Raw genomic sequence first — 57,096 nt, 5'->3', positions numbered from 1 at the left:
TTGGCGGCGAGTGTGTCGGCCTGCTCGGCAGAGAGGGGTGAGGGTCAGACGGCCGCGCGGAGTGCGATAGAAGACAGCGCGGACCTCGCCTCCTGACTCCGGTCGGCCGAAGACGGCGGCTTCGGCACCGTGTGCCTTCGTCCCGCGTTTTCGCAGTTCCTCGAAGTCCGTCAGCGGCGTGTTGTGCAGAGCGGGGCGCGAGCGCAGGAAGTCTCCGGCTCGGGCGAGGAAGTCGTCTATGTCTTCGGTGAGTTGCCAGTCGTCCGGCGACCTTCGCCCTTGCGTTCGGAACCAGTTGGGCGCATCAGGGATCGGGTGAAAACCAGGTGGGGAGGTCCGCCGGAGCGCTCCGGAGCGGCCCACCGATCTCGCCCCCGTCACACGTGCCCGACGTCCTCACCCATCCCGCTCACCGCTCTCGGCCATGACAACTGCGCATGCCCGATGGAGCGTTGACAGCGCGAAATCCTCTTGGACACGCCGCCCCACTCGGCGTCGGGTCCCGGGATCCAAGGGCACCCACCCGTCCGCCCCGCGGACACCACCGACCGCAGCTCCCCCAGCGAACCGCAGCGTTCGACCGGCACAAGCAACCCACCCGTGCCCGGCCACAGGTGCGCGAGCCGCCGGTCACGCCTGGCCGCGGCTCGCGCGTACGAACTCAGAGCGGCGCGGCCGGCTCAAGGGCCTCGACCGCGGCTGCCGCGGCGGCGGAGTCCCGGCCGTAGAAGATGTCGATGTCGACCTCCTCGCCGCCCATGGTGAGTGTGTCCCAGGCACCGCTGAGCACCAGCATGCGCAGCGTGCTGCCTTCCAGGGTCCCCAGCCGTTCCAGGATCGCCTCGTCGTCCGGCAGACCGGGCATGCGCTTCGCCAGCCGGGTACGGATCTCGCGCAGCCGCTCCAGCAGCGTCGCGGTGTCGGCCTCGCGGTCCGGCTCCTCGGCGATTCCGTCGATGCCGTGCGCGATGATGTCCTTGATGGCCCAGGTGGCACCCTGGTCGTCGGTGGTCACCATCGCCTTCCAGGCGCGGCTCTTGTGGCGGTACTGGAGCATTGACATGGCGGCCTCGTGGCGCAGGAAGTCCGCGTCCCGGAAGGGCTTGCCGTTCCATGCCCCGTTGAGGGACCGCGCGAGCGAGATCGCGGAGGCCAGGCCGCTGTTGAGTCCCCGCCCCGGCCAGAAGTGGATGGCGTTGGCGGCGTCGCCCAGCAGAAAGCCGTACGTACCGGTGGAGTTGGCCGTGGGCGGCAGCAACTCGGCTGTGAAGCGCGGACGTTGGACCATATCCAGCCGGAAGGCGGTGACCGCGCTCAGGTCGTCCGACTCGACGCCGAACAGGCGCAGCCCCTCGCCCACCCGCTTCCACAGGGCCGAGCCCTTGATGAGGGCGGGCAGGAACAGGGTGCTGTGCGTGGAGCACTGGAAGTCGCCGTACTCGTCACGCCCCATCAGGCAGGGGCGAGAGGCGATGCACTCTTCGAAGACGCGGCGCACCGGATCGATGCCGACGACCTCCGCGGCCTCCGCGTCCGTCAGGCGCATGTTGAGGAAGCCCTCTCCACGCAGGGAGTTCAGCAGGAACCGGTTCTGCCCGACGGTCAACAGTACGGCCATGGGGTCGCTCAGACCTGATTTCACGCGCAGGCCGAGGACCACGTCCTGGAGATGACGGTCGTTCAGCGAGTAGATGGACTCGTCCGCTCGGCCGAACTTGGCGGCGAAGTGCTCGCGCGTGTGCGACCGTCCGCCGTCGCAGATCGCCAGTACGTGCTGGGTGGCCAGGGCCTCCTGTTGTTCGTCGATGCTGAACCGGGCGGGGACGAGTCGGATCCGGCCGGGTTTCTCGTTCGCCACCTCCAACAGCCGGTCCTCGATGTAGGCGATGCGCATGTTGCGCGGGTGGTGATCGCCGATCGAGTCGGGGCCGGAGGGCCACATCTCGGTGTAGTTGTCCGGATCGAAGAGGCGGGTCTGCACCTCCTCGGGCAGGCTGAGGTACTGGCGGCTCTGAACGGTCACGACCTGCTGGCGCCGCACATTGCCCTGGCCCAAGTCCTTCCAGACGATTCGGCGGCCCTGTTTGCGCCAGCGGCCGTCGTAGACGGTGATGTTCACCTGGGTACCGAGGAAGCGCTCCAGCAGCAGGGCGAGCGACAGGCCTACGGGGCCCCCGCCCGCGATGGTGACCCGCAGCACCGGACCGCGTTCGACCTCTTCGTCACCGTGGGTCAGCGACCTCGGCAAGGAGAGCGCCATGATGGTCTCCATGGCGTCCGGGACCTCGAAGCGGAACCCCTGGTCACCGATGGTGATGTCGTCCCCGGGCTTGAGGAGTTGGGAGTCGATCTCCTCACCGTTCACCAGCGTTCCGTTGCTGCTGCCGCAGTCGCGCAGCACGTAGCCCTGAGTGTCGTCGAGGACGATCTCCGCGTGGAAGCGTGAAACGTTCAGGCTGGAGAGGACAATGGTGTTTTCCGGATTGCGTCCGAAGGCGACCCTGGTGCCTATCACCGGTATGCGCTCTCCGGCCAGCAGTCCTTCGTGTCCAACAAGCACCGGTGCCACAGCACTTCCTTCCGAAATCGACGACATGGCCGCCGCCGCGGTGCCACCGGAACGCACCGCGGCGCGGGCATGACCAGGCAGCGCGTGACGGTCGGGATAAAGGGGTGTGCGCTCGACGTATCCGAAGGGGAATGGATCAGTTTGACGACGACGTAGCGTCGCTTGACCGGTACAGATGGCCCATCATGCCCGATTCCGAAGCCGTTCGGGAGAGGCCTTCCGGCGACGGCGGAACGGACCTCGCCAGGAGTGCCGCAAGGTCCATCCACCCGACCGGGCACCAGTCGGACGCAATGTCAGCGGAGTGACGGCGCGCAGCGGCGATCACGGCCCATCGCGCCACACCCGACTCCCGGCTCCGGCTCCCAGCAGCCAGCAGCCAGCAGCCAGCAGCCAGCAGCCAGCAGCAACCGTGCTACTGCGAGCAGGACTTGACGAACCCCGCTCGCGTCAAAGCCTGTTGCGGTGTGCCACGTACGTCATCCACGTGCCGCGAACGCCTTGCCGCCCGCAATAGGCCCGATCGCATGGCCCGAGGGGAAGGTGCGCCGTCCGGTCCGTCCCGCTACTGGCACTCCCGCTGACGGCCGCGAGCCCGGGCGGCGCCTGCACCGCTCCGACAAGACTCAGGGCCACTCGAATCGGTTCCAGTCACGCGTGGTTCCCTCCGCTCGCCGCGCGGAGGCCGGTCGCGGCGCCGCCACGTTTCCCCAACCCCCTGCCGAACTCCCTTGTTCGGCCGCACTTGTCCGCATTTTCGCCGGCGGTGTCCTTGCGAACCGACCACATTCACAAGAAAACGACAGCTCAGCGGCCTGCGGAAGGCCGGAGAAGATCGGCCGGAATCGTAGCTGACAGCAGGATTCTAGATCGCGTTACGTGTCATGTCTCCGTCGATTCATGCATGGCCGTCACCGTCCAGACGGAGAGTCACCCCCACGATGGAGGAACCGTGACCGGTTCGATGAGCCGCCTTAGATTTCCCCTCCGCCCGCTCGCGGCACCGCGTACCGCGCTGCTCGGCGTGCTGAGTCTGTGCCTGGCGTCCGGCGCCGTCGGAGGCGTCAGCGCCTCCGCATCCGCCGACGACACGAACTCGCTTCAGTTGTCCGGCACCACCACGTCCGGAATCCACAACACCTACGACCCCAGCGCGTTCACGTACCTCGCGCAGGGCCTCGACACCGGTACCTCGATGATCGAGCTGGACGTCTGGGACGATGTCTTCACCCAGGAGTGGAAGGTCAGCCACAGCAGCCTGACCAGCAACAGCAACAACTGTGTCAACGCCTCCTCGGCCGCCGACCTGTACACCGGCGGCACCAACAAGGACCTGGAGAGCTGCCTGGACGACGTCCGGGTATGGCTCGGAGCGCACCCGGGCCACGGGCCACTGATCATCAAGCTGGAGATGAAGGCCGGCTTCCAGGCCAACCTCGGGATGAGCCCGGCCAAGCTGGACCAGTCGATCACCGCGCACCTGGGGAGCCTGGTCTACAAGCCGAACGATCTGCTGAACAAGCCCGGCGGTGGCCAGTACGCCACCCTCGACGACGCGGCCAAGGCCGGCAACTGGCCGACCCGGGCGCAGTTGGCGGGCAAGGTGCTGCTGGAGGTCATCCCCGGCACGGTCGAGGAGGGCAACCCGACCGACACCCTGTGGACGGACAAGGAGTACGCGACCTACCTGCGCAACCTGCACACCGCGGGCACCACCGCGCAGGCGAACATCTTCCCCTCGGTGCACAACGCCGCCTCGGGCGACCCGCGCACCCGCTACTCCGACGCGACGCTGCGGCCCTGGTTCGTGGCGTTCGACGGTGACGCGGCCACCTACATCAACAGCGGCATCGACACGAGTTGGTACGACACCAACCACTATCTGCTGTTCATGACGGACTCGGAGAATGTGTCGCCGGCTCTCGACGACGTCAGCCCGTCGTCGGCCGACGCGTCGGCACGGGTCGCGCTGCTGGCCAAGGCGCATGCCACGGTCGCGTCGAACGACTGGCGGGGCCTGCCGGACGTACAGTCACTGGTCCTGCCACGTGGCTGATCGACGGTTCTGCTGCTGATCTCGTGTTGATCTGCTGTTGAATCGCTCCACCGCTCAACCCGCCGGGTGCCTCGGTCGGTCGGAAACGCCGATCGGGGCACCCGGCAAAGAATGGTTCGTCCAAGAGAACTGAGAACCGGCAGCAAGTGTTCATCAGTTTCGACAGCAGCTGACGGTCCAGAGATTCGATGGTCCTGGTCTGATGACGCCGGACAGACCTCGGCCCTAAGGTGTGCCAGTGATCTTCAAGAGGAAGCGGGAGGCTTCGGGCCTCGCCGCCATCGTGTCCGAGCTGGAGGCGGCGGTTGCCGCTCGCGATGGCGACCGCACCGGGTATGCCTTCACCGCCATGATGAACAGTGTGCGGTCGGCGTCGGACGCTGAACGCGTTCTGGCAGGGCCCCGGTTGACGGCGCTGCTCCCCGCCTTCCCGCCTACCGGCCCGCGGCCGATGCTGGCGATGGCGGCCGGCTTCTGCGTCGAGCGCGGGGCCGATCCGGCAGCCTGCGCTGAGCCGATTCTCGGCGGCGTCCACCACGACCTGCTCGACGCCCTGGAGTTCGCCCGCCGCTGGACCACCGCCGGCACGGCCGATGACGAACTGCCGGAGCCGGACGAGAAGATCATTGACGACGCGCTGCTGGCCCGCCTCGGCGGCGAGGTGTACGAGGCCACGCGGCTGGCGCTGGCCTGGTGCTCGGTCCAGGAGTGGCAGCCACCCGCGCTGGCCGTACTGTGCCGCAGCGCCGAGGTGCGCCGTCGCTACGCGCCTGCGATCCTCCCCGCCTGCCGCGACCTCGCTGCCCTGGAGCGGCACGACCTCAAATGCCTGGCCTACGCGCTGGCGGTTCTGGACGACGAGCCCCTTGTGGTGCTGCACAGGCCCACCGGGACCGGGTTCGAGGTGCGCATCGGCGGCATCGGGGACAACTTCCAGTTGCACACGCTGCTCGCCCACGTACTCGTCGGCGGCGGCCACGTGCCCGGCACTACGCCTTCGGCGGAGAGCGTCCGGCTGGCCACGGACCCCGAGCCCGCCCAGGAACGCACTCGGACCATCGCGACCGGGGCCTTCGAACTCCTCGCCCCGGACGGCGAGCGGATCTGGAACGAGGGGCTGCCCGACGACATCCCCCTGGTGGAGGGACGCCGCCTGCTCATGCTCGACGAGCCGACGTACCAGCGCAGTTGGAACGCCGACCGGTTCTTCCCGCATCTCCCGGGCACGGCCGAGCTGACCCGCGTCCTGACCACGGACGAGACGCGGACCTGGTTCGCCCGCACGTCGCCCGGCAACGGGATCCGCCGGCCTTCCTGACTCGGTCAACAGACCAGGCCGTCAGCGCTCGGGGCGGGCGGCTGGGGGCCGGAGGTCGCACCTGGTCCCCTTCCATCGAACAGGATTGCGCCCAGGGCGCTGTCGGACCGCTGAACATTCGCTGCCGGTTCGGTTCTCGTGAGCAGAGCCACCCATAGGCATCGGATGAACGTCCAGGTCATCGCCGATCCGTTCGGGAACCTACGGCCGCGAAGAAGTCCGCCGTCAGGCATTCCTCGGGTTCGGAGGGGGCGCGGCAGTGGTTGTGGCCGACCTCGTGGAACGCCGTGACGGGCTCCAGGTCGGCGAGGCGGGCCTGGTCCTGCCAGGCCGGTGATGGCCCAGATGGCCGCACACGCCCCGGCCTCAACGTGTTTCGCGTGTGGCGAGAGAGTGGGAGAAGCGGTTCGGCGGCCGATCCTCGCCGGGCTCTCTGTCACGTTCCATGAATCAGGCGCCCGTCCTGGTGACGGTGTGTCCGAGACCGGGGCGAGCGCGTGGCGCTTTCCGGAGGCCGCTTGATCAGCATCGTATGCCGACCACTGGGCGCGCTCCGGCGTGCGGCGAGGTACAGGCCGGTCCGCCGTGCGCCCCATCGCGCTCCCGTGCGCGCCAACGGTGCGAAAAGGACGGGCTGTTCGGGAGCGCAGGCACAGCCTGTGACGTTAGGTGAGGCAGGCGGTCCTGCCGTGCAGGTTGCCGCGGACCCCTTCTCGGGGCGTCACGCTCCGCTCTTCGCCATTTAGCTCTATGCAGAAAGCTCGGAGCATAATGAGCTAGGCAAAGAGCTAGGAACTTTCCGTGCATGGCCAATGAGGAACCGGGTACGTGCGCGGAGAAGGAGTGGCGATGACACACCAGATTGACCCAAGTTTGAACCGGCGCAAGCTACGCCTTGCGCTGCGCCGGGCGCGTGAGCGCGCGGATCTGAGTCAGCGGGAGGCGGCCGAGCGGGTCGAATGGTCCCAGTCGAAGCTGATCCGGGTCGAGACCGGCACGGTCGGCGTCTCGGTCAGTGATCTTCGGGCCCTGCTGGCCTTGTACGGGGTCACCGATCCCGAACGGGTAGCGGATCTGGAGCAGGCCGCGCGGGGCAGCAAGGGGCCGAGCTGGTGGTCCGGCTATCACGAGGTCATCACCCCGCAGTTCGCCCAGTACCTGGGGTACGAGGGTGCGGCGGATTCCCTGCATACCTATCACCCCATCGTGGTGCCAGGGCACTTGCAGACCCGCAGGTACGCCGAGGCTCTCCTCGCTCCCCGTGATCTGGAAGCGGACATGTTCGACAGGATCGTCGACCTGCGTATGGAACGGCAGCAGCGGATGTTCGACGGCTCGGGCAGGCCTGCCTGCGTGTTCGTGCTGGACGAGGCAGCCGTACGGCGCGAAGTGGGAGGCAAGGAGGTACTTGACGAACAACTGGGCCGCCTGCTCGATTTCGGAAGCCGCCCCGAGGTTTCCGTGAGGGTGTTGCCGTTCGAGGCGGGGGCGCACTACAGCACGCTGGGCAGCTTTGTCCTGCTGGGCTTTCCCGATGACGACGATCTTCTCTATCTGGAGCATGCCGCGGGCAGCATGACCGGTGGTGAGGACCTACGCCTGCTGGCCCGTTACCAGGAGTGCTTCCGGGCGATCACGGATATGGCGCTCGGTGAGTCGGAGTCGGCCGACCTGATCAGCCGTGTCCAGCAGGACCTCGGCGTCCGTTAACAGCCGGGCCCCGTCAACGGTGACGAGGGGCAAGGGGAGGGCCAAAGCGTGGTCTCCAGACCGGTATGGCAGCGCCTGCTGGAGTGGGTGCAGACGAATACGCCCGGTGATACGGATCCGACGGGCGACATGACCGATGAGGTTCTCAAGGCTCAGGCCATCCAGGATCCCGCCCAGGCCGAGAACCTGATCGCTATAGAGAAGGCCCGGGCCGCGAACGCCCTGCAACTGGAGACCGTCCGCGGGATGATGAAGCTGCGGCTGGCCGCTCTCGTCGGAACGATGGGCCTGTTCGCCCTGGCGATCATCGTGTCGGCGGCCCTGTTCGTCATGGACAAGGCCGCTCATCTCAAGCTGTCCTTGCCGCCGGCCGGTACGAGCGCCCTGACCGTCGTCGGCGCAGGACTGTCGAGCGCGGCGGCCTGGTGGTTGAGGCGGCTGCTGATACGTCGGCGGGCGACACGCACTAGTGCGGAGAACCCGCCTGAGAGCCGTACGGAAGACGATCAGAATCCGGTGGGGGCGCCGTAGGAGAGACTCCCGCGCGCCACAGGCCCGCACTGACCGCCACGATCACGGCCACGGAGACCCAGAGAACCCTTTTGAACAAGACACTGTCGACCAGCATGGATGCCGCCGCCGCTGCCAACGTGGCGAAAACGCCGACGACGAGTGTGAAAGTGATCGCTCCGCCTACCGCCACAGACCGGCTGCGGGCCCTTTGGCCCAGACGATGAACGGCCGACGCCCCGGCATCCATCCGTCCCCCTCCCCTTTGCCGCTGGCTGGTCAAGAACGTCACGGGTTCTGTAACTCCCCTGCCCTCACGGCGTCCAGAAACACGGACCAGACACCAGCGGTGAACGTCAAAGCGGGCCGGGCAAGTGCCTTCGAATCGCGGGCGAGGATCCAGTCACGTTCCACCGCGACCTCCACGCACTCGCTCTCGTTGCCGCACTTGCTGCTCCTGCGCCACAAGGGTTTCCCCCCATGCACCACCTCAGTTCCTCCCGATCCCCCGATCCGCCCGGATGATGCGCAGCAAATCTAGTGGACGGTTGTCCACTGCCGCTGTGCAACGGCCGGATTGCTCCGTCCGTTCACAACGAACAGCGCCCGCAAGACTACCCACAGCAACCAGGTTCAAGGTTACGGTTGACTGAACACAACCGCCATATGGGAACAGGCCGATATGGCGCACCTCTCCGCAGCGATGTCCCCAACGTGCTCGAGCAGCACGGCGGGCTGGGTAGGGCCCTCTCACGGCACGCCCAGCCACCGCCAACGGGTGCGTGACCTCCTCGGGCCTTCGGGCCTCGGGCTGCCTTTGCCTCGGGCCGCGTTCGCCTCGGTCTTCGGCCGCCCTCCTGCAAGCGGCCGCAAGCGGGGGTCAGGGCTGGCCGCCCGACCGGGTGTGCTGCCTCCGGATGGCTTCCTCCAGGGCGATTCGGATGCCGAGGTTGAGTTCGCCGGTGGGCGCCCAGGATATGAGGAGTTCGGCCAGGCGGCGCCGCTCGATGTTGGTGCGCCGGCAGACCTCTGCCAGGACGGCCCAGGCCTGGCCCGTGCGCAGGCGCCCGAGTGCCATCACGACGCCCATGGCCTGATCGATCACCGCGCTGGAAACCGGGTCGTGCCGCGGCCGGCTCCCTCGTTCCTCAGGCAGCGCAGAATCGTCCGGAGCAGCGGCCTCCTCGTTGCGCCAGACCTCGGTCGTGGCCACGGGTCGATCGGCCTCCGTCTCAGAAGGGTGGGGCTCGCCTCTGTCTTGGCTGAAGGTCAACGGTTCACTCACCTGCTCCCGCCCCCAATCGCCTTCTGTGTTGTCGAAGTTCGTAGAGCACACGCTCGGTGGAGTGAGTCGCCGCGGTGCAGGACATACGGGATCGACACCGCCGGCGGTCGCATGGATCGCGCTCACCCGGCAGCGGCCAGCGAGTCGTCCTCGGGGCGGGCTCCCGTCGGTCCGCACCCAGCGGCGGCTTGGGGAGCGGTATCGATGCCACGTGCGCCGGTCGATACGTCGAGCGTGTCGGTGATTTCTTCCTTCGCCGCGTGACCGCACTGCCGTCCTCGGCATGCGGCCTGCGGAGTGCCTCGTACCGCTCGGTCAGGTTCTGCGATATGCCGGGTGAGCCAGCAGCATGTGAACCTCCATTCACGGGACCCGTCAATCGCAGCGCGAGTACCCCCGGCAAACCCGTCCACGCAATGATCGCGCGCCCGTCTGCCAAGACGCTTCGGTGTTCGGCTCCTTCGATCTCCGCCTCAGCTGCCACACCCGCCGCGTCGGCCCACCTCTCCATAGGTTGCCTCGGCCGGGATGGTCGTCGATCTGATGGCCGCACTTGGCCGCACTCAAGAAGTCCGTGACCAGGGCCCGTGAGTCCCCGGAAGGACCGCCACCGTCCACGACATACCAGGGCCAAAGAAGAGAGCCACGGCGAAGGTGACGGCCACGGACAGGGCGAAGAAGCCGTCCTCCAAGAGGACAGCGACGGAACGCCGGAGGCGACTGGCGAACGGGTGCGTGCGCTGGAATTCGCCACCGCAAGACGGTCCCGCCAAGCCACAGCCCTTTGACCGGGAACAGTTAAATCGGGCGAAAGGTGCGTTCCACCTGGGTCGGCCGCGCCGCCCTGGGTACACGGAGCCAGGGAGCCGATCGCTTCGGCCCGTCGGGCGGCAGATCGTCCACCGTCAATTTTCGATTTTCGAGGAGCTGTGGCATGACCAGCGAGCAGTCAGGCAGCACACCGTCACACGAGCGGTCCGTGACGATGCCGGTGTCGGAACAGGCCGGGTGGGACGCGGTGGACGTGCGGGCGGTGGACACCGCCCGGCTGCTGGCGGCCGACGCGGTGCAGAAGGTCGGCAACGGCCATCCCGGTACGGCGATGAGCCTCGCCCCACTGGCACACCTGCTGTTCCAGAACGTCATGCGGCACGACCCGGACGACGACCGGTGGCTGGGGCGTGACCGCTTCGTGCTCTCCTGCGGGCACTCCAGCCTGACCCTCTACACCCAGCTCTACCTGACCGGGTACGGGTTGGAGTTGTCGGACCTGGAGGCATACCGGACCTGGGGTTCGGCGACCCCCGGACACCCTGAGCACCGGCACACCCGCGGCGTGGAGATCACCACCGGCCCGCTGGGCCAGGGAATGGCCAGCGCGGTCGGCATGGCGATGGCGGGCCGGCGCGAACGCGGACTGCTCGACCCCGCCGCCGAGCCCGGCCGCAGCCCCTTCGACCACCACGTGTACGTCATCGCCTCCGACGGCGACATGATGGAAGGCGTCACCAGCGAGGCCGCTTCCCTGGCCGGACACCAGGAGCTGGGCAATCTCGTCGTCTTCTACGACTCCAACCACATCTCCATCGAGGACGACACCGACATCGCGTTCAGCGAGGACGTTCCGGCCCGCTATGCCGCCTACGGCTGGCACGTGCAGACCGTCGACTGGACGGGCACCGGCAGCTACGTCGAGGACGTCGACGCCCTGCTGGCGGCCACGCGCGCTGCCCAGGCGGAGGACGGCCGGCCCTCACTGATCATGCTGCGCACCCTGATCGGCTGGCCCGCGCCCACCAAGCAGAACACCGGCAAGGCCCACGGCTCCGCGCTGGGCGAGGACGAGGTCGCCGCGACCAAGCGGCTGCTGGGCTTCGACCCCGAGCAGCATTTCACCGTCGAGGACGCGGTGCTGGCCCGCACCCGCCAGGCAACCGGCCGCGGCCGTCAGGCGCACGCCGACTGGAACAAGGCGTTCGCGGCCTGGCAAACGGCCAACCCCGAGCGCGCCGAGCTGCTGGACCGCCTCCAGGCGCAGCGACTGCCCGACGGCTGGACCAAGAAGCTGCCGGATTTCCCCGCCGACCCCAAGGGCATGGCCACGCGCGCCGCGTCGGGCACGGTTCTCAGCGCGCTGGCCCCGGTGCTGCCGGAGCTGTGGGGCGGCTCAGCCGACCTGGCCGGGAGCAACAACACCACCATGGACGGCGAGCCGTCCTTCGTGCCCGCCGGCCGCCAGACCAAGGACTGGAAGGGCGGCCCCTACGGGCGCACCCTGCATTTCGGCATCCGCGAGCACGCCATGGGCTCGGTCCTCAACGGCATCGCCCTGCAGAGTCTCACCCGCCCCTACGGCGGCACGTTCCTGACCTTCTCGGACTACATGCGCCCGGCGGTGCGCCTGGCGGCGCTGATGAAGCTGCCGGTCACCTATGTGTGGACCCACGACTCCATCGGCCTGGGTGAGGACGGCCCCACCCACCAGCCCGTGGAGCACCTGGCCGCGCTGCGCGCCATCCCCGGCCTGGACGTGGTCCGCCCCGCTGACGCCAACGAGACCACCGCCTGTTGGGGCACCGTGCTGGAACACAAGGACCGCCCCGCCGCGCTGATCCTGACCCGGCAGAATGTGCCCGTGCTGGACCGTGGAAGCGGCGCGTACGCCCCCGCGCACAACGCGGCCCGCGGCGGATACGTACTCGTCGACACGGCTGAGGGCGCTGCGGACCGCACCACGCCGGACGTCATTCTCGTGGCGACCGGCTCCGAGGTGCACATCGCCCTCGACGCCAGGGCGCTGCTGGAGGCCGAAGGCCTGGCCGTGCGGGTCGTGTCGATGCCCTGCCAGGAGTGGTTCGCCGCCCAGCCCCCGGCCTACCAGGACGAGGTCCTCCCGCCTGGCGTACGGGCCCGCGTCAGCATCGAGGCCGCGGTGGGGCAGGGCTGGCGCGAGGTGGTCGGCGACGCCGGGCGGATCGTCAGCCTGGAGCACTACGGCGCCTCCGCCGACTGTCAGCGCCTGTACTCCGAGTTCGGCATCACGCCCGAGGCAGTCGCCGCGGCCGCCCGCGACAGCATTCGCGACGCAGGCCGCGCCCCGCGGCCCGGCGGCCACCGGCAGACCTCCGCTCCCGCCAACGGCGGTACCGGCGACCGCCCCTGACGGCCCGCCGTCCTGCCCTTGGAGACCGACTCCGAGGGCAGGACGGTACGCACTGAGCTTCAGGCGGTGGCCCCGGTGGCAGCCGTGCGGCACCACGGCGCGACGAGGGTCGCAGGTGTCTCGGCGGCATGGTGGGCTGCAAGCATGTGGACGCGGAAGGTGTCGGCGGCGAGTTCTGCGTGGGCATCCCCACCGGCTCGACGCCTGGAGTAGGCGTCGCCGGCTTCGCTCAGGAACGGTCTCACCTTCGCCTCGGACGCGGCCACTTGAATGCCCGTCAACTCAGCTGTTGGCAGCGGCAGTTGTGCAACCGGGTGTTTCATCCATGCACCGCCGCGAGATTCTCCGCGCCACGGGCCGCTCGCTCGGCGTCGCGCTTGGCCACCTCCTCACGGACGATCGGGATCACGTACCGGCCGAAGTCGATCGCGTCGCCCAGCAGGTCGTAGCCGCGGGCGGAGAGGATGTCGACGCCGAGGTCGTAGTAGTCCAGCAGCGCCTGGGCGACCGTCTCCGGGGTTCCGACCAGGGCGTTGGAATTGCCCGCACCCCCGGTCGCCGCGGCGGTCGGGGTCCACAGGGCGCGGTCGTAACGCTCCCCCGCCTCGGCGATGGCGATCAGTCGCTGCGAGCCGGAGTTCTGTGGCTGAACGGAGCCGCTGTGCCGCCTGGTGACCAACTCGCCCTTCTCCTTGCGGGCCTTGATCGCGCCGACGGTGCGGTGCGCCTTCTCCCAGGCCAGTTCCTCGGTCGGGGCGATGATCGGTCGGAACGCGGCCTGGACGCGGGGCACGTCGGTGCGACCCGCCTCCTTCGCGGCGGCCTTCACGGCCTCGATCTGCTCGGCGGTCTTCTCCAGAGGCTCGCCCCAGAGGCAGTAGATGTCGGCCTCGGCACCCCCCGCGGCGTACGCGGCAGGTGACGATCCACCGAACGACACGTTCGGACGGGGATGTTGGACCGGAAAGACGTCGCTCACGAAGTCCTGGAACCGGTAGTGCTCCCCTTCGTGGTCGAAGGGCTCGTGGGTGGTCCAGATCTTCTTGACGATGTGGATGTATTCACGGGTGCGGGCGTAGCGCTCGTCCTTGGTGAGGGTGTCGCCCTCGCGGCCCTGTTCGTGGTCGTTGCCGCCGGTGATGAAGTGCACGGCGAGCCGGCCCTCGCTGATCTGGTCGAGGGTGGCGAAGGTCTTCGCGGCGAACGTCGGATAGGAGACGTTGGGCCGGTGGGCGAGCAGGATCTGGAGGCGGTCCAGTCTGCTCGCGATGTAGGCGGCGGCCGGCGCGGGATCCGGCGATCCGGAACCGTAGGCGAACAGCACGCGGTCCCACCCGTGTTCCTCGTGCGCCCGGGCGAGCCGGAGCGTGTACTCCTTGTCGAACGCGGCACCGGAGCGCGGGGTGGTTTCGGAGCCGTCATGGGTGGCGGCGATACCAAGGAACTCCACTGGCATGGGAGTTGGCCTTTCTCAAGTCCTGTGGGTCGTGCCGCGGGCAGCAGACGGGTCGGCACGGCGGGGGAACGGCCCCCGGGGCGGCGGAGTGTGACGGCGCCTCAGGGACTCGGATCCAACTGGTCGTCAGGTGTGGTGACGCCGGTTACGGACCTCGGTGCCGTCGCGCGGCGGCAGCGCATGACAGGCCTCGCGGAACCGTCCATACGGGGATTCAGCGCGAGTTCAGCGTATGCGTACGAGGATGCCGCGAAGGGAGAAGTCCGCCCGCGACCGGGTCACGAGGCAGGGAAGGGCCGTTCAGGCGGCCCACTGCCGCATCAGGTACAACACGCGGCGGACCACACTCGACCGAAGTCGATGTGGTCGCGGGTGACCAGGCGCTGCTCGGCGTTCACTCAACCAATTGAGCAGTACACCTGGCTTCCCGTCAACCATGGCCCGAATGCCGGACCGGACTTGAGCGATACCCCCATCGGGTCGTCCTCCTCGCCGGTTGGACAAGGTGACCACCCACCAAGGCCCGCAGCCCAGTGGCCGAGAGTCGCCGGTGAGAACGGCCCACGGTGTCGCGTCCCCTGTATTTCCTATCGATTTACTAGGAAAGCATTGACCGCGCGTCCAGCGGCTGCGCAGGATGATGTACATGCCCCATACGCAGCAACGACTCGTTCGTCGTCGGCATGTCGACTTTGGCCACGTCGTCAGCGCCGCCTGTTGTCGCGCGTAGGGCACGCGGCACACTCGTTGCGCGTGCCGCCCTTCTTTCTCTCTCACCCCAGGTGATCCGGCGAACCCGCCCCCTGCCGCAAGCCGGACAGAGGCCGCGGCGCCGGATCGTCACCGTACGACGCATGGACTACAAGCGCGTGCCCGAGCCGCAAGAGAGTCCTGACACGGCGCCTCGTCGCCGACCTTGAGGAGACCACCACCATGGGCGTTGCCACCGCGCCGTCCGCACCCGCCTCGGAATCCGGCCGGACCGGACGCGACCGTGCACACTGGCTGCGCGCGGCCCGTGAAACGGCGGACGATCTGGCCACGGACGCGGTGGCCAGGGAGCAGGCAGGCAAGACCCCCTTCGACGAGGTGTCCCGGCTGCGTGAGGCGGGTCTGCTGACGCTCCTCGTACCGGCCGAGGCCGGGGGCGGCGGCGCGGACTGGACGACGGCCTACGCCGTCGTCCGGGAGATCGCCGCCGCGGACGGCGCGATCGGTCAACTGCTGGGCTGTCACTACTTCCTGTCGTGGAGCACCCGGTTCCTCACCGAGCCCGCCCTCGCCGATCAGGTCGAGCGGCAGCCCACGGCGGAGCAGCTGGCCTGGGGTGGTGGTCTCGCCCGCCAGGAACCGCCTCTGAGGCTGGCCAGGAAGGGCGGTGGCTATGTGCTGGACGGCCGGCAGAGCTACGCCACAGGTGTCCTGGTCGCGGACCGCCTCGCCGTACGGGCCGAGCGGGCCGACACCGGTGAACCATTCGCCGTCGTCGTGGATCCCGCCCATCCCCGCGTGCGGATCGACGGCGACGCCGACACCTTCGGCCAGCGGCTCGCGGCCGGCGGCAGCGTGGAGTTCGACGCCGTACCCGTCACCGCCGACAACGTAGTCGGCTCCCTGTCCGCGGACGAGGATGTCCTCTCACCCCTGACCGCACTCACATCACCGGTGGGACGCCTCCTCTCCGTCCAGGTCCTTCTCGGCATCGCCGAGGGAGTGCTGGCCGAGGTCCGCGAGTACAGCAGGGCAGGCCACTCGCTCCGGCATCCCGCCTGGCCGGTCGGCTCCCCCCAGGACCCGCGGATGCTGACCCTCTACGGAGAACTGACCGTCCTCGCCCGCTCCGCCTCCGCACTCACCGAGCAGGCGGTACAAGCCGTGCAGGGCGGGCTGGCACACGGCGAAGACCTGACCTACGACGAGTACGCGGAGATCTCCGTCCTCGTGGCCATGGCCGAAGCCGCCGCTTCCAGCGCCGCGCAGGAGTCGTCCACACGCGCCCTCGACATCATCGGCGTCCGATCCGCGTCCGCGCGGCTGGGCTTCGACCGCTTCTGGCGCAACGCGCGAACCCACACCCTGTACGAGCCCGTCGCCCACCGGCTCCTCGACGTCGGGGACTACTTCCTCAACGGCGCGCACCCTCCGTTCGTCCTGCCTGTCTGACCGGGAGACCCTGGAGCACCGGACCTGTGACCAGGCGCGCATGTTCCACCGGTGACCGTGCACCCGGTCGGCGGCGGCCCGCGGCCACTCGGGCGGCCGAGTGGGGTGCCGTCACCCACAGGCCGCCGGAACACGGGCAGAAACCCGTCTCCTGCCCGACGGCCCGCCCACGATGGAAACCGACCGAAGCCGTACGGGATAATGCGCACATGCGGATCTCAGCCAGGGCGGACTACGCGGTACGTGCCGCACTGCAGCTCGCCGCGTCACGGGACGACGGGCCATTGAAGGCCGAGGCGATCGCCGACGCCCAGGATATTCCGCACAAATTCCTCGAAGGCATCCTGAACGACATGCGCCGGGGCGGTCTCGTGCTCAGCCAGCGCGGCGGCAACGGCGGCTACCGCCTGGCCAGGCCCGCCGAGACCATCAGCATCGCCGACGTCATACGCACCGTGGACGGACCACTCGTCTCGGTGCGCGGGGTGCGCCCCCCCGACCTTTCCTACACCGGCCCGGCCCAGTCCCTGCTCCCCCTGTGGATCGCGCTGCGGTCCAACGTGCGCGAGATCCTAGAGGGCGTGTCGCTCGCCGACGTCGCATCGGCCCAACTGCCTCCCGACGTATCGGCGTTGACCGACACGCCGGGCGCCTGGGCGAACCCCTGACACCACACGCCCACAGCCGGCCTCACCGCGCGAGAGAGCGCCTATCACGTGGGACCCAAGAGAACGCTCGACCGCAGGAGCGGGATGCCGCTCCTGCGGTGGCGCCGTCCTCGTACGCCTTGCCGCGCCCCCCGGACGAGCTGAGCCGGCGGCTCGCAGTCAGGCACGGGACGCGTGGGGCTCTTCCGGGTGGTACTGGTTGGCCGGCACCGACAGCCCGTAGTGCTCGCGAAGGGTGGTGCCTTCGTATTCCTCACGGAACAGGCCCTTGTCGCGAAGGATCGGCAGGACGTGCTCGATGAAGCTCTCCAGGCCGGACGGCAGGGCCGGCGCCATGATGTTGAAGCCGTCCGCGGCACCGCCCTCGAACCAGGTGACGATCGTGTCCGCCACCTGCTCGGGCGTCCCGATGAACTCGAAGTGACCACGGCCGCCACCGAGCCGCGAGATGACCTCACGGACCGTCAGTTTCTCGCGTACGGCGAGTTCGATGATCAGGTCGGAGCGGCTCTGCGAGCCCTCCAGCTTGGGTCTCGCGAGGATGAAGTCCGGTAGTGGCGCGTCGAGTTCGAACGCCGACGGCTCGGTCTCGAAGACCGCGGCCAGTTGACGCAGCCCGTACTCGGCGACGCGCAGGTCGTCGAACTGCTTCGCCAGCGCCCTGGCCTCCGCCTCGGTCGACCCGATGTACGGGACGATGCCCGGCAGCACGATCACGCCGTCCGGGTCGCGCCCCGCGGCCCTGGTTCTGGCCTTGATGTCCGCGTAGAACCCGGCCGCGCGCTCGTACGTCCGGTGGGCGGTGAAGATCGCCTCGGCGTGGTGTGCCGCGAAGTCCTTGCCGTCCTCGGAGGAGCCGGCCTGCACGAGCAGGGGGTGACCCTGCGGCGGACGCTCGACGTTGAGCGGGCCGGCCACCGAGAAGTACTTGCCCCGGTGGTCGAGCCGGTGGAGCCTGGCGGGGTCGGCGTAGCGCCCGGAGGTCTTGTCTGCGACGACGGCCTCGGACTCCCAGCTGTCCCACAGCGCCTTGGCGATGTGCAGGAACTCGTCGGCCCTGGCGTACCGCTCGGCGTGGCCGGGACGGTCGACGAGCCCGAAGTTGGCCGCCTCGTCGGCGCCCGCCGAGGTGACGATGTTCCAGCCGGCCCGGCCGCCGCTGACGTGGTCGACCGACGCGAGGCGACGGGCGAGGTTGTAGGGCTCGTTGTACGTCGACGACACGGTCGCTATGAGTCCGATCCTGCTGGTCGCCTGCGACAGCGCGGTCAGCAGGGTGAGCGGCTCGAGCTGGCCCGGCGGCCGGAACTCACCCGTACCGGTGATCGCCGGGCCGTCCGCGAGGAACAGCGAGTCGAACTTGGCGCTCTCCGCCAGTTGAGCCAGTTCGATCCAGTGCCGCAGGTCGAAGTCGGCTCGCGGGTTGCTGTGCGGGAGCCGCCATGCCGCCTCGTGGTGTCCCGCCTCCATGAGGAAGGCGTTGAGGTGGAGCCGGCGTCTTCTCTGGTCGCTCACAACTGCTCTCCAGTCCGTTCGTGGTGCGCTTGATCAGCCGACCGACAGCCTCGAGCTGTCGTATCCGGCCGGCAGGAGGTTGTCGGTGATCGACGAGACGTCGACCTTCTTGGTGATCTGGCCCGCTTCCAGGAAGGCGTCGGCGAGCTTCTGCTCCGCCGCGATGTCCGGCTGCGCCACCGGGGTCACCCGGGTCTCGAACGCCTTCAGGGACACCTTGGCGTCGTCGAGGGGGATGCCCTCCTCCTTGGAGATCGCCTGCGCGTACTTGTCCTCGTGCTTGATCGCCCACGCGAACTCGTGGGCGAGCCGCTGCAGGACATCGGTGAGAGCCGCCCGCTTCGTCCTGTCGCTCAGCGAACTCGCACTCGCGACGTAGTAACTGCTCGTCTGGTCGATCGGCGGGAGCCCCTTCGCCAGGATCCGCGCACCGTTCTTGACCGCGATCGCCGACTGCGGGTTCCAGATCGACCAGGCGTCCACCTTGCCGGTGTTGAACGCCGTGGCGCCGGCCGCCGGGTCGAGGAAGGCCAGCTTCACGTCCTTGGGGGTGAGGCCCACGCTCTTGAGCGCGTTCAGCGCCAGACCGTGAGCCGAACTGCCCTGCGGCACAGCGAGCTTCTTGCCCTTGAGGTCCGCGAGCGTCTTCAGCGGCGAGCCCTTCGGCACGATGATGTTCTCGTTCGCCTGGGTGGGCCTGAGCGAACGGTTGACGGCGACGACCTTGAAGCCGTACTCCTTCGCGGCGCCGGTGATCGGCGGCACGTCGCCGACGCTGCCCAGGTCGATGTCACCCGACGCGGCCGCCTGCACGAGCGGCGGCCCGTAGGTGAAGCGGGCGAACTTCACTTTGTAGGGCGCGTTGTCGAACACGCCGGTGATCTTCGCCAGTTCCTGGCTGCCGTCACCGCCGTTGTCGCCGATGGTGAAGGTGTACTTCTTCCACTCGGGGTGGCTGCCGGCGCCCGATCCGCTGGACTTGCTCAGGGGCGCGACGGCCTCCGACGTCGACGCGCAGGCGACGAGGGTGCTCCCCAGGGCGAGCAGTCCGACGGCGGCGACGATTCGGGAGGTGCTTATGGACATGGGTTCTCACGTGCTTTCTGTGCTGGGGCGGAAGAAGTCAGTGGGTGTGCTGGGAGAAGTCGGGTTGTGGAAAGGGAAGTCGGGGGTGTGGAGAGGGAAGTCAGTGGTGTGGCGGGTGAAGTGAGCGAGTGTGGCGGGAGAAGTCAGTGCTGGTTGGCCAGGCCGAGGTCTTCCAGGAGCGCGGAGCGCAGCTCCTCTCGCGCGATGCTCGCCTCACGGTCCGCGGCCGACAGCTCGACACGGTGCGAGGTGCCGATGCGTCCGTCACTCATGACGACGACACGGTCGGCCAGCGCGATCGCCTCGTCGACGTCGTGGGTGACGAGCAGCATGGCCGCGTGGTGCTTGCTCCGCAGCGCCCGCACGAGGTCGTGCATGCGCAGCCGCGTGATCGCGTCGAGCGCCGCGAACGGCTCGTCGAGCAGCACGAGTTCGGGCTCCGAGACCAGCGCCCGCGCCAGTGACACCCGCTGGGCCTCGCCACCGGAGAGCTCCTTGGGCCAGGCCTTCTCACGGCCCGAGAGTCCGACCTCGGCGAGCACGTCGAGAGCCCGCTGGTCGGCGTCCGGTCCGTGCAGGCCGAGCGTGACGTTGCGCAGCACCCGCTGCCACGGCAGCAGACGGTCGGCCTGGAACACGATCGCCCGCTTCGCCGGGACCTCGACCCGCCCGCCGTCCGGCCGGTCAAGTCCGGCCAGCAGCCTGAGGAGGGTGCTCTTGCCGCAGCCGGAGGGGCCCAGCAGGACCACCAGCTCCTCGTCGGCGATAGTGAGGTCCAGTCGGTCCAGGACGACCCGGTCCCCGAACCTGCGGACGACGTTCTCGACGACGGCGCCCGCCTGTCGGCGGGGCCGTGTGTCGCGCGGAGAAACCGTGGTGCTCATGCTGCCTCATAACTGGGGCGCCACCGCAGCAGCACCCGCTCGAGAGCCCGGACGAACTGGTCGGCGAGCAGACCGAGGAGCGAGTAGATCACCAGCCCCACGAAGACCTGGTTGGTCTGGAGGTAGGTCTGCCCTTGAGTGATGAGGAAGCCGAGACCCTTGTCGGCGTTGACCGTCTCGGCGGCGACGAGGCCCAGAACGCTGTACGCGAGAGAGAACCGGAGGCCGACCAGGAACCCCGGCAGGGCTCCGGGCACCAGGACACGGGTCACCAGGCGCCAGGTGCCGGCGCCCGTCGTCCGCGCCATCTCGATCAGCCGCTGGTCGACACCCCGGATCGCGGCGAACAGGTTGACGTACATCGGAACGCCCGCGCCGAACGAGATCAGCAGCACCTTCGTGAGCTCGTCGATGCCGAACCACACGATCATCAGCGGCAGCACCGCAAGAAGCGGGATGGTGTTCAGCACCTGTACGACACCGTTGAACAGATACTCGCCGCTGCGCAGCAGCCCGCCGAAGACGCCGGTGACGATGCCCACCGTCAGACCGATCGCGAGACCGATGCCGGCCCGTTGCAGCGAGATGGCCAAGTCCGGCCCGAGGACGCCCTGTTGCCACAGGTCGACGGCGGACTTGACGATGGACGTCGGTGCCGGGGCGTAGGTCTTCTTCAGTACTCCCGCCCTGGCCAGGGTCTCCCAGGCGATGAGGATCACGACCGGAGTGGTGTAGATCCCCAGCGGCCAGCGCAGCCGCTCGCGGAGTGCGCGGAGCGGGGTCCGGCGGCGGGCGTCGCGCGGCAGGAAGACCTCGCGTCGCGGGACGCTCGTCGTCTCGGCGGCCGACGGAACGACAGTCGGCCTCTCAAGGCTGACCTCGGTCATCGGGCAGCCACCTCCAGCACCTTGCTGTAGTGCGAGGCGTCACCGACGAGTTGCTCGCTGCGCCGGCCGTCGACACCGACCGGCACGTCTCCCGCGACGGTCACACGGTTGAGGCGGCGCGGGTGATCGTCGTAGTTGTCCACCCCGTAGTGCTGGGTGATCCTGTTGTCGAAGATCAGCAGCTGGTCGGGGGCCCAGGTCCAGCGCAGGATGTTCTCCGGGCGGGTCACGTACGACTGGAGGACGCGCAGCAGATCGGCCGACTCGACTCCCGACAGGCCGACGATCCGCTTGACGAACCCGCCTATGAACAGGCCGCGTTCGCCGGTCAGCGGATGCACTCGCACGAGGGGGTGCTCGGTCTCGTACGGCGTCGAGACGAAGACCCGGTCGTACTCCTCGCGCAGCGCCGAGGCGGACGAAGGGCGTGCGTAGTCGTGCTGGTTGGTGTGCACGACGCGCAGCGAGTCCGCGAGGGCGCGGAGCGGGTCGGGCAGGTCACGGTAGGCGGCGGCCGCGTTCGCGATGAGCGTCTCGCCGCCGTACGGCGTGGTCACGATCGACCGGAGCGTGGTGAGCTGCGGCGGGTTGACCACGAAGGTGACGTCGGTGTGCCACTCGTTGGACTTGGATGTCTCGCTGTCGACGGCGAGCACGTTCGTGGTGCCGTCGACGGCCGGCACGTTCGGGTGAGCGGTGGTGAGTTCGCCGAACCACCCGGCCACACGCTCCTGACCGGCGTTGTCGAGGCGCACCTGGTCGAACACGATCGCCTTGTGCTCGTTGAGGGCTTGCCTGAGCGTCGTGATCGTCGACCGATCGGGGGGCGCCGTGAGGTCGACGCCCTCGACGAGCGCGCCGATGCGGCCCGTGAGTTTGCGTGTGGATGGAGGCATGAGGAGGTCCCTCTCAAGGAATTGGGCGCGCGGCCGGGTGCTGAGAGTCGATGTGAGTGATGGCGGCGATGAACGGCTACGAAGCCCGTACTCGGTCCGCTCGCGATGCGAGGGCCTCGACGACTGCGCAGGAGGCACTGGACGAAGGCCGGACTGCGAGGTGTCGGTCATGCCACCACGCCGGTCGGCGCGCGCTGTCCGGACTGTCTGCGGAAGTCCCGCCGGGGTAACGCCACTTGCACGACGCTCCCTTGGCCCGTAGCCGAGGGCGCATCTCCTCGCCGGCCTCGTGCCGTGCCGCGCCTGCTTCTCCCCAGGGAGAGAACAGGAGCGCAGAGAGGGCGGAGAGGAGTAGGCAGTCATGCGGTGGGTACCGCGGTCCCGCGGGAGGAACCGCCGAGGCGGCTGCACACAGCACCTGCCGGAGTTACGCCTCCGGCGCACACCGGCCGCTGCCGAGGACCGCCTCGTGGATCAGCGACACGCCTTGGGGATCAACGACAACAGAACGCGCTGGAGACGTGCGCCAGGTCGATGTGGCGCCTCCGGGTCAAATCCAAGCGCGGGGTCATGGAACGGAGTTGAGCAGACGTCCACGCCGTCGGTCAACAAGTTCCCGGCAGGTCTCACATAGCGGAAACCTGGAACTTCCCCGTACTGGGGAGCGGAACCGAGGACGGTGTCGCGTGACGACCGGTGTCTGAACCGGCGTGGCGAAGTCGGTCCAGGCACCGCGGCACATCGCGCTTCGCAGCGTCCGGCGCCCCTCCCCCGAACCGGCTGCGGCAGCGGCTCGCTTCCCCTCCGGCGGCGGCCGAGCAGTCATACGGGTGTTGGTTTGCGGGCCAGTTCGTGGGCGAAGCTGACCGTTTCGCTGAGGCGGCCGTCGGTCGCGTGGCGGCCGAGTCCGGCGGCGAGATCGGCGTCGAACTCGGCAGAGTGGCCGGCGAGCGCCGAAGGCGGCAGGAACGATGTCGACCGGACGTACCCGGCGAGTTCACGGATCGTCCAGTCGTGCTCCGCAGCGAACTCGTGGCGTCCGGAAATCCCGAACCCGGCGCGGGAAAGCACTTCGCGGTCCGGGTCCTGCTTCCGTGCCTGGTCCCAGCCGGGCGGAACGCGGCCGACCGCACCGAGGGCGTCCTGCCATGTGCGCAGCATGCTGTCGAGCGCCCGCTGCCAGTCCTGGGGTCCTGCCCACGGGCTGGTCGACCAGCACAGCGCGAGGTGTCCGCCTGGCTTGAGCCAGGAGTAGGCGCGCTGGGCAACCGGCGCACGGCGGAGCCGGTGGAAGGCATTGCCGATGACGATCAGCTCGAAGCCGTCCGGCTCCGCGTTCAACTCCTCGGCGTCGGCGGTGATCGTCCGGATGTGGCCCGCACCCGCGGCGATCGCCTTGGCGCGGACCACTTCGGTCATGTCGGGTTCGGCGTCCACGGCCCATATCTCCGCGAACCGGTCGCGGAGCGGGAAGGTGAGCTGGCCGGTGCCGCATGCCAGGTCGAGCAGGCGTCCGTGCCCGGTCGGAGCTGTCAGGCGTACGAGGTCGGAGATCAAGGCCTCGGGATAGGGGAGCCGGAACCGGTCGTAGTAGCCGGCGGTGCCGCGGTACAGGCCGGGCTCGTACCTCACCTCGTCGACCATGGGACCACCATCGCACGCTTTCGAGCCTCGACGGGCCGGGTCCTGCGCCGGGGTCCCAGCCTCTTCCAGGGGGCCAGGGGGCCAGGGGCACAGTGTGGCTTCGTAAATCACGGGAAAGTTGTCAGCCGGCGAGTGGCGCCGCTTCGGACGCCGTCCACGCTCCGGCGCAGCACAGGCGCGTCCGAGCGCGGCCGAACACGCTTTGTATTGCCGACTCGGGTACCAAAGGGTTGACTGGTGTGATGCCGACCTTCTTCATCACGCTGACGGGCTTCTGGCCCTCGCGTCGTGTTGATCTCTTCGACGGGTTCTGTCGCCGGGACGCGTGAGCACACCGCCGCGGCCCGGACGCTCCGGAGCTGCGGTTTGTTCCTCCCTCCCTTCCCGCCGCCCGATCCGCCAGGCTCTAGAACCGAGGTCCGTCATGTCCGTGACCGATCAGCTTCTGGTCAACAACGCCCGCTACGCCGAGACCTTCTCCGGCCCGCTCCCCTTGCCCCCCTCCAAGCAGCTCGCTGTCGTGGCGTGCATGGACGCCCGGTTGAACGTCTACGCGATCCTCGGCCTCGACGACGGGGAGGCACACGTCATCCGCAACGCCGGCGGCGTGGTCACTCAGGACGAGATCCGCTCGCTCGCCATCAGCCAACGTCTTCTGGGCACCGAGGAGATCGTCCTCATCCACCACACCGACTGCGGCATGCTGACGTTCACCGACGACGGCTTCAAGGACAAGGTCCAGGCGGACACCGGTATCCGTCCGCCATGGGCCGCGGAGGCTTTCGGGGATCTGGCCACGGACGTCCGCCAGTCGATCGCGCGGATCAAGGCGGACCCCTTCGTCGTGCACAAGGACCGCATCCGGGGCTTCGTCTTCGACGTGGCCACCGGCAAACTCGACGAGGTCCACTGACCGCGCGGTACGGCTGTCACGTCGACGGCCGTGGCGGGTCCGGCGTGAGATCCGTCCCGGTACACATGAACGACAAGAAGCTGTCACACACCGACCGGAATGACGGATCGGGAGCCGGTGGTTCTCACTGGCATGACTGTAGGAGTGACGCTCAACGCATCCGGCGCGGAGAACCAGGTCGACGCCTCCGTACGACTGGCCCACGAGGCCGCGGCGGCCGGGCTGCGGTCGGCCTGGTTCGGGCAGACCTTCGGCGCGGACTCACCCCAGCTCGCGGCGATCGTCGGACGCGAGGTCCCCGGACTCCATGTGGGCACTTCCGCGATCCCCGTCTTCGGCCGGCACCCCCTGACCGTGTCCAGCCAGGCCCAGACCGCCCAGGCGGCCACGCACGGCCGCTACCACCTCGGGCTGGCCCTGGGCACCAAGCTCCTGACCGAGGGCGGCTTCGGCCTGCCCTTCGAGCGGCCCATCGCCCGCCTTCGTGAATTCCTCATCGCTCTGCGGCAGTTGACCGAGACCGGTACGGCCGACTTCCACGGCGAGCTGCTCACCGCAGCCACACCGCTCTCCGCGCGCGTACCGGGCGCGGAGAGCGGTGTCCCCCTGCTGGTCGCCGCGATGGGGCCGCAGGCTCTACGTGCCAGCGGTGAACTGGCGGACGGGATCCTGCCCTACCTGGCGGACCCGAGCGCCCTGGAGAAGCACATCGTCCCGGCCCTCACCGCCGCGGCGACGGCCGCGGGCCGTCCCACGCCTCGGATCGTGGCCCTGGTGCACGGTGTGGTCACGGACGACGTCGACGCCGTACGGGAGAAGGCCACCGAACAGCTCGCGTTCTACGAACGGATCCCGTCCTACGCGCGGGTCATCGAACTCTCCGGCGGCCGACGGGCGTCCGACGTGGCCGTGATCGGCGACGAGAAGACGGTCGCGGCCGAGGTACGGCGCTACCGGGACGCCGGGGCGACGGAGGTGGTCTTCTCCGGCACGGAGATCGCGGGAGAAGCGGACCGGCGCCGCACCTGGGCGCTCCTCGGCGAACTGGCCGGATGAGGGAACACCGGCAGCGGAAACCCTCGGCAGAAGACCCGCACACCGTTGCGGAGACAGACCCAGCGAGACGAAGGAGTACTGATGACCACTCAGGTCACGACGACCGACCTCCAGGCCTTCACCCAGGACTGGCTGAACTGGTACCGCGCGCAGGAGGAACGGCTCGCCGACCCGCACGGGTTCCTCGCGATCACCGGCCTGCACTGGCTCGACGACCGGCCGCAGCGCCTCCCGGACGCTCCGGGGACGTGGCGGACCGACGCCGACGGGGTCACCGTGCTCCTCGACGACGGCGAGGAACTGGTCGTGGAGGGAACCCCGGTGCGCGGGGAGCACCACTTCGGAGTGCTCCCCGAACGCGGTGGCGTCAACGCGGTCTGGGGGAACGCCGTCATCGAGGTGGCCAAGCGCGGCGGAAACGACATCCTACGGCCCCGGCACCCGGACGCGCCGCTGCGCACGGCCTTCTCCGGAACGCCCGCCTACGCACCGGACCCGCGCTGGGCCTTGACGGGCCGTTATGTCGCCTTCGACGAGCCGCGGCCGACCACGGTGGGGGCCGCGGTCGAGGGCCTGGAGCATGTGTACGACGCACCGGGCCGGATCGAGTTCCACCTGGACGGGCGCCCCCTGTCCCTGACCGCGTTCCCCGGACACACCCCCGGCGCGTTGACGGTGCTGTTCACCGACACCACTTCCGGGGTCACCACCTACGCCGCCAACCGCGCCCTCACCGTCGAGGCGCCCGCCGCCGACGGCACGGTCGTCCTGGACTTCAACCGTGCGACGAACCTGCCGTGCGCCTACACGGATCTGGCCACCTGCCCACTGCCGCCGACGGAGAACCGACTGCCGGTGGCGATCGAGGCCGGCCAGAAGATCCCCCACGAGCGGGGCGGCGCCTGAGCCCACCTACCCGCACTCGCCGAGACCCAGGGCTGTAGACGCCGTCGTCCGGGCACGCACCGGAGCGCGGCAAGACGGTGACGGTCGTAGGGTGTGAACTTTCAGAGGCGACCCTCCCGGCGGTGCGCGCGTCAACTGAGCGCCCCTGGGAGGGCGTTCGCGGTATGCCGAACCGACGAGGCGGCGGAAGGCGTCGAGGAGCCCATGCGCACCCACCTGCGTCGGCATCCGTGACGCACTGACCAGACCACGCCAAGATCATCCGAATTGCGCCGTATTCCGGATTGTCTGCTACGGCAACATGTCGGCCTCGTGGCGGGACCAGCAAAAACCTGGTGCCCGCCGCAAAGTACGGACCAAGCTGACGCTCGTTCGATCTCCCGTCGTGGCTTCTTCCGTCCCGCAGAAAGTTCCACCGCGCATGTATTCGTCTGGTCTCTCCCGCGCTCCCGAAGCGCACCTCTCCGGTGCGGTGAGGAGGTGCCGCACGTGGTGCGCTATGTAACGCGCAAGGTGGCAGGCTGGCTTCTGATGATCGCGGTCGCGACCAACGCGACCTATTTCCTGGCCAGTTGGTTTCTGGACCCGAGGTCGAACTTCAAGGAGCTGCGGCCCGTCCGCAGCGAGGTCCAGATCGACCGGGCCCTGGCGCCGTACAACCTGGACCCGCGGGTGCCGTTGGTGCACCGGTGGTGGGACTGGTTCACCTCGGTGGCCGTCCACTTCGACTGGGGCAAGTCCCCCACCGGCGTCTCCGTCAACGGAGAAGTGGGCTACCGGTCCCTCATCAGTGCGGAGTTGGTCGTCATCGCGACCGTCCTGTCCGTCGTGATCGGCGTCGCGCTCGGTGTCTACACCGCCGCACGGCAGTACGGCTGGGCGGACCGGCTCTCGCAGGCCGTGTCCATCGCGGTGTTCAACGTGCCGACGTCTGTCGCCGCGCTCGCGGTGGTCTTCGTCGCCATCTGGCTGAACCAGCACGCCGGACTGCACTTCCTCTACGTCGCCGGGGAGAACTCACCCAACGTCGAAGGACTGCTCCCGACGATCGGAGACCGTCTCCTGCACCTGATCCTGCCGACCCTGACACTGACGCTGATGGGATACGTGGGCTACCACCTGACGCAGCGTTCGCTTCTGCTCGACACGATCAACGCCGACTTCGTGCGCACCGCTCAGGCCACCGGGCTCACCCGCGCCCAGGCGATCCGCAGACACGCCCTGAGGGCCGCGCTCATCCCGACGGCCGCCTCCGTGGCGTTCAGCGTCCCCGCCATCTTCACCGGCGCCATCATCACCGAGACGATCTTCGGCTGGAACGGCATGGGCCGCTACTTCATCCAGACCATCAGCAAGAACGACGTGCACGGAACGGTCGCGACGGCCGCCTTCGCCGCGGCCCTGACCGCGGTCGGCGCGATCCTCGCGGACATCGCCACGGTCTTCCTCGACCCGCGCGTGAGGGTGAACTGACGTGGCCACCGATGCGACGACCGATGCCGCGTCCCGTGGTGCGGCGGACCAGGTTCCGCGAGCGGCCCGCTCCGCGCGCCGGCGAACGAACCTCGGCCTCGGCCGGCTCTATCTGCGGCGCTTCCTGCGCAACCGGCTCGCCGTCGTCGGTGTGGCGATCTTCGTGCTGCTCGTGCTGTTCGGAGCCCTGGGCGGTCTGTTCACTTCCTACGCGTACACCGACGCCGACTTCACCGCACTCACCCAACCGCCCAGCACCCTCCACTGGTTCGGCACCAACCAGGGCGGCAACGACATCTACGCCTGTGCCGTGCACGGCCTCCAGCGCTCCCTGGCGATCGCGGTGAGCGTGTCCGTTCTGACCATCGTCGTCGCCGCGGTCGTCGGTTCCGGCGCCGCGTACTTCGGAGGCCGGGTCGAAAGGGTGACCCTCGCGGTCATCCACTTCCTTCTGATCGTCCCCTCGTTCCTCATCCTCGCCCTGGTCTCCCACCGCCTGGCCGGCGACTGGCGCGTCCTCATCGTCGTACTGACCGTGTTCGGCTGGATGTCCACCGCGCGGGTGATCTGGTCCGTCTCGACCTCACTGCGCGAACGGGACTACGTGACGGCGGCCGAGTTCATGGGCGTCAGCCCGCTGCGCATCATCCTCCGCCACATCATCCCCAACCTCGGCTCCCTGCTCATCGTCAATCTGACGCTCGGTGTCGTCGCGACCGTGCTCAGCGAAACGGCCCTGTCCTTCCTCGGGTTCGGCGTCCAGACTCCGGACGTCTCCCTCGGCACGATGCTCGCGGACGGGGCGAGCACCGTCACGAGCGCGCCCTGGCTCTTCGCCTTCCCCGCGGGGCTCGTCGTCCTGCTCACCGTGTCGATGACCTTCATCGGCGACGGACTGCGCGACGCCCTCGACCCCACTTCGGTGACCGGCTCGGCGGGAGGCCGACGATGACACTCGCGACCCCGCTGCTCGACCCGGTGCCCCCCACCGACGCCGCCCCCGTGCTCTCCGTGCGGGACCTGCGGATCTCCTTCCCCTCCGAGGCCGGAACCGTCGAGGCGGTGCGCGGCGTGAGCTTCGACCTGCTGCCCGGCCGGACCCTCGGCATCGTCGGCGAATCCGGCTCGGGCAAGTCGGCCACCGCGATGGGGATCATGGGCCTGCTGCCGCCCTCCGCCTCCTTGCACGGTGAGGTGCTGCTCGGCGGACGAAACCTGATCGGCCTGGGTGACCAGGCGCTCTCGGAGGTACGGGGCAACTCCATCGGCATGGTCTTCCAGGACCCCCTGTCCGCGCTCACGCCGATCTTCTCCGTGGGCAGACTGCTCTCCGACGCCTTGCGGGTCCACCAGGACCTGACGAAACGGGCCGCCTGGGAGCAGGCCGTCGAACTGCTCGGTCTCGTCGGCATCCCCGACCCCCGCAACCGGGCCACGTCCTTCCCGCACGAGTTCTCCGGCGGCATGCGCCAGCGCGTGGTCATCGCCATGGCGATCGCCAACAGACCGTCCGTGCTCGTGGCCGACGAGCCCACCACCGCACTCGACGTCACCGTGCAGGCGCAGATCCTCGACGTGCTGCGACTGGCGCAGGAGGAGACCGGCGCCGGCCTCGTCCTCATCACTCACGACCTCGGGGTCGTCGCCGGCCACGCGGACGACGTCGCCGTCATGTACGCGGGCCGCTTCGTGGAACGCGCGAGCGTCGAGGAACTCTTCCGCCGGCCGACGATGCCGTACACCGCGCGGCTGCTCGCCGCCGTACCGACCGTGGACGGCGGGGCCCGCAAGCCCCTGCTCCCGATCGGCGGGGAACCACCCGCCCTGGTGGGCCTCCCCGACGGCTGCCCCTTCGCGAGCCGCTGCGCCGTCGCCCTCGACGCGTGCCGCTCCGACGAACCGGAGCTGCGCCATGTCACCGGGCACGGGCACGTGGCCTGTCTGCGCGCCACCGAGATCGCCGACGGATCCATCGATCCCCATGGGGACGTCGTGCCGGTCGGTCAGCAGGCGGCCTCCGACCGTGCCGAGGCCGGCGAGATGGTGCTCCGCGTCGAAGAGCTCGTCAAGACGTTCCCGGTCACCAAGGGTGCCCTCCTCAAACGCCGGGTCGGCACGCTGCACGCCGTCAACCGGGTCAGCTTCGAACTGCGCGCCGGGGAGACCCTGGGCCTGGTGGGCGAGTCCGGCAGCGGCAAGACCACGACACTCATGGAGATCCTCCGGCTCAGGCGGCCCGAGGGCGGCCGCATCGAGATCGCCGGCACCGATGTGGGAACGGCCGGTTCAGGCGCGCGCGTACGGGAGTTGCGGCAGGACGTACAGATGGTCATGCAGGATCCGCTGGGGGCCCTGGACCCACGGCTGCCTGTCTTCCAGCTGCTGGCCGAACCCCTGCGGGCCATCGGGCGGGACCGCGCCTCGATCCGGTCCCGTATCCACGAACTGCTGACGCTGGTCGGACTGGACGACTCGGTGAGCGACCGCTTCCCGGCCGCCCTCTCCGGAGGTCAGCGCCAACGGGTCGGCATCGCCCGCGCCCTGGCGACGGAGCCGAAACTGCTCGCCCTCGACGAGCCGCTCTCCGCCCTGGACGTGTCGGTGCAGGCAGGGGTGATCAACCTGCTGGCACGGCTCAAGCGTGAACTCGGGCTCGCCTACCTCGTGGTCGCCCACGATCTGGCCGTGGTCCGGTACATCTCCGACCGCATCGCGGTGATGTACCTGGGGCACATCGTCGAGACCGGGGAGACCGAGACGATCTTCTCCGATCCGAAGCATCCGTACACCCGGGCGCTGCTGTCGGCGATCCCGGTGCCCGACCCACGGCGGGAACGCACCCGCGAACGCGTCGTGCTGGAGGGCGAGCAGCCGAACGCCACCCAACTGCCCGCTGGGTGCGTCTTCGTCGACCGCTGCCCGCTGTACCGCCTCTCCGACGACAACGTGCGCCGACGCTGTCGCGAGGAACGCCCCGTGCCGACCCCCGTGACCGGGCAGCCCGGCCACCAGTACGCCTGCCACGGCCACGGCGTCTGAGTACCCGCCCCGACGATCGAGGACCACCAGCATTCCCGGACCCGGGCCCACCGTCGGCCACCGGTTCCCGTCCGCACCCTCCACCGACCCAGAAGGAACCACCCCCCATGCACGCAAGACTGGCCCTGCCCGTCGCTCTCCTCGCCGCCGTCTCCGTCGCCGCCACCGCGTGCCAGTCCTCATCCGGGAAGGGTTCCGCGGGCCCGGACGCGAAGGACGCCCCCTCCGCCGCCTCGGCGGCCGCCGACTACAACCCCACGCCGTACGACAAGATCAAGGATGGCGGCACCTACACCACGGTCGGGACCTTCGACGACCAGGGCAACCCGTTCAACGTCAATGCCACGCTGACCGCGGCCCGCGTCTGGGCCTGGTACAACGCCGACGCCATCACCTACTCACCGACCGGTGAGGTCCAGTACAACCCGGACTACTACAGCGACGTGGAGGTGTCCGTCGAGGGCGGCCATCAGAAGGTGACGCTGACGATCAACCCCAAGGCCGTGTTCAACGACGGCACACCGATCGACTGGACCGCGATCAAGGCCACCTGGAAGGCCAACAACGGTTCCGACAAGGCCTACGCCGCCTCGTCCACCGACGGCTACGACCAGATCACCTCGGTCACGAAGGGCACGAACGCCAAGCAGGCGGTCATCACCTTCAAGGGCGTCAACGCCTCCTGGTCGAGCCTGTTCACCACGTTCCTGCATCCCAAGGCCGCCACGGTCGGCAACTTCAACAAGGCGTACGTCAAGAAGGCCCACCCCGAGTGGGGCGCGGGACCGTACACCGTCGGCAAGTGGGACACCCACTCGGGCGACATCACCTTCGTCCGCAACCCGAAGTGGTGGGGCAAGAAGGGCAAGCTCGACAAGCGCGTCTACGTGAACCTGGAATCGACCGCCGCGGTCAACGCCTTCAAGAACGGTCAGCTCGACTACGTCTCCGCCGTCGACGCCGAGAGCCTCAAGCAGGTCAAGGGGCTCAAGGGCACGGAGATCCGCAGCGGCGGAAGCCCCTTCGAGTACTCGCTGTACTTCAACACGAAGTCTCCCGTCCTCGCCGACAAGGACGTACGCAAGGCCGTCGAGGAGAGCATCGACCGCTCGCAGATCGCGAAGATCCAGTTCCAGGGCCTCGACTACAAGGAGCCGCTGCCCGGTTCGGCCGTGCTGTACAGCTTCCAGAAGGGCTACGAGGACAACGTCGCGGCCGTGCTGAAGTACGCTCCGGACGAGGCCAAGAAGTCACTCGCCGCGGCGGGTTGGAAGCCCGGGGCCGACGGCATCCGGGTCAGGAACGGCAAGAAGCTCGAAGTCGGCTACACCCTCCTCGGCGACGATCCGCTGGACAAGGCCACCGCCGGCGCCTTCGCCGCGATGCTGAAGCCGGTCGGCATCCACCTTGTCATCAAGAAGGCCGACGAGGCGGACTTCTCCAGCATCCTCAGCGAGCGCAAGTTCGATCTGTTCCTCTCGGGAAACCGCTCCATGGACCCGTTCGGCGCCCGCTACCTGTGCGACTTCTACTGCTCGGACCGTGACTCCAACATCACCGGTGCGGGCACGCCCGCGCTGGACAAGCAGATCCGCGCCACCACCGGGATCGCCGACCTCGACAAGCAGTCCGCGGCCGCCAACAAGGTCGAGCGCAAGGCGCTTCAGGAGTACGCCTTCCTCCCGCTGTTCAGCGGCCCCTCGACCTACGGTGTGAAGAAGGGCCTCGCCAACGTCGGCGCGACCATCTTCTACAACCCGCTCCCCGAAACGGTCGGCTGGCAGAAGTAGCACCGGCCCGCATCGGGTTCTGCCGGAAGAGATCCCCCGGATCGGCATGGCCGAGGGGCAGTCAGATCCCATCCGGGGGATCCGCGGGCAGCGGGCGGTGCGGGAAGTTCAGGGCGGCGGGCAGGGATTCCCCGCCGCCCGCAGAACGTATCGCCCGCATCCAGGCGGCGGAGTGCACGGCGCTTGCGGTGTCAACGCGGCGCGTGCGGCGCTGTGCAGCGCCACAGGTGCCGCTCGCGCTCTCACCTCTGATCAACGGCTGTTCGCCGGTCGGTTCCGCGTTCAGCAGCTCAGGGACTGACGGGGACCAAACCCGCGTCGGGTGCCGACTGGGCTGGCAGGCCAGACGAAGGCCGGTCAGGGGTTGAAGAGGATCTTCACTGCGCCGTCCTGCTTCTTCTGGAACATGGCGTAGGCGTCAGGGGCCCGCTCCAGCGGCATGCGGTGGGTGGCGAAGGATTCGACGCCGAGCGGGTCGGCGTCGGTGAGCAGGGGCAGGAGGTCGTCCACCCAGCGCCAGACGTTGGCCTGGCCCATGCGCAGTTGGATCTGCTTGTCGAACATGGTCAACAGAGGCAGGGGGTCGGCCATCCCGCCGTAGACACCGGACAGGGAGATCGTGCCGCCGCGGCGGACGAGCTCGATGGCCAGGTACAAGGCGGACAGGCGGTCCACGCCCACGCGTTGCATCAACTTGGCAGCCAGCTTGCTGGGCAGAAGGGTGGTCATCTGCTGGGCGGCCGTGGCGGCGGCGGCGCCGTGGGCCTCCATTCCGACGGCGTCGATGACGGAGTCGGGGCCGCGTCCGTCGGTGAGGTCACGGACGGCTTCCACGATCCCGTCTCCTTGCTCCTCAAGGTTCAGGGTGTGCACTCCACGCGCCTTCACCCGATCCAGCCGCTCAGGTACCAGGTCGATGCCGATGACCGTCCCGGCGCCGCGATGGGCGGCGATCCGGGTGGACATGTCCCCGATCGGTCCCAGGCCCAGCACCACGACGCTGCCGCCGGGAGGCACGGCCGCATAGTCGACGGCCTGCCACGCGGTGGGCAGGACGTCGGACAGATAGACGAACCGTTCGTCCGGAGGCCCCGGAGGGACGGCTATGGGCAGGGTGTTGCCGAACGGTACGCGCAGGTACTCGGCTTGCCCGCCGGGGACCTGGCCGTAGAGCTTGGTGTACCCGAACAGGGATGCCCCGCTTCCCTGGCTGTGGACCTGCGTGGTCTCGCACTGCGAGTGCAGACCCTGCTTGCACATGAAGCACGTGCCGCAAGAGATGTTGAACGGGACCACTACCCGGTCTCCCTTGAGCACGTTCACGACCTCGGAGCCGACCTCTTCGACGATCCCCATCGGTTCGTGGCCCACGATGTCACCGGCGTCGAGGAACGGTCCCAAGACTTCGTACAGGTGCAGGTCGGAGCCGCACAGCCCGGTCGTGGTCACCTTGATGATCACGTCGGTCGGATCCTGGATCCCGGGATCGGGGACCGTGTCCACTCGTACGTCCCTCTTGCCGTGCCATGCCAACGCCTTCATGCGTCCTCCTCAGCCACTGCGCACCTCGGACCGATCGCGGTCCCGCGTCCGGCGCGGACTTCCGCCTCCCCCGCGAGGGCGATGACGAAGGCCGAGAGGCACGCCTCGCCGAGTACCCCATGGACCCAATCAACACATAACGGACAGGAAGGCGTTGCGGGGTGCCTGAGCGCGCTGTCCGGACGCCCGCGCGAATTCGAGGAGGTCGCCGAGCGGGGATCGGGAAGGGAGGCGGCCATGGGGCTTGGCGTGGCCCGCCTTTCGGCCAGCCAGCCGAGGGCCACCTTCGCGCGGACGGCGCGGACGGCCGGTACCCCGAGGTCGCCCATGATCTGCGTCAGCGAATCACGGTCCTGCCCCACCCACGCCGGGACGCGATCCGGGCTTCGGCCGCTCAGACCCGGCCACTGGCTGCCGGGTCTCGCGCCATGGCCCCGGCCGTGGTGCCGGATGCCGCCGCCGGGGCGACGCGTTCCACGGTTCGGGCAAGGCGGGGCAGCATGCTCCGGTGCCGTAGCTGGATCAGGAGATCGAGGGGTGCGGCGTGCAGAGCCCCTCCCGGCCCGCGCAGCGGGTGCTCGTCCACGAGGACCAAGGCCTGACCGCCCCACGGACGTACCTCAATGGCGATGCGCGCCGTACCCAGGCGACCGCTGTCGGCCTCGAGCTCCAGCCAGCGCGGCGGTTCCGCACGACGAACCACTGTCCGCCCTTCGAGCGTCCATGGACCCAGGTCCACGCGATACGCCAGCGCCGCGTCGACCTGCGGCCACCGAGTGTCCAGTGGCCAGGACGCGGAGGTCCCCACGACCCACTCGGCGTAGAGCCCGGGATCCTCCAGAACCGCCCAGACGGCGTCAGGGGACTGTTCGATCACTTGGTGTCGAATTGCCACGACAATCACCTGAAATAGTAATGAATAGGTGCAGGTCGGCGAGTACCCCTCCGTACCGGCATCATGCGCGGGAGGAGATCAGGCGTCCGTGCGACCGCCACGACGGACAGCGCCGGCCAGACTCCAGCGTTGAGAGGCAGACCGTTCGGGTGCAGTCGAGGCCACGGTGAGATGGCGGCGTGCTGCCGGGTAGCCGTTGTACATGAACACACACGCCTTCGACTTCGACACCCCTGCCCAGACCAGGAAGGCATCCCCCCTGGACTCGGCGTCGACATGGTGGCTGACGACCCTGGACCGCATGGAACGGTCGACGGTCGCGGATCCGGCGATCCGAGCTCTCCAACGCGGAATCCACTCACTCCCCCTGGGTGAGGTACGCGAACTGCTGCGCGGCCGGCCACTGGGCCATCCTGTCCATCCCCTTCTGGTACAGGTACCGATCGGTTGCTGGCTGTCGGCCGCCGTACTGGACGTCGTGCCGGGAGCGGGGCATGCGCCCACCACCCTCACGGCCGTCGGTTTGGCCGGGGTCGCCCCGGCAGCCATCGCGGGCTGGGCCGACTGGGCGGACCTGCCACCCGAGCAGGCCCGGGTCGGACTGGCCCATGCGGTCTCGAACGCGGCCGCGGTGGCGTTCTACGGCGCCTCCCTGACGGCGCGGCTCCGCCACCGTCCGACGAAGGCCAGGCTGTGGTCGTTGGGCGGTTTGGCAGCCGTCGCCGTGAGCGGTGCGCTGGGCGGTCACGTGGCGTATCGGCAGGCCGTAGGAGCGAATCCCGCGACCTAGCAGACCGCGTCCGACCACGCCTCTTCTCCGATCCCGGCCGCCCTTGACCAACTCCGCGATCGGCCAGACATACACGGCGCTGACGACCACTCCGGCGACTCGCTCCGCCTGGAGGAGGCCCCGGTGCATCACTCGGAGAAGGTCCCGGAGTTCCACTCGGAGGAGGTCCCGGAGCCGCGTTTGTCTCACGGCAGGACGGGGACCCGTGGCCAAAGGACGGGGACGCCCGCAGACGACGTCCCGTCATCGGAGGAAACCATGATCATCCTCGGAGTCATTCTGCTCGTCGTCGGCCTCGTCGCGGGCATTGGAATCCTTTGGACCATCGGAATCATCCTGGTCGCGATCGGAGTCGTGCTCTGGATTCTGGGAGCGGTAGGACGTGAGGTCGGCGGACGACGGCACTACTGGTAATGGCCGCCTTTGTCGGGGCATTCGCCTGACCAGCAACGGCACCGATTCGCGACTGATATCCCGACCTCCGGGTGCGCCTCGCAGTTTTCGCCGTGGCCTCCGCGAATCCCCATCCACATCAAGGCCTTCAGGTCTTTTGTCGGCCGGATAAGCCCGGTCGTCCCCGTCTCCCCGGCCGCCCAAAACAGACACGGAACAGCTCCCAGTTTCCTACGGCACAGACCACAGTTTCTTGAGATAGCGGGCACCCGTTTTCTTGAGAGACACGGCACAGCCCGGCTACGGCCAACCGTTTCAAGGGTTCAAGGGTTCGGCAGTGAGCCCGCCACCGACTCCGTGAAACGGCCACCCGCCGCGGGCGGGTGGCCGTTCGCGTCCACCAGAGCCCTATGCCGCGTCGGAGAGCACTTCCTCACGCAGTGACGCGCAGCTGCTGCTGAGCAGACGCGAGACGTGCATCTGCGAGACGCCGAGCCGCTCCGCGATGCGGCTCTGCGTCATCCCGCAGAAGAAGCGCAGGTAGAGGATGGTCTGCTCGCGCTCGGGGAGCCTGCGGAGCGCGGGTTTGACGGATTCGCGGTCGACGACCAGGTCAAAACCGGCGTCGGACTCTCCCAGCGTGTCGGCCAGAGTGTGTCCGCCGTCACCGCCGGGCAGTTCGGCGTCCAGCGAGAGCGCCGCGAAGCTGTCCAGGGCCTCCAGACCGCTGCGTACGTCCTCTTCGGTCAGGTGTGCGTGTTCGGCGATCTCACCGACGGTGGGCCGGCGGCCCGAGAGCGTCGGTGTCAGTTCCTTCATGGCGATACGCACCCTGTTACGCGCCTCCTGGACCCGGCGCGGCACATGCAGGTCCCACATGTGATCACGGAAGTGTCGCTTGATCTCTCCGACGATGGTCGGGACCGCGTAGCTCTCGAAGGCGCTGCCCCGGTCCGGGTCGTAACGGTCGACAGACTTGACCAGGCCCAGTGCGGCAACCTGGGTCAGATCCTCGACGCTCTCACCTCGGCCGCGGTACTTGCCGGCGATGCGCTTCGCCATGGGCATCCACGCCTGCACGACCTCGTCACGCAGAGCCTGCCGCTCGGGACCGTCGGCGAGACCAGCCAGGTGGACGAATGCGGCAGCACTGTCCGGGGCGTCACGGTGGGTCTGTCGCTTCAGGGTGATCTCGGCACGCATGGTGAATACAACTCCCTCAAGGGGTTGCTGAATGGACAGAACACCATGGGGACGAATTCACGGCTGTCGGGGGCACACCCGCCTGGCGGAGCGAAACGCTCCCACGGACGCACCTCCAGTCCGAAGCACTACTTTTAAGTTTCCCGCATATCCGCCCGACAAACGGATGACGAAATAGCGTGACGCTAGGAAATCAATCGATTGTGAAGCGTGATAATCCTGGAGAAATTCAACCGTGCCACACATCCGGACAGCCGCATGGAAATCCTCGTTGAGCATCTTGCCGAGAACACTCCGAATGTCGCCGCCGATCGAAGCCGCCTTTCCGGCAGCTTCACCGCCGCAGGACCGGCCACCTCAGCCGGGCGGCACTTCGCCTGCCGTCGCGACAGGGCGCCCGGATTCGAGACGGAACGCCCGGGTCGCGACAGCCGCCTCGCGCGGCTCCCGCGACCCGGGTGGGTCAGCTTCCTCCGGTGCCGCCCCCGGCTCCGGATTCCCACCGCGGGCGCTCCTGATCGTCACTGCGCTTGCTTCCAGAACTGTGGAGTTGGTACGGCGTGAGTCGCTCGCTCCCGTCCGCGGCCCGAGGGACCTCGTCCGGCTCACGCATCTCCCTGGATTCATGCGCAGGACCGGATTCCGGCAAGGTGGGCTGCTCATGGGGCTGGGGCGGAGCAGGCTCACGCCGACGCGCCTTGATGCCCAGCCGGACTGCCCACACCAGAGCACCCACGAGAACCAGGCCGCCCACGAGGGCGCCGAGCATCCCGAATGCCGCATCCGGCAGGGCTATTTCCCAGTTTGTCGCTTTCATGGCCGACGGGTACCCGCGTATGCCAGGTCAAGACTCCGAGGCGGCGACGAGTCGGCGGGTGGGCGTCCGCACCCCTGGTCAGTTCGGCAGCCTCACCTCAGCCGAGCGCGGCGGCGGTTCGAGCAGCGCGACGTCGCAGAGACACCCACGCGGCGCGCCCCGGCCCACCGTTGCGGGGCATCGCAGGTAGCCGAGGCGGCCGCACGTACCGGCACCGAGGAGGCCGGCCGGTGGCCGCGATCCGCCACGGCCCCTGCGGAAGTCCCGTGCCGGGCGGCGACTCACTGCTCGCCGAGCGCCATCCACTTCTCCGGCTTTTCGAGCGGTGCGAAACCCACTTCGGCGTAGACACCGTGGGCATCCGCCGTGGCAAGCAGAACGCGGCGCAGTCCGTACGGGGCGAGGTGGTCTCTGACGGCGGCAGCCAGCGCGGTGCCCAGGCCTTTGCCGCGCACGGCGGGAGCGATGTAGACGTCGCAGAGCCAGGCGAAGGTGGTCTGGTCGGTGACCACTCGGGCGTAGCCGGACTGAGAGCCGGAGGCACGGTCGTAGACGCCGAAGTTGAGGGACCCGGCGATGGCCAGGTCCTGCCTCTCCCGGGAGCGGCCAAGGGCCCAGTACGCGTCCTGTGACAGCCACCGGTGGATCAGCGCGCGATCAAGACGCCCGGGGTCGGTGGAGATTTCATAGCCGGCCGGAAGAACCCTGTTCATGTCCGCATCCAAGCAGTCCGGACCTGGACAGGCCATGGAATTCCACCGGGACCGCGCTCATACGGCCACCTTCACACCGGGATGGCACGTCCAGGTGCCTGACGTATCACCTCTCAGGCGGCGGAGGTTTCGCGTTACCTCTCAGGCGGCGGAGGTGTCGCGGTGTGGTGGGGGTTCCGACGGGTGCGACGTGCCGTCTTGAGCCGGGCCTCCAGGAGGTGATCCCGCCCGGCGGCCAGTTCGTCGACGATGTCGCCTTCCACTGCCGCGAAGGGCCGGTAGTAGGTCGTGTTGTAGGCCTCGACGATCTGGAACGTCCAATGCCCGGGGATGACGTTGCGGCCGACGAGTTCGCGCTCGACCCGGGCGGCCTGCTCGTCGTGGCCCGCCTCGCGCAGCAGCCGGACCGCTTCACCGAGCTCGAAGTCCGCCGTCCCGGTCAGCTGGTGGAACCCGTAGAGGTGGCCGCGGGCCCGCTCCGTGGTCTCCAGAGCCTTCGAAAGCGCCCCCAGGGCGTCCACCGTCTCCTCGTCGACGCCCTTGGGCACCTGGTGCGCCGAATCCATCTCGCGATTACTGTCCATGGAGATTCCCTGCCCGGCAGGTGCCTGCCAGAGCGGTCGATTGAGCCACGCGGCGTATGCGCCGAACGCCGATCTCGCACCGCGCGAGCGCTCCGTCGCTCATCCGGACTGCCACTCATCCGGACTGCCTTCCTCTCCCGGGCGAGGAAGTGCAGAGGTCGGGGGCTGGAGGTCCGGCTCCTGTCCACCGCGTTGAGCAGGGAGGCGAAGGACGCCGCGTCCCTCCCGCCAGGCGGCGAGGAGCACGGATCCGAGCCGGTCCTCCAGGAGCGTGGTGGCCTGGACACCGAACACGATGTCCGGCTCCAGCGCGGGCTCGCTCTCCAGCAGACCGCCCACCACGTCGTGTCGCACGACCTGTTCGTGGACAGCATCCGCCTCGACGTGCTCGTCGTAGAACCGGATGGCGGCCGGCCCGGCACCGATGCGCCGCAGCGCCTTCGCCAGTCGCCGCGAGCCCGGGGATGACGTCACCTCGACGGCGGCGAAGTGTCCGACGAGCGCGCCCCGCAACGCCCGGTGCAGCCCGAAAAGGGACATCAGGTTCACGGTGGCGAGTGCCTCAGACGGAGCGGCGTCGAGGTAGTGACCGTATGCCGTCTCCAGGCCGAGGTCTTCCATGAGGTCGGCATAGAGCCTGGCGTGGATCTCCTCCGGGCGCCCCGCACCGAATTCGTCGTACTCCACCGCCACCATCGCCGCCTTGGCACGGCCGTGCAGCCGGGGGACGACCCAGGCGTGCGGGTCCGCCTCTTTGAGATGGTAGAGCGACCGCAGCGCCGCGTACTCCGCCAACTGGCTTGGTTCGCCCTCGCGTTGCAGATAGTGCGAGATGCTCGTGTCGTCGTGGCCCACGGGCTCGATCTGCAGGTCGTCGAGCACCGCCTTCAGCGGGACCGGGCCGGGGACGTCGGCACGCAGAGCGGTGAGAAATCTCTGTTCGAGCGCGCGGCGCAGGACCAGGAGCTCGGGGTCCCACTCACGCTCTTCGTCCACCCCGTCGAACCCTTGGTAGTGCAGTTCGTACAACACGTAGAGAGCGAGCTGCAGATCGTCACCGTAGGGATCGGCGTCGGCTGCCCCTTCCGGTCCCGGGACCGGCTGTCCGTGCCCGAGAGCGGAGACGACGCCGGCGGACAGCGCGCCGCGCGGGGTGGGCAGAGGCGGGCTGGACAGCCGGGCCTCTTGTCGTGTGGGCAGTCGTGTGGACATCACTCGGTTCCCCTCGGCCCGGCGGCCTGGCCGTCGGCATCACCGGGCTCGGACGGACAGCCCGGGGTCGACCCGGCGGGCCCGGTCGTCTCGCCGTCCGCCTTCACGCGGCGGCGGTGACTGGTGTCGCACCACGGATAGGTGCGGCTGCGCCGACAGGTACAGATGGCCACCGTGAACCGGCGGGAGACGCTGACGCTGCCGTCCTCTCCGATCACCTCGACCGGCCCCTCCACGAGCAGCGGCCCACCGGGGTCGACCCGGACGCGGCGCGGTCGTTCAGGCGTGTTCGGCACGGATGACCACCAGTTCTTCCTCGGCCTCGTCGCCGAGCAGGCCTGTCCGGCGCAGCCACGGCAGACGGGACCGCAGTACCGGTCCGAACGGAACCTTGGCCCGGTCCGTGACCACCGGCGCCAGACCGGCGCCCGCGAGCCTGTCCAAGGTGGCATCGACACCGCAGAGCCCCGAATGGACCACGAGGAGTACCCCGGTGGGCCGCAGCACGGCGGGCGCGGCATCACAGATCCGGTCCACCAGGATCCGGCCGTCGTGCCCCGCCTCCCAGGCCCGGGCAGCGCCCCTCCGAGGGAGGCGCGCGTCGGGAGACGGCACGTAGGGCGGATTGCTGATCACCAGGTCGTACGACTGACCCGGCACCGCGGCCGTGAGGTCGCCGTGGCGCACAGTGACACGCTTCCGGGCGATGATCGCGTTGAAGCGCGCGGTCAGCACGGCCCGCCAGGAGATGTCGACAGCCGTCACCCGGGCTCCCCGTCCCGCCGCCTCCAGCGCCAGGGCACCACTGCCCGTTCCCAGCTCCAGCACCCGGGTGCCGGGGTTCATGTCCTCACGGCTCAGCGCCCGCGCCAGAAGGCGTGTGTCGTGCTGGGGCCGGTACACCCCGGGGGGCGCCAGCAGAAACGGGGGAACCAAGGGGGTCAATGTCTGGGTGGTCACTGCCTGCCTCCGATGTCGGGTACGGCGCGGGACGACCTGGGTCCTCCTCTCGCGCACCCATGCCGAGCCGCCCGAGGAATCGAGGAGGTGGACGCGTCATACGTCCGTGACGACGGCGTTCCGCGGTGCGGCTCTCCGTCCGGGCGAGCCCTGTCCCTGTCGGCACTCCTGTCGGCACTTGGGTCCCGTGGTCCCCTTCCGCACCGAGTGCCCTTGAGGTGGTGATCCACACGTCGGTGACACGATTGCGCGCGATCCACGGGTCGGGTGGGACTTTCGGCCAGCGCCCGGGGCAGTCTGCGAGGATGGTCGGCATGGACGTGCGGAGCAGGAACCATGTGACGATGACCGGCCGCGCGGGCGGCCCCGTCGTGATGCTCGCGCACGGATTCGGGTGCGATCAGAACATGTGGCGGCTGGTGGTGCCGCTGCTGGAGCGCGATTTCACCGTGGTGCTCTTCGATCATGTGGGCGCGGGACGCTCGGATCTGGCGTCGTGGAGCGAGCAGCGCTACTCCACGATCGACGGCTATGCCGAGGACGTGCTGGAGATCTGTCACGAGCTCGAACTGGGTCCCGTGACGTTCGTCGGACACTCGGTGAGCGCCATGATGGGTGTGGTGGCCGCGGCACAGGACCCGGGTGCGTTCAGCGGTCTGCTTCTGCTCGCCCCTTCTCCCTGTTTCATCGACGACCCGGAATCCGGTTACCGGGGCGGGTTCAGCGCCGAGGACATAGAAGAGCTTCTGGAGTCGCTGGACGCGAACTACCTGGGCTGGTCACGGGCCATGGCGCCGGTGATCACGGGCAATCCCGAGCGTCCGGAACTGGGTGAGGAACTGACCAACAGCTTCTGCCGCACCGATCCGGACATCGCCCGGGTCTTCGCCCGGGTGACGTTCCTGTCCGACAACCGCGAAGCACTTGGTCATGTGCGGGTTCCGACCCTGGTGGCCCAGTGCTCCAAGGACGCGATAGCACCACCGGAGGTGGGGGCCTTCGTGCAGGCGCAGATTCCCGGCAGCAGTCTGATCACGCTCACTGCCACAGGGCACTGTCCGCAGCTCGCCGCCCCTGAGGAGACCGCTGCCGCGATCACGGCCTTTGTCCGAGCCGGCCTTTGATGTGCAAGACCGACGACCACGAGAAGAGCCAGAGCTCGCCCACGGACTCCCAGCCGGCTGACGACCAGGCCGTGTTCTCCGCACTGCTGGAGGACAGCGCGGAGGACCTGTACGAACACGCGCCGTGCGGCTACCTCTCCACGACGCTGGACGGCCGCATCGCGAAGATCAACCAGACTCTGCTGGATTGGCTCGGCTACGAAAGCGGCGACCTGGTGGGCCTGAGGGATTTCTCCGATCTGCTCACCGTCGGCGGCCGGATCTACCACGAGACCCATTTCGGCCCGCTGCTGCGCATGCAGGGTGAGGTCAGCGGCATCGCACTGGATCTCAAAACCGCTGACGGCGGCCGCCTGCCGGTTCTGGTGACCTCCATCATTCGCAGAGGCAGCGACGGACAGCCGCTGCTGATCCGCACCACCGTCTTCGACGCCCGGGACCGGCGTACGTACGAATCCGAGCTCTTGCGCGCCCGCCAGGAATCGGACCGAGAACGCGAACGCCTGAAGCGGCTGAACGCCACACTCCAGAAAACGCTGTTGCCTCCCACCCTGGTGGACGTGCCCGGCCTGGACGTCGCCGCGTACTACCACGTCGCATCCGTCGACGAGGTCGGTGGCGACTTCTACGACTTGTTCCCCCTCGCCTCCGGCACCTGGGGATTCTTCCTGGGCGACGTCTGCGGCAAGGGTGCCGCCGCCGCGGCCGTCACCTCCCTCGCGCGCTACACACTGCGCGCGGCCGCCGTGTACGACCCCGAGCCCGGGGCTGTCCTCGCCAACCTCAACACCGTCTTGAATCACGAGTACAACGGCCAGGACCCGCGTTTTTGCACCGTCATCTTCGGCCTGCTCACCCCGGACGGCGAGGAGGGTGGCTTCCAGGTCACCCTGGCCAGCGGCGGCCACCCGCCGGCCCTGCTGATGCGTTCCGACGGCCGTGCCGACTACCTGCCGACCCCCGGCGGCCAACTGATCGGCGTCCTGCCCGACGCGGACATCGCCACCACCAGCGTCCGCTTGGACCCCGGCGACACACTGTTCCTGCACACCGACGGTCTCACCGAAGCCCACTCCGTCGGCGCCGACGGCCGTTACGGCGACGAAGCCCTGCTGGAGTTCGCCCGGGAGCTGGCTCCCACCACCGCCCGCGACGCCGTGGCCGCGATCCGGGACCTCCTCGACACCTTCGGCACCGGGGTGGACGACGACACCGCGGTCCTGGCCTTCAACGTGCCCCGACACAGCAGTGAAGAGCAGATGTGACCCGCCGACTGACCGTCCACACCCGCACCACCCCGGCCGGCCCGGTGATCGAGCTGATCGGCCCCTTGGACCATCACAGCGCGCCGGACGTCCGCATACTGCTCCCTCGCCTCGCCCTCTCCCCCGGTCAGCAACTGGTCATCGACCTGGACCGGCTCACCTTCTGCGATTCCACCGGCATCACGGTTCTCATCGCCGCCCGCAACCACGCGCTGGCAGCCGACGCGTCCGTCGTTCTGACCGCGGTACCGGACGGCGTCAGCCGGACCTTCCGCATGGTCGGTCTGGAACAGGTCTTCTCCATCCAGCCCACCTCGCAGGCGGCTGCGGCAGCGTGGAGTCAGCGACTGCCCGCTCCTGAATGAACGCGGGGCAGCCCGTCCGAAGTCAGACGTGGACGCCACCGCCCGCTCGCCGCGATCCCGCGCGGTGCCACAGGCGCGACCGGGGCGCGGCCCGCGCGCTCGATGCTCCATCCCCCCGCTTCCGGAGTGCCGTTGCTCAACGTCATGAGCCGGCGTACCCGGCGGGTATGAAGGAACTGCGGGATCAGCCCTCCAGCGCCTGGGACACGGTGGGGTAGCAGGGGATGAGCTCGTCGATACCGACGAGCTGCATCACGCGCAGCACGGACTGCTGTGCGCCGGCCAGACGGATCCAGCCCTGAGCGTCGGTAGCCACGCGATGAGCACCGATGAGAGCGTTGATGCCACTGGAGTCCATGAAGGTGACCCCGGTGAGGTCCGCCACGGTCCGCGGTGGCACGTTGCCTGCCGGCTGGCTCAGCGCCTCTCCGAGACGGTCGCGTACGAGGTGGTCCAGCTCGCCACACACGGTGACGACCTGCACACCGTCGACGATGGAATGGCTGACGGAAAAATGGCCGAACTGTGCTGGCTGTACGTCTGTCACCGTGTCCTCGACTGCGCTCGCTGGGCCGCTCGGGCCGGAGCGTGTGCCCCACCCGGTCCCGATGCTACGGGGCGGAATGCCCGAACAGTGGATGCGTGTGAGGAGAAGCAGCATCTTCTGTGCCGCCCGGGGTACATGTGCGGACAACAGGAACGAAGGTGAACAAACATGGAGTCGTCTTGTAGGGACCATGCGGGACCGCCGGGCACTCACCCCATGGCCACCGCTGTCCCCTTGGCCGACGGCAACTCCTGCATCGCCGAAGCACGTCACCTCGCGGCGGACTTCCTCACCCGCGTCCAGGCAGATCAGGACGTCGTCGTCTCCCCCCGCGTGATGGACGTGACTCAACTGGTGGTCAGCGAACTGGTCACCAACGCGCGCAAGTACGCTCCGGGGCCCATACTCATGGAGTTGCGCATCGCGGAGGCCACGGTGGAGGTGACCGTGCGAGACAGCCGCCGCGCCCGGCCGGTCGCCTGCGCCGTCGATCCGCAGCGAATCGGTCGGCACGGCCTGGAGATCGTCATGGCCGTCACCCGGACGTTCCAGGTCCACGTCGAACCGTCCGGAAAACGCGTCACCGCGCACATCGCCCTGGCCGACGACTCAAGGCCCGGACGAGGCTGACGTCCTGAGGGCCAAGACGTTCAGGGTGGGCCTGATGCAGGCCGGGCACGCCCAAGATTCGGCCGCGCGCCCACAACGGCAGTGGGGCGGCAGCAACGATCCCGCCCTCTCCGGGCCGCGGGCGAACTCCGGTCTGCCAACCATGACTTCGAAGTCACCGCTCCTCTCGTGCGGTCAGCGATCCCCCGATGCACTGGTTTGACCCGAGACAGGCACGGTTACTCAGAAGGTGGTTCGCGGCGTCTTCGGGACCCGGCACGATCGTTGGGACAACAGCGACCAGCGTCGCCCAGCGTCCGAACTCCTGCCGCTACGCGAAGGCAGTGTGCGGCGCGAGGCGGACCTGACTGCGCCATGACCTACTCGACGCAGGGCTCCGGGCCGCCAAGGAGGCAGTCGACATCGGAACGGTCTTCCAAGAGGGAGATCTCGACGCCGGGGTGCTCGTCGTGGAAGGCGGCCAGCGCGTCGAAGAGCGGCGTGACGGTGCACCCGACGACCATGCCCACCAGCCGGCCCCGGATCAGGCCGGTCACCTCGTCCACCGCCTGTCCTGTGCCCTCGGCGGCAGCGAGGACTGCACGGGCGCGCCCTACGGCCGCCCGTCCGAGCACGTCAAGGCGCCCCGGATGGATGCTCGGCGGTGCGATGTTCAAGGACGAGAGGTCCGGCACTTGCAGTAGCTGGGCTGTCTCGATCACCAGGGGCGGGACCATCTCCCCTCCGCCTTGCGCCAGTTCCTCGATGTCGGGGATTCCGTGTATCGCGGGCGTATCGAGAATCGCATACGCCACCGCAACGGCCCTCCGTCTTCGATGGGGGCGTGAACTACAACGCATCCCCGTCTGCACCGCCCCGCCGCACGCGCAGGATCGTGCTTCTCGGCCTGGCGATCCTCGGCCTGGCGAGCGCCGCGTTCGTCGTGCGGCGGCCGCTCATGATGTCCGCTCCGATGTGCATGGCCGGGCGGTGGCACGGCTGTTTCGACACGTTCAACGGTGTGGTGCTCATGACGTTGGTCGCGCTGCCGTTGGCGGTGCTGGTGGCGTGGGCTCTGGCGCGCGTTCGGCGCGCCGCCGGCGTCACCTCGGCTTGGGCGTGGCGCAAGTCGCTGGCCGAGGTGGGCATGGTCCACGGGACGGTGCCGTTCCTGTGGCTGACCATGATGCCGGGCGGCGGGGGCGGCACCGTCCGCGAACGGGTGAGCCTCGTACCGCTGCGGGACCTGGTCACGATGGGGCCGCTCGGGATCGTCGGCAACCTGCTGGTCTTCGCGGCGCTGGGGTTCTTCGCCCCGATGCGGTTCGCGGCGCTGGCGTCCGTGCCGCGGATCCTGGCTCTCGGGGCCGGGTGCTCGGCCCTGGTCGAGACCGCGCAGTACGTCCTGCCGCTGGACCGGGTGGCCTCCGTGGACGACGTACTGGTCAACGCCGCCGGCGCCCTGCTGGCCGCGCTGGCGTCGCGCCGCTGGTGGCGCACTGCGGCGGAAGTGACGCCGGACCAGCCTCGCCCCGCGCCGGTACCGGCGGGTTGAGCCGCGTGTCCGGTGCGAACAGGTCTTTGCATACGTCGGCGATATCTTGTGCTGCTTAGGCTTCGGACATGCGCGTACTGATCGTGGAGGACGAGCCCTACCTGGCCGAAGCCGTCCGTGACGGTCTGCGGCTGGAGGCGATCGCCGCCGACATCGCCGCCGACGGCGACTCCGCCCTGGAACTGCTCAGTGTCAACTCCTACGACCTCGCGGTCCTCGACCGCGACATCCCCGGCCCGTCCGGCGACGAGGTCGCCCGGCGCATCGTCGCCTCCGGCAGCGGAATCCCGATCCTCATGCTCACCGCCGCCGACCGGATCGACGACAAGGCTTCCGGGTTCGAGCTCGGCGCCGACGACTACCTCACCAAACCGTTCGAGCTGCGGGAGCTCGTCATGCGGCTGAGGGCGCTCGACCGCCGACGCGCGCACGCCCGGCCCCCGGTCCGCGAGATCGCGGGCCTGCGGCTGGACCCCTTCCGCCGGGAGGTCTCCCGCGACGGGCGCCACGTCGCACTCACCCGGAAGCAGTTCGCCGTGCTCGAAGTCCTCGTCGCCGCCGAAGGCGGTGTCATCAGCGCCGAGGAGCTGCTGAGGCGGGCCTGGGACGAGAACGCCAACCCCTTCACCAACGCCGTGCGCATCACGGTCTCCGCACTGCGCAAACGGCTCGGCGAACCCTGGATCATCGCCACCGTGCCCGGCGTCGGCTACCGGATCGACTCCGGGACCGGCGACGGGAGGGATACCGGCGTGGACACCGGTACGGGCGGTATCGCCCCCGGCGGGGACAGCACCGGCACCGGCGGTACGCGTGCCTAGACGCCCAGGGCTCAGCGCGCGGCTGAGACTCGCCCTCAGCTACGCCGGGTTCCTCGCCGTCGCCGGTGCTCTCCTGCTGACCGTGGTGTGGGTGTTCCTGCTGCGCTACGTACCCGACAACTCCCAGGGCCTTCTCGGGGTCTCGCCCAACCGCTATCTCCTTGAGCACACCTTCGCCCCCGCCGCGGCCGAGGCGATGCTCTTCCTGCTCGTGTTCGGTCTCGTCGGGGGATGGATCCTCGCCGGCCGGATGCTCGCACCGCTCACACAGATCACGGCCGCGGCACGCCTGGCCGGGAACGGGTCGCTGTCCCACCGGATCCGCATGAAGGGCCACCAGGACGAATTCCGTGAACTCTCCGACGCGTTCGACTCGATGCTCGAACAACTCGAGTCCCACGTCGCCGAACAGCGGAGGTTCGCCGCGAACGCCTCCCACGAACTGCGCACCCCGCTGGCGATCTCGCGGACGCTCCTCGACGTCGCCCGCAAGGACCCCACGCGGGACCGGGACGAACTCATCGAACGCCTGCACGCTGTGAATACGCGGGCGATCGACCTCACCGAGGCACTCCTGCTGCTCAGTCGCGGCGACCGCGGGAACTTCACCCGCGAGAGCGTCGACCTCTCCCTCCTCGCCGAGGAAGCCGCCGAAACGCTGCTCCCCCTCGCCGAACGGCGCGGGATCACCCTGGACGTCACCGGCGGGCCGGCCCGGACCAGCGGCTCCGCGGAGCTCCTGCTGCGGATGACGGCGAACCTCGTCCAGAACGCCATCGTCCACAACCTCCCCGCCGGCGGCACCGTGACGGTCCACACCGAGGCACACGGCGACACGAGTGTGCTGCGGGTCGAGAACACGGGCCATCCGCTGTCACCGGAACTGGTGCCGACCCTCACCGAACCCTTCCAGCGCGGAGCACAACGCGTACGCACCGACGAGCATGCCGGCGTGGGCCTCGGGCTGGCCATCGTGCACAGCGTCGTCCGCGCCCACGACGGGACCCTCGACCTGACCCCCCGCCCCACCGGCGGCCTCCTCGTCACGATTCGACTTCCCGGCACGCCAGGGGCCTCATCCCGGAGCGGGGCCCACTAGATCGTTGAAGTGAGTCCGGCGCAGGCCACGGCGACCCCTGGCAGCGAAATGCCGAACGCGCGTGCCGAACGCGTGGCCCACCGTCCTCACGACTGCTCCACGCCCACGTCCCCCGCACCGCCTCCTCCCCCTGAGGGCTCTCAGCATGGAGACGCAATGGTTCGAGGTCGCGGTCCTGATGGCGGGTCAGGGAAAGAGGTCGACATGAAGGTCCGGATGCCGCAGGGTGCATCTCATGCCTGATCCCTCCCCCCAGTGGTTGCCGAACGGCTACGGGAGCCGATCGGCAACCTCCGCCGACCTCGACGCGGTTCACCGCCTGGTCGCCGCGTGCGAGCACGAGCTGTACGGCCGCGCCCCGACCGGCGCCGACCGGATCGCCGCCGACCTCGGCCCGTCCGAACCGGACCTGACATGCGACGCGGTGGTCATTCGTGACGCCAGCGGCGAGCCGGCCGGCTGGAGCTGGGTGCGCGGGCGGCGCTCCACAGTCGATGTCCACCCCGCCCACCGCGGCCGCGGTCTCGGCAGATCCCTTCTGTCCTGGGCCGAGGCGCGGGCCCGTCAGATGGGCAGTGACCAGCTTGCCCAGACGGTCGCGGACAGGGATCACGCGGCCATCGCGCTCCTGCGATCCAGCGGATACTCCCGGCTCGTCACCGAGTGGCTGCTGGAGATCGCGATGCCCGTCGAACCGGAGGTGCCCGACCCGCCGGCGGGGATCACGGTGCGGCCGTTCCGGCCCGGCGACGAACAGGCGGTGCACCAGCTCACCGAGGACGCGTTCGACGAATGGCAGCAGCGGCGAAAGTCCTACCAGGAGTGGGCACGGCACACGGTCGACCGTGCCACGTTCGAACCGGCGGCATCGCCGCTCGCCTTCGCCGGCGACCAGATCGTCGGCGCGGTGCTGTCCGTGGACGTCCCGGGCAACGACGAAGGGCACATCGACCGGGTCGCCGTACGACACGATCACCGCAACCGGGGGATCGCCCGCACACTGCTGCTCGAAGCGTTCCGCGCCTTCCACCGCCGAGAGAAGCGGGCCTGCGCGCTGGCGACGCACTCCGGCACCGGCGCGCTGCCGCTGTACGAGCGGATCGGCATGACCGTCCAGCACAGTTCCACCGTCTACAGCAAGAAACTGACCATGACGTAGACGCACGGAACCCCAGAACAAGGCCAAATCAGCCCACCACCCGACCGTCGGCGATGTCCACCGCGGACCCGTCCACGAACACCTCCGCCCTGCCCGGCTTTCCCCGCCGCCCCGAGGATGGAGCCCCTGGCGGACCACCGTGGCCGAGAACCGGACAGCGTCACGCGAGAGGGGTGACAGCCGGCCTTGAGCTTGTGCCATCGATGTTCGAGCGAGTCCCTACTGACCGAGGCGAGGCATCCGGACGACGGCTGTCCCCCCGTCCAGATCCACCGTTGTCCTGTTCGGCGGAGCCCCGTCATCCTGGTTGTCCGGCATGACCAGTGCCGACTGCCGCTCCTTCAGTTCGTTCTGCTTGCCCGGGGAAAGACTCGCGTGAAGCTGCTCGAACCCGGTCGCCGATATCTGGCTCTGTCGTGCGCTGTTTCGCCACGGCAGCACGCCGGCCCGTCCCGCGCGCAACAGCAGTTGGTCGACGAAGGCCAGCAGGGTCAGCACGAGGACCAGCCCGGGCAGGGTCATGAAGAAGACGAATTCCACGCAGCCATTGTCGAGGCCGTGGCGTACCGCGGGCCAGTCCTTTGGTGGTACGAGCTCACGGGGCGGCGGCAGGCTGGGACCCAGAGCATGGAACCATTTGAGCGCCAGGCACACTCTGCGTGTTGTAGTCCCTTTCACCAGAGGATGGCCCACGCATGATCACGCTCACCAAGGAAGACGGCCCCGCCGACCTGGACGGAGTGACTCACCTGTCCATCGGGGTCTCGTGGGACCCTACGTCCGGCAGCAGCGGAGGAGTCATGGGCATGCTCCGCCTCAAGAGCGGCACAGACCTCGACCTGATCGCCGTCGCCATGCAGGGCGCGGACCCAGTGCGCTTGGCCGGCCTCGATTCCCTCGACCCCATGGGCAACAGCTCCCTGATCCACAGCGGTGACAACCAGAGCGGACACGGCGACGGCGACGATGAGACCGTCTCGGTGGAGTTCGCACGCATCCCTGCCCACATCACGTCGGTCGTGTTCATCGCCGCCGCCTTCAAGAAGGGAAGCTCCTTCCAGAAGGCACGCAACATCAGCATCAAGGTCTACGACGCGACCGGCGGCAGCACCCAGCAAGTAGCGGACATCTGGCCCAGCCTGCTCACCCAGGACAACGGCTGCGCCGTGGCCAAGGCCGTACGGGTCGGCGGTGCCTGGAAGCTCGAAGTGATCAATGTGACGGGAAAGATCAAGCAGGGTGACGAACAGTCCCTGATGCGCTTCGCCATGAGCAAGTAGACCCGCAGCAGGGGCCGGGACCCGACTGGGGCTCGCGTCCGCGGACAGTGGTCCGTGCTGTCCGCTGTCGTCGGCCCGCGACGCCGACGACAGTCCGATGAAGCACCGGGCCGGACGCCCTCCTCGGCGTCCGGCCCGGTGGGCGGACTCGGCCCGCCCACCGCGTCAGGAGACGCCCCAGGCCCGCAGCCGGCGGCCGATCAGGCCCACGCCCAGCTGCCGCGCACTCCCAGCGCTCGGCCGACGCAGTTCTACTGTCCTGCGGCGTCGTCGCGTGAGGCCGATCGGCCGCGGAGTGTGACGAGGGCCAGCAGTGCGGAGAACAGGGCGGCCGAGCCGCAGACCACGAAGCCGATCGAGTAGCCGTGGCCGAGGGCGTCGAGGGCGAGCGGGTGCAGGTCGGCCAGTTCGGGAGACGCGGCCGAGGCGCCGTTCACCGCGAGGGGCCCGCCTTCTTCCAGTACGGCCGTGCCCGCTCCCTTGAGCGCCCCAGGCAGGGCGGAGTCGTGCAGAGAGGCGGAGAAGCTGCTCGCCGCACGGCTGAGGGCCACCGCGCCGATGACGGCCGGGCCGAGGGTGAAGCCGAAGTCGCGCAGCAGGTTGGTGGTGGCGCTTGCCATGCCCGCCAGCCGCACCGGCACGGTGTTGACGGCGGTCGCCGTGATCGACGAGACGGTGATCGCGAAACCCAGGCCGACCAGGCCGAGCGGCAGAATCAGCGAGGTGAACGCGCTGTCGGTGATCGGCAGCGTGGCCGCCCAGTAGTCGCCCCCCGCGATCAGCAGCAGCCCCACACTCAGCAGCAAGCCGGGCGCCACCGTCCGTAGCAGCCGCTCGGTCAGCGGCAGCATCACCAGCGCGATGCCGTTGAGCAGGACGAATGCCAGGCCCGTCCGCATCGGTGCTTGGTCCTGCACCGGGCCGAGGCGGATGCTGACGGAGTAGGCGGTGCCGAGGAACGCGAACATCCCCACCACGGCCACGGCGGAGGCGACCGCGAAGGCACGGTTACGGAACAGGTCGAGGCGCAGCAGCGGCGACTTGGCGCGCTTCTCGGCCAGCACGAACGCGGCGAGGAACACGGCCGCCAGCACGAAGGCGATGACGATCGAGGGAGACGCCCAACCGTCCGTGGGGCCCTGGATGATGGCGTAGAGCAGGGAGAACAGGCCCAGTCCTATGGTCAGTTGACCAGCGATGTCGAGTGAACGACCCTCAGGGGCACTGGAGTTGACGGCGAACCGGGCACTGATGGCGGCGCTCGCCGCGGCGACGGCGGTGACGACGACGAAGGACCAGCGCCACGAGCCGTAGGTGGCGGTGACGCCGCCGAGCAGCGGGGCGAGGAACCCGCCGGTGGACAGCAGGGCCGCCCACATGGCGATGACCCGGGCGCGTTGTGCGGGCGAGGTGGTCCCGGCGGCCAGGATGGCGAGTGAGGTCGGGAAGAGGGCGGCCGCGCCCAGGCCGGCCAGCGCCTGTCCGGCCCAGAGCTGATGGATGCCGGAGGCGGTGGCGCTGACCACTTCGCCCACGGCGAGCAGTGCGGCGCCGCCGACCAGCAGCCGCTTGCGGCCGAAGAGGTCACCGAGCAGGCCGAAGGTCAGCTCCAGTACGGCGACCGGGAGCAGGAAGGCGTCGGAGATCCAGGTGAGTTGTGAGCCGACGGGGTGCAGGTCGGACTGGAACAGCCCGTTGAGGGTGGCCGGTATGGCCAGGCCGATCTGGGCGAGGCAGACGGCGAGGAGACCGGCGACCAGGGTGCCTGCGGTCAGGCTGGGGCCGATGGCGGTTCGGACGGAGGGTTCGGTCGTCGTTGACACGGAGGGCTCCTGGGAGGAGGGGCTGCGGGGGTGTGGAGGCGACCGGCTACGCGGTCAGCGGGCGCCGGTCGGACGGCTCGGCCGGTAGTCGGTGAAGGCGGCGCCATCGAGGTTCAACTCGGTTGCGCTGTACTGGAGTCGTTCAGCGGTGGCGGCGTCGCCCCAGTGCCCGGTGTCCAGTCGGTGCTCCACCGCGTGCAGGCCGGCGACCACTTCCGCGGTGGTGAAGCCGCAGTGGCCCTGACGGGCGACGTAGGCCTGGCGCAGCCGTGCGGAGTCACCGGCCCTGTGCACCCGCCAGGCGAAGGCCGACTCCTGCTCGACGGGCACCAACTGGTCGGCGGTGGTGTGGATGTCCAGCAGCGGCACAGCCACACCCTGACCGGCGGTGGAGGTCCGTTTCAGATGAGCCACCGCGGCCGGTGCGGCCGTGATGTCGGCACCGCGGGTGAGCCGGTTCAGGTCGGCGCGCAGGTTGAGCCCTGCGCCGCGGTAGAGCGCGGTGACCTGCTTGGCGTGGGCGGAGTCGCGCAGCAGGCCCGCGTAGTCGACGCCGGTGTTCCACGACGTGTTGCCGCCCGCGGACTGCTCCACCGACCAGCGCGCCGGTACGAGGAAGCGGAGCAGGCCTTGGGACAGCCATGCGTACTGCTGCCGCTCCTGGCCCGCGAAGTCGGCGCGTGCGGGCGGCTGTTGGCCGGGGGCCCAGTCGGCCAGGTTGAGGTAGGCGGCGGCCAGCGCGATCCGGGCGCGTCCTGCCGGGGTCTGCTGCGCCGTCTCCACCGAGTTCGAGAGCCGGTCGGCGAGGGCGGTGGCGGAGGCCTGGCTTTCGAGGTCCACGAGTTTGCCGGCGTCGGCCGGGTCGAGGAACGTGGCCAGGGTGTACTCGGCGTCCAGTTGATAGTTGTCCAGGTCGACACCGCCCGCGACCAGGCCGCACAGACCGAGCGAGCCGTCGACGCGTCCCGCGCCGTCCCTGGCGATCTGGGCGTTGATCAGGCCGCCCATGGACTGGCCCACGGAGATGACCCGGCTCGGGGTGCCGACCTGCCCGCGGAAGGCGGCGAGCGTGGCGAACTGGTCCCGCTCGGCCGAGTCGAGCGCCCACATCGAGCCGTGCGGGTCGTAGGAGGAGCCGGCGAGCGCGTAGCCGGCGTCCACGAGCGCCTGCCGCGCGGCGGCCGACGGGGCGTCGGCAGCGATGGTCGGTCCGAAGCCGTGGCTGAACAGCAGCAGGGTGCCGTTCCACTGCGCGGGTCTGTCAGCGATCCAGGTGGCACCGTCGGACAGTGTGCCGGAGTAGTGGTCGGCGGTCACGGCTCGGGCGCCGGTCGCCGAACCGAGCAGAGCGGTGGCGAGGGCGGTCGTGCAGGCGACGAGGGTCGCAAGACGGGGTCGGGGCATGACGGCGGCTCCGCGAGTCGAATGGAGGAGCAAGCTGAGCGCTGCGAATGTAGGGCTCTTTTTTGATCGCCGTCAAGAGACTGCCCAATAATGCGGCAGACAGGTCCGCGAGGAGGTCCGTACAGGTGGCTGCCCGTCCCGCGAGCGGGTCAGTCCAGGGACAGAGTGTCGAGAAGCTCCGCGGCGGCTCGCGTCGCCGAACGCTCCCAGCGGCTGGCCAGACCGCGGAAGACGGTCTCCGCCCGGGCTGCGGGCCAGTCCGCCGGAAGGTGCTCGGCGGGCAGATGCGGGTCGCGTCGCACCAGGTCCAACCAGTCGGTGTGCAGCAGGAGCTGACCCGCCAGTTCGTCCGTGGAGGCCGCGGCGGGCAGCGGGTCGGTACGGTCCCAGCGCAGCAGGAACGCCCGGTACCGTGCGCCGATGGCCGGCACGTCGAACGCCTGCTCCAGCACCTCACGGACGTCGGTCGGTGACTCCACCTCGGCCCGGAACACCCTCAGGTACGGCTCCAGGCCCAGGCCCGCCACCACCTCGCGGACGTCGACACGCGTCGGGGCCACCCACAGGCCGTTCTGCAACGGCCCGAAGCCCGCCCAGATCAGACGGGATCGCAGATCGTGCCTCTCACGGCTCCACGCCTCGGGCAGCGAAAAGCCGACCATCGTCCACCGGCCGTCCCAGTCCCGGTTCACCGCTCCGGTGCGCCAGATACGGTCCCGGCCGTCCGTCAGCACCTGGACGGCGTGCGGTGTCAGCCCGAAGTAGGTCTTCCGGCCCTGGCGGCGACGCTCCAGCAAACCCCGTTTGACCATCCGGTTCAGCGTCGTCCGCACCGCGTCCTCGGTGCTGCCCACCCTCGCCAGAGCGGCGATCACGCTGCCGGACGACACGGCGATGGACCGACCCAGCACATGCGCGCCGAAGAAGGTCAGCATCAGGGACTGGGTACGCGGCTCGGGCCCGTTCCCGGCCGTGGTTTCGGCGGCGACATCGACACTGGTCACCGCCACAGCGTAGGCCCGGTTCGAACGCGTACCGTCCCCGCTCCATGAAATGTGTCATTTCCGTGACCGCAATCAGAAAACAGTGCAAGTACGGTGGTGCGGCCTCGCTCTGCGGGCCGCCAACCCCTCCACCGGCGCCGCACTGCTCGACGCGACCCTGCCGTCAGTCAGCTTTCAGGCGTGATTCGGGTTGATCCACACCGCGTCGAAGTCCGCCGCTCCGAACCCCGGAGTGAAGCCATGCCACTGGCTCGCGATCGTCAGAGGGTAGCCGTTGTCGACGGTGAGACCGACCGGGTCGGCACGAACATACTGGTCCCCTTTGAACAGGTAGGCCTTGCCATTGGGGAGACGTACGGCGTCGTCGATATTGGAGTCGAATCCCACGTCGGCGAGGCTCGGCGCCAGGGATGAGATGCTTCCCGGGCCGGCAAGGATCCCGCTCGGGGCGTCCGCGCGCAGACACTGATCGTCGTGGAAGAACCAACACGTGTTGTCTCCCACGTCGAGAGCGCCGTCAACGTGGTTCTCAAAGCCGGTACCCGTGAGGAAGCTTGACCATCCGTTCGTGATCGACCACGGGTACGGCGGCTCACCCACCAGGTCAGCGATGTCATTTGCCGCGATGCTGTACCGAACGTACGTGTCCGCCTTGTAGAAATAGACGTACCCCGCGCCGTCGTTCACGGCGGCATCGATTCCCTGGGCGAATCCGCGAGCGGACAGACTTCCCCAGTTCGCGGCGATCGTCTTCACGTACTCAACGGTCCCGGGGTCAGGGTCCAGCGCGTAGCGCGCGTAGCCGTCGCCCTTTATGAAGTAGACCTTTGCTCCCATGACACTCATCCTCTTACTGACTTCGGCTCGTCAGGGTGAAGTGTCCTGGAATGCCTGATGGCTCCGGTGTGGTGGAGGTATCCCGGAGTGTGTGAGATACGCGGATGG

51 protein-coding genes and 2 pseudogenes (1 of these 53 only partly in view) are annotated in these 57,096 nt (G+C 68.9%); 25 read left to right on the top strand and 28 right to left on the bottom strand.

The genetic code is table 11. The features are described from left to right. A pseudogene (locus ACZ6KY_RS34270) lies at positions 1–312 on the bottom strand (hypothetical protein) (its annotated part extends 217 nt beyond the left edge of the window); the annotation flags it as partial. 349 nt (positions 313–661) lie between these two features. After that, the gene (locus ACZ6KY_RS34265; protein WP_469314144.1) at positions 662–2,560 is read right to left on the bottom strand and encodes an FHA domain-containing protein; all 1,899 of its coding nucleotides are present in this window, start codon (positions 2,558–2,560) and stop codon (positions 662–664) included. Between the two features lie 961 nt (positions 2,561–3,521). Between ACZ6KY_RS34265 and ACZ6KY_RS34260 the strand changes: the two genes are divergently transcribed. The 4 genes from ACZ6KY_RS34260 (at position 3,522) to ACZ6KY_RS34245 (ending at position 8,184) form a co-directional block, all read left to right on the top strand. Next, complete coding sequence (locus ACZ6KY_RS34260; RefSeq protein WP_469314143.1) at positions 3,522–4,625, top strand: phosphatidylinositol-specific phospholipase C domain-containing protein; 1,104 nt, start codon at positions 3,522–3,524, stop codon at positions 4,623–4,625. A 238-nt stretch (positions 4,626–4,863) separates the two neighbouring features. After that, complete coding sequence (locus ACZ6KY_RS34255; RefSeq protein ID WP_469314142.1) at positions 4,864–5,943, top strand: hypothetical protein; 1,080 nt, start codon at positions 4,864–4,866, stop codon at positions 5,941–5,943. An 849-nt stretch (positions 5,944–6,792) separates the two neighbouring features. Further along, positions 6,793–7,653, top strand: a complete 861-nt coding sequence (locus ACZ6KY_RS34250) for a helix-turn-helix domain-containing protein (protein ID WP_469314141.1) — start codon at positions 6,793–6,795, stop codon at positions 7,651–7,653. Between the two features lie 48 nt (positions 7,654–7,701). Continuing rightward, positions 7,702–8,184: a hypothetical protein gene (locus ACZ6KY_RS34245; RefSeq protein ID WP_469314140.1), complete on the top strand. Its 483-nt coding sequence runs from the start codon at positions 7,702–7,704 to the stop codon at positions 8,182–8,184. Between the two features lie 267 nt (positions 8,185–8,451). Here ACZ6KY_RS34245 and ACZ6KY_RS34240 read toward each other — a convergent pair whose 3' ends face one another. Together ACZ6KY_RS34240 and ACZ6KY_RS34235 are read right to left on the bottom strand one after the other, a co-directional pair. Beyond that, entirely contained in the window at positions 8,452–8,577 is a 126-nt protein-coding gene (locus ACZ6KY_RS34240) for a DUF397 domain-containing protein (RefSeq protein WP_469314139.1), read from the bottom strand. Between the two features lie 466 nt (positions 8,578–9,043). Next, positions 9,044–9,376 (bottom strand): ANTAR domain-containing protein, encoded by a 333-nt coding sequence (locus tag ACZ6KY_RS34235; RefSeq protein WP_469314138.1) that lies wholly within the window; start codon positions 9,374–9,376, stop codon positions 9,044–9,046. Between the two features lie 1,006 nt (positions 9,377–10,382). On the opposite strand from ACZ6KY_RS34235, the gene tkt reads away from it, so the two are divergent. After that, positions 10,383–12,611, top strand: a complete 2,229-nt coding sequence (gene tkt / locus ACZ6KY_RS34230) for a transketolase (protein WP_469314137.1) — start codon at positions 10,383–10,385, stop codon at positions 12,609–12,611. Between the two features lie 59 nt (positions 12,612–12,670). Here the strand turns inward: tkt and ACZ6KY_RS34225 are convergent, their stop codons facing one another. Beyond that, positions 12,671–12,934: a hypothetical protein gene (locus ACZ6KY_RS34225; protein WP_469314136.1), complete on the bottom strand. Its 264-nt coding sequence runs from the start codon at positions 12,932–12,934 to the stop codon at positions 12,671–12,673. Continuing rightward, positions 12,931–14,067: an LLM class flavin-dependent oxidoreductase gene (locus ACZ6KY_RS34220; protein WP_469314135.1), complete on the bottom strand. Its 1,137-nt coding sequence runs from the start codon at positions 14,065–14,067 to the stop codon at positions 12,931–12,933. Before ACZ6KY_RS34220 ends, ACZ6KY_RS34225 begins: the two co-directional genes overlap by 4 nt. Before the next feature lie 933 nt (positions 14,068–15,000). Here ACZ6KY_RS34220 and ACZ6KY_RS34215 point away from each other — a divergent pair. Both ACZ6KY_RS34215 and ACZ6KY_RS34210 read left to right on the top strand, forming a co-directional pair. After that, complete coding sequence (locus tag ACZ6KY_RS34215) at positions 15,001–16,230, top strand: acyl-CoA dehydrogenase family protein (protein WP_469314134.1); 1,230 nt, start codon at positions 15,001–15,003, stop codon at positions 16,228–16,230. 209 nt (positions 16,231–16,439) lie between these two features. Next, positions 16,440–16,898, top strand: a complete 459-nt coding sequence (locus ACZ6KY_RS34210) for an RrF2 family transcriptional regulator (RefSeq protein WP_469314133.1) — start codon at positions 16,440–16,442, stop codon at positions 16,896–16,898. A 159-nt stretch (positions 16,899–17,057) separates the two neighbouring features. On the opposite strand, the gene ACZ6KY_RS34205 is transcribed toward ACZ6KY_RS34210, so the two are convergent. From ACZ6KY_RS34205 to ACZ6KY_RS34180, 6 genes are all read right to left on the bottom strand, one after another. After that, the gene (locus ACZ6KY_RS34205) at positions 17,058–18,413 is read right to left on the bottom strand and encodes an LLM class flavin-dependent oxidoreductase (RefSeq protein WP_469314132.1); all 1,356 of its coding nucleotides are present in this window, start codon (positions 18,411–18,413) and stop codon (positions 17,058–17,060) included. Positions 18,414–18,446: 33 nt separating this feature from the next. Further along, positions 18,447–19,499, bottom strand: coding sequence for an aliphatic sulfonate ABC transporter substrate-binding protein (locus tag ACZ6KY_RS34200; RefSeq protein WP_469314131.1), 1,053 nt, complete (start codon positions 19,497–19,499; stop codon positions 18,447–18,449). 143 nt (positions 19,500–19,642) lie between these two features. After that, on the bottom strand, positions 19,643–20,383 hold the full coding sequence (locus ACZ6KY_RS34195) for an ABC transporter ATP-binding protein (protein WP_469314130.1): 741 nt from the start codon (positions 20,381–20,383) through the stop codon (positions 19,643–19,645). Continuing rightward, positions 20,380–21,270 (bottom strand): ABC transporter permease, encoded by an 891-nt coding sequence (locus ACZ6KY_RS34190; protein ID WP_469314129.1) that lies wholly within the window; start codon positions 21,268–21,270, stop codon positions 20,380–20,382. Before ACZ6KY_RS34190 ends, ACZ6KY_RS34195 begins: the two co-directional genes overlap by 4 nt. Beyond that, positions 21,267–22,166, bottom strand: coding sequence for a TauD/TfdA dioxygenase family protein (locus ACZ6KY_RS34185; RefSeq protein WP_469314128.1), 900 nt, complete (start codon positions 22,164–22,166; stop codon positions 21,267–21,269). The genes ACZ6KY_RS34190 and ACZ6KY_RS34185 overlap by 4 nt, the downstream gene beginning before the upstream one ends. 822 nt (positions 22,167–22,988) lie before the next feature. Beyond that, entirely contained in the window at positions 22,989–23,810 is an 822-nt protein-coding gene (locus ACZ6KY_RS34180; RefSeq protein WP_469314127.1) for a class I SAM-dependent DNA methyltransferase, read from the bottom strand. Between the two features lie 424 nt (positions 23,811–24,234). Here ACZ6KY_RS34180 and ACZ6KY_RS34175 point away from each other — a divergent pair, with 424 nt between their 5' ends. From ACZ6KY_RS34175 to ACZ6KY_RS34145, 7 genes are all read left to right on the top strand, one after another. Then, complete coding sequence (locus tag ACZ6KY_RS34175; RefSeq protein WP_469314126.1) at positions 24,235–24,723, top strand: beta-class carbonic anhydrase; 489 nt, start codon at positions 24,235–24,237, stop codon at positions 24,721–24,723. 132 nt (positions 24,724–24,855) lie between these two features. Further along, on the top strand, positions 24,856–25,779 hold the full coding sequence (locus tag ACZ6KY_RS34170; RefSeq protein ID WP_469314125.1) for an LLM class F420-dependent oxidoreductase: 924 nt from the start codon (positions 24,856–24,858) through the stop codon (positions 25,777–25,779). An 81-nt stretch (positions 25,780–25,860) separates the two neighbouring features. Further along, positions 25,861–26,685 carry a DUF1684 domain-containing protein gene (locus ACZ6KY_RS34165; protein WP_469314124.1) on the top strand — a complete coding sequence of 275 codons (825 nt, stop codon included), beginning with the start codon at positions 25,861–25,863 and terminating at the stop codon, positions 26,683–26,685. 489 nt (positions 26,686–27,174) lie between these two features. Continuing rightward, positions 27,175–28,158: an ABC transporter permease gene (locus ACZ6KY_RS34160; protein ID WP_469314123.1), complete on the top strand. Its 984-nt coding sequence runs from the start codon at positions 27,175–27,177 to the stop codon at positions 28,156–28,158. Position 28,159: 1 nt separating this feature from the next. After that, entirely contained in the window at positions 28,160–29,110 is a 951-nt protein-coding gene (locus ACZ6KY_RS34155) for an ABC transporter permease (protein ID WP_469314122.1), read from the top strand. Further along, positions 29,107–31,197 carry a dipeptide ABC transporter ATP-binding protein gene (locus tag ACZ6KY_RS34150; protein ID WP_469314121.1) on the top strand — a complete coding sequence of 697 codons (2,091 nt, stop codon included), beginning with the start codon at positions 29,107–29,109 and terminating at the stop codon, positions 31,195–31,197. Before ACZ6KY_RS34155 ends, ACZ6KY_RS34150 begins: the two co-directional genes overlap by 4 nt. A gap of 107 nt (positions 31,198–31,304) precedes the next feature. After that, entirely contained in the window at positions 31,305–32,987 is a 1,683-nt protein-coding gene (locus tag ACZ6KY_RS34145) for an ABC transporter family substrate-binding protein (RefSeq protein WP_469314120.1), read from the top strand. A gap of 357 nt (positions 32,988–33,344) precedes the next feature. Here the strand turns inward: ACZ6KY_RS34145 and ACZ6KY_RS34140 are convergent, their stop codons facing one another. Together ACZ6KY_RS34140 and ACZ6KY_RS34135 are read right to left on the bottom strand one after the other, a co-directional pair. Next, positions 33,345–34,529, bottom strand: coding sequence for a zinc-dependent alcohol dehydrogenase (locus ACZ6KY_RS34140; protein ID WP_469314119.1), 1,185 nt, complete (start codon positions 34,527–34,529; stop codon positions 33,345–33,347). A gap of 394 nt (positions 34,530–34,923) precedes the next feature. Beyond that, positions 34,924–35,424 (bottom strand): SRPBCC family protein, encoded by a 501-nt coding sequence (locus ACZ6KY_RS34135; RefSeq protein ID WP_469314118.1) that lies wholly within the window; start codon positions 35,422–35,424, stop codon positions 34,924–34,926. Between the two features lie 202 nt (positions 35,425–35,626). Between ACZ6KY_RS34135 and ACZ6KY_RS34130 the strand changes: the two genes are divergently transcribed. Both ACZ6KY_RS34130 and ACZ6KY_RS34125 read left to right on the top strand, forming a co-directional pair. After that, complete coding sequence (locus ACZ6KY_RS34130) at positions 35,627–36,214, top strand: DUF2231 domain-containing protein (RefSeq protein ID WP_469314117.1); 588 nt, start codon at positions 35,627–35,629, stop codon at positions 36,212–36,214. A gap of 258 nt (positions 36,215–36,472) precedes the next feature. Beyond that, positions 36,473–36,628 carry a hypothetical protein gene (locus ACZ6KY_RS34125; protein WP_328557740.1) on the top strand — a complete coding sequence of 52 codons (156 nt, stop codon included), beginning with the start codon at positions 36,473–36,475 and terminating at the stop codon, positions 36,626–36,628. A 387-nt stretch (positions 36,629–37,015) separates the two neighbouring features. Here ACZ6KY_RS34125 and ACZ6KY_RS34120 read toward each other — a convergent pair whose 3' ends face one another. The 7 genes from ACZ6KY_RS34120 to ACZ6KY_RS34090 all read right to left on the bottom strand — a co-directional run bounded on the left by ACZ6KY_RS34120 (position 37,016) and on the right by ACZ6KY_RS34090 (position 42,081). Further along, the gene (locus tag ACZ6KY_RS34120; RefSeq protein WP_469314116.1) at positions 37,016–37,810 is read right to left on the bottom strand and encodes a SigB/SigF/SigG family RNA polymerase sigma factor; all 795 of its coding nucleotides are present in this window, start codon (positions 37,808–37,810) and stop codon (positions 37,016–37,018) included. Positions 37,811–38,273: 463 nt separating this feature from the next. After that, positions 38,274–38,627: a DUF6479 family protein gene (locus ACZ6KY_RS34115; RefSeq protein WP_469314115.1), complete on the bottom strand. Its 354-nt coding sequence runs from the start codon at positions 38,625–38,627 to the stop codon at positions 38,274–38,276. Positions 38,628–38,908: 281 nt separating this feature from the next. Further along, the gene (locus ACZ6KY_RS34110) at positions 38,909–39,340 is read right to left on the bottom strand and encodes a GNAT family N-acetyltransferase (protein ID WP_469314114.1); all 432 of its coding nucleotides are present in this window, start codon (positions 39,338–39,340) and stop codon (positions 38,909–38,911) included. A 134-nt stretch (positions 39,341–39,474) separates the two neighbouring features. Beyond that, the gene (locus ACZ6KY_RS34105) at positions 39,475–39,924 is read right to left on the bottom strand and encodes a hypothetical protein (RefSeq protein ID WP_469314113.1); all 450 of its coding nucleotides are present in this window, start codon (positions 39,922–39,924) and stop codon (positions 39,475–39,477) included. A 99-nt stretch (positions 39,925–40,023) separates the two neighbouring features. Further along, positions 40,024–41,136 carry an iron-containing redox enzyme family protein gene (locus ACZ6KY_RS34100; protein ID WP_469314112.1) on the bottom strand — a complete coding sequence of 371 codons (1,113 nt, stop codon included), beginning with the start codon at positions 41,134–41,136 and terminating at the stop codon, positions 40,024–40,026. Beyond that, positions 41,136–41,432: a CDGSH iron-sulfur domain-containing protein gene (locus ACZ6KY_RS34095; protein WP_469314111.1), complete on the bottom strand. Its 297-nt coding sequence runs from the start codon at positions 41,430–41,432 to the stop codon at positions 41,136–41,138. Before ACZ6KY_RS34095 ends, ACZ6KY_RS34100 begins: the two co-directional genes overlap by 1 nt. After that, the gene (locus ACZ6KY_RS34090; protein ID WP_469314169.1) at positions 41,416–42,081 is read right to left on the bottom strand and encodes a HemK2/MTQ2 family protein methyltransferase; all 666 of its coding nucleotides are present in this window, start codon (positions 42,079–42,081) and stop codon (positions 41,416–41,418) included. The genes ACZ6KY_RS34095 and ACZ6KY_RS34090 overlap by 17 nt, the downstream gene beginning before the upstream one ends. A 329-nt stretch (positions 42,082–42,410) precedes the next feature. Between ACZ6KY_RS34090 and ACZ6KY_RS34085 the strand changes: the two genes are divergently transcribed. The 3 genes from ACZ6KY_RS34085 to ACZ6KY_RS34075 are packed head-to-tail and all read left to right on the top strand — an operon-like array spanning position 42,411 to position 44,850. Continuing rightward, positions 42,411–43,220 (top strand): alpha/beta fold hydrolase, encoded by an 810-nt coding sequence (locus tag ACZ6KY_RS34085; protein ID WP_469314110.1) that lies wholly within the window; start codon positions 42,411–42,413, stop codon positions 43,218–43,220. After that, on the top strand, positions 43,220–44,485 hold the full coding sequence (locus ACZ6KY_RS34080) for a PP2C family protein-serine/threonine phosphatase (RefSeq protein ID WP_469314109.1): 1,266 nt from the start codon (positions 43,220–43,222) through the stop codon (positions 44,483–44,485). Before ACZ6KY_RS34085 ends, ACZ6KY_RS34080 begins: the two co-directional genes overlap by 1 nt. Then, positions 44,482–44,850, top strand: coding sequence for an STAS domain-containing protein (locus ACZ6KY_RS34075; RefSeq protein WP_469314108.1), 369 nt, complete (start codon positions 44,482–44,484; stop codon positions 44,848–44,850). Before ACZ6KY_RS34080 ends, ACZ6KY_RS34075 begins: the two co-directional genes overlap by 4 nt. Positions 44,851–45,034: 184 nt before the next feature. On the opposite strand, the gene ACZ6KY_RS34070 is transcribed toward ACZ6KY_RS34075, so the two are convergent. Continuing rightward, positions 45,035–45,397 carry an STAS domain-containing protein gene (locus ACZ6KY_RS34070; RefSeq protein WP_469314107.1) on the bottom strand — a complete coding sequence of 121 codons (363 nt, stop codon included), beginning with the start codon at positions 45,395–45,397 and terminating at the stop codon, positions 45,035–45,037. A gap of 216 nt (positions 45,398–45,613) precedes the next feature. On the opposite strand from ACZ6KY_RS34070, the gene ACZ6KY_RS34065 reads away from it, so the two are divergent. Beyond that, on the top strand, positions 45,614–46,027 hold the full coding sequence (locus ACZ6KY_RS34065; RefSeq protein ID WP_469314106.1) for an ATP-binding protein: 414 nt from the start codon (positions 45,614–45,616) through the stop codon (positions 46,025–46,027). Between the two features lie 401 nt (positions 46,028–46,428). Here ACZ6KY_RS34065 and ACZ6KY_RS34060 read toward each other — a convergent pair. Next, positions 46,429–46,647: pseudogene (locus ACZ6KY_RS34060) on the bottom strand (LysR family transcriptional regulator); the annotation flags it as partial. A gap of 203 nt (positions 46,648–46,850) precedes the next feature. On the opposite strand from ACZ6KY_RS34060, the gene ACZ6KY_RS34055 reads away from it, so the two are divergent. The 4 genes from ACZ6KY_RS34055 to ACZ6KY_RS34040 all read left to right on the top strand — a co-directional run bounded on the left by ACZ6KY_RS34055 (position 46,851) and on the right by ACZ6KY_RS34040 (position 50,640). Next, entirely contained in the window at positions 46,851–47,561 is a 711-nt protein-coding gene (locus ACZ6KY_RS34055) for a VanZ family protein (RefSeq protein WP_469314105.1), read from the top strand. Between the two features lie 68 nt (positions 47,562–47,629). Beyond that, positions 47,630–48,382 carry a response regulator transcription factor gene (locus ACZ6KY_RS34050; RefSeq protein WP_469314104.1) on the top strand — a complete coding sequence of 251 codons (753 nt, stop codon included), beginning with the start codon at positions 47,630–47,632 and terminating at the stop codon, positions 48,380–48,382. Continuing rightward, on the top strand, positions 48,375–49,481 hold the full coding sequence (locus ACZ6KY_RS34045; RefSeq protein ID WP_469314103.1) for a sensor histidine kinase: 1,107 nt from the start codon (positions 48,375–48,377) through the stop codon (positions 49,479–49,481). The genes ACZ6KY_RS34050 and ACZ6KY_RS34045 overlap by 8 nt, the downstream gene beginning before the upstream one ends. Before the next feature lie 235 nt (positions 49,482–49,716). After that, on the top strand, positions 49,717–50,640 hold the full coding sequence (locus ACZ6KY_RS34040) for a GNAT family N-acetyltransferase (protein WP_469314102.1): 924 nt from the start codon (positions 49,717–49,719) through the stop codon (positions 50,638–50,640). Between the two features lie 219 nt (positions 50,641–50,859). Here ACZ6KY_RS34040 and ACZ6KY_RS34035 read toward each other — a convergent pair whose 3' ends face one another. Beyond that, on the bottom strand, positions 50,860–51,180 hold the full coding sequence (locus ACZ6KY_RS34035; RefSeq protein ID WP_469314101.1) for a DUF6191 domain-containing protein: 321 nt from the start codon (positions 51,178–51,180) through the stop codon (positions 50,860–50,862). Between the two features lie 155 nt (positions 51,181–51,335). Between ACZ6KY_RS34035 and ACZ6KY_RS34030 the strand changes: the two genes are divergently transcribed. Continuing rightward, positions 51,336–51,920: a TerD family protein gene (locus tag ACZ6KY_RS34030; RefSeq protein WP_469314100.1), complete on the top strand. Its 585-nt coding sequence runs from the start codon at positions 51,336–51,338 to the stop codon at positions 51,918–51,920. A 251-nt stretch (positions 51,921–52,171) separates the two neighbouring features. Here ACZ6KY_RS34030 and ACZ6KY_RS34025 read toward each other — a convergent pair whose 3' ends face one another. The 4 genes from ACZ6KY_RS34025 to ACZ6KY_RS34010 form a co-directional block, all read right to left on the bottom strand. Then, entirely contained in the window at positions 52,172–53,743 is a 1,572-nt protein-coding gene (locus tag ACZ6KY_RS34025; RefSeq protein ID WP_469314099.1) for an MFS transporter, read from the bottom strand. Positions 53,744–53,797: 54 nt separating this feature from the next. Then, the gene (locus ACZ6KY_RS34020) at positions 53,798–55,147 is read right to left on the bottom strand and encodes an alpha/beta fold hydrolase (protein ID WP_469314098.1); all 1,350 of its coding nucleotides are present in this window, start codon (positions 55,145–55,147) and stop codon (positions 53,798–53,800) included. A gap of 149 nt (positions 55,148–55,296) precedes the next feature. Beyond that, complete coding sequence (locus ACZ6KY_RS34015; protein ID WP_469314097.1) at positions 55,297–56,157, bottom strand: PaaX family transcriptional regulator; 861 nt, start codon at positions 56,155–56,157, stop codon at positions 55,297–55,299. A gap of 168 nt (positions 56,158–56,325) precedes the next feature. After that, positions 56,326–56,988 carry a hemopexin repeat-containing protein gene (locus ACZ6KY_RS34010; protein ID WP_469314096.1) on the bottom strand — a complete coding sequence of 221 codons (663 nt, stop codon included), beginning with the start codon at positions 56,986–56,988 and terminating at the stop codon, positions 56,326–56,328. Positions 56,989–57,096 lie beyond the last annotated feature (108 nt).

The organism is Streptomyces sp. NPDC042002 (assembly GCF_055588305.1).
The sequence above is the reverse complement of the archived record's forward strand: the minus strand, read 5'-3'. Positions and strand labels throughout refer to the sequence as shown.

Excerpts from the sequence above, each read along its gene's own strand:
- ACZ6KY_RS34250 (WP_469314141.1), top strand. The coding sequence starts at position 6,793 with ATGACACACCAGATTGACCCAAGTTTGAACCGGCGCAAGCTACGCCTT.
- tkt (WP_469314137.1), top strand. The coding sequence starts at position 10,383 with ATGACCAGCGAGCAGTCAGGCAGCACACCGTCACACGAGCGGTCCGTG.
- ACZ6KY_RS34225 (WP_469314136.1), bottom strand. The coding sequence starts at position 12,934 with ATGAAACACCCGGTTGCACAACTGCCGCTGCCAACAGCTGAGTTGACG.
- ACZ6KY_RS34220 (WP_469314135.1), bottom strand. The coding sequence starts at position 14,067 with ATGCCAGTGGAGTTCCTTGGTATCGCCGCCACCCATGACGGCTCCGAA.
- ACZ6KY_RS34215 (WP_469314134.1), top strand. The coding sequence starts at position 15,001 with ATGGGCGTTGCCACCGCGCCGTCCGCACCCGCCTCGGAATCCGGCCGG.
- ACZ6KY_RS34210 (WP_469314133.1), top strand. The coding sequence starts at position 16,440 with ATGCGGATCTCAGCCAGGGCGGACTACGCGGTACGTGCCGCACTGCAG.
- ACZ6KY_RS34200 (WP_469314131.1), bottom strand. The coding sequence starts at position 19,499 with ATGTCCATAAGCACCTCCCGAATCGTCGCCGCCGTCGGACTGCTCGCC.
- ACZ6KY_RS34195 (WP_469314130.1), bottom strand. The coding sequence starts at position 20,383 with ATGAGCACCACGGTTTCTCCGCGCGACACACGGCCCCGCCGACAGGCG.
- ACZ6KY_RS34190 (WP_469314129.1), bottom strand. The coding sequence starts at position 21,270 with ATGACCGAGGTCAGCCTTGAGAGGCCGACTGTCGTTCCGTCGGCCGCC.
- ACZ6KY_RS34185 (WP_469314128.1), bottom strand. The coding sequence starts at position 22,166 with ATGCCTCCATCCACACGCAAACTCACGGGCCGCATCGGCGCGCTCGTC.
- ACZ6KY_RS34180 (WP_469314127.1), bottom strand. The coding sequence starts at position 23,810 with ATGGTCGACGAGGTGAGGTACGAGCCCGGCCTGTACCGCGGCACCGCC.
- ACZ6KY_RS34175 (WP_469314126.1), top strand. The coding sequence starts at position 24,235 with ATGTCCGTGACCGATCAGCTTCTGGTCAACAACGCCCGCTACGCCGAG.
- ACZ6KY_RS34170 (WP_469314125.1), top strand. The coding sequence starts at position 24,856 with ATGACTGTAGGAGTGACGCTCAACGCATCCGGCGCGGAGAACCAGGTC.
- ACZ6KY_RS34165 (WP_469314124.1), top strand. The coding sequence starts at position 25,861 with ATGACCACTCAGGTCACGACGACCGACCTCCAGGCCTTCACCCAGGAC.
- ACZ6KY_RS34150 (WP_469314121.1), top strand. The coding sequence starts at position 29,107 with ATGACACTCGCGACCCCGCTGCTCGACCCGGTGCCCCCCACCGACGCC.
- ACZ6KY_RS34145 (WP_469314120.1), top strand. The coding sequence starts at position 31,305 with ATGCACGCAAGACTGGCCCTGCCCGTCGCTCTCCTCGCCGCCGTCTCC.
- ACZ6KY_RS34140 (WP_469314119.1), bottom strand. The coding sequence starts at position 34,529 with ATGAAGGCGTTGGCATGGCACGGCAAGAGGGACGTACGAGTGGACACG.
- ACZ6KY_RS34130 (WP_469314117.1), top strand. The coding sequence starts at position 35,627 with ATGAACACACACGCCTTCGACTTCGACACCCCTGCCCAGACCAGGAAG.
- ACZ6KY_RS34125 (WP_328557740.1), top strand. The coding sequence starts at position 36,473 with ATGATCATCCTCGGAGTCATTCTGCTCGTCGTCGGCCTCGTCGCGGGC.
- ACZ6KY_RS34120 (WP_469314116.1), bottom strand. The coding sequence starts at position 37,810 with ATGCGTGCCGAGATCACCCTGAAGCGACAGACCCACCGTGACGCCCCG.
- ACZ6KY_RS34115 (WP_469314115.1), bottom strand. The coding sequence starts at position 38,627 with ATGAAAGCGACAAACTGGGAAATAGCCCTGCCGGATGCGGCATTCGGG.
- ACZ6KY_RS34110 (WP_469314114.1), bottom strand. The coding sequence starts at position 39,340 with ATGAACAGGGTTCTTCCGGCCGGCTATGAAATCTCCACCGACCCCGGG.
- ACZ6KY_RS34105 (WP_469314113.1), bottom strand. The coding sequence starts at position 39,924 with ATGGACAGTAATCGCGAGATGGATTCGGCGCACCAGGTGCCCAAGGGC.
- ACZ6KY_RS34100 (WP_469314112.1), bottom strand. The coding sequence starts at position 41,136 with ATGTCCACACGACTGCCCACACGACAAGAGGCCCGGCTGTCCAGCCCG.
- ACZ6KY_RS34085 (WP_469314110.1), top strand. The coding sequence starts at position 42,411 with ATGGACGTGCGGAGCAGGAACCATGTGACGATGACCGGCCGCGCGGGC.
- ACZ6KY_RS34080 (WP_469314109.1), top strand. The coding sequence starts at position 43,220 with ATGTGCAAGACCGACGACCACGAGAAGAGCCAGAGCTCGCCCACGGAC.
- ACZ6KY_RS34065 (WP_469314106.1), top strand. The coding sequence starts at position 45,614 with ATGGCCACCGCTGTCCCCTTGGCCGACGGCAACTCCTGCATCGCCGAA.
- ACZ6KY_RS34050 (WP_469314104.1), top strand. The coding sequence starts at position 47,630 with ATGCGCGTACTGATCGTGGAGGACGAGCCCTACCTGGCCGAAGCCGTC.
- ACZ6KY_RS34040 (WP_469314102.1), top strand. The coding sequence starts at position 49,717 with ATGCCTGATCCCTCCCCCCAGTGGTTGCCGAACGGCTACGGGAGCCGA.
- ACZ6KY_RS34030 (WP_469314100.1), top strand. The coding sequence starts at position 51,336 with ATGATCACGCTCACCAAGGAAGACGGCCCCGCCGACCTGGACGGAGTG.
- ACZ6KY_RS34020 (WP_469314098.1), bottom strand. The coding sequence starts at position 55,147 with ATGCCCCGACCCCGTCTTGCGACCCTCGTCGCCTGCACGACCGCCCTC.
- ACZ6KY_RS34010 (WP_469314096.1), bottom strand. The coding sequence starts at position 56,988 with ATGGGAGCAAAGGTCTACTTCATAAAGGGCGACGGCTACGCGCGCTAC.